Origin of the sequence: Janthinobacterium sp. GW458P, from assembly GCF_002127585.1 — a bacterium.
In the GTDB taxonomy this organism is placed as follows: domain Bacteria; phylum Pseudomonadota; class Gammaproteobacteria; order Burkholderiales; family Burkholderiaceae_D; genus Janthinobacterium.
Map to the genome: position 1 here is coordinate 1 of NZ_NEGZ01000026.1, position 55,581 is coordinate 55,581.

The 55,581-nt window shown below is 63.7% G+C and carries 57 protein-coding genes, 1 tRNA gene and 1 pseudogene (1 of these 59 only partly in view); 11 read left to right on the top strand and 48 right to left on the bottom strand.

Annotated features, from left to right (window positions below; translation table 11 throughout):
- From CBW50_RS15545 to CBW50_RS15570, 6 genes and pseudogenes are all read right to left on the bottom strand, one after another.
- Positions 1 to 183: pseudogene (locus CBW50_RS15545) on the bottom strand (efflux transporter periplasmic adaptor subunit); the annotation flags it as partial.
- Positions 184 to 620: 437 nt separating this feature from the next.
- The gene (locus tag CBW50_RS15550; RefSeq protein WP_086146409.1) at positions 621 to 1,166 is read right to left on the bottom strand and encodes a GNAT family N-acetyltransferase; all 546 of its coding nucleotides are present in this window, start codon (positions 1,164 to 1,166) and stop codon (positions 621 to 623) included.
- 63 nt (positions 1,167 to 1,229) lie between these two features.
- Positions 1,230 to 3,104, bottom strand: coding sequence for a signal peptide peptidase SppA (gene sppA, locus CBW50_RS15555; RefSeq protein WP_086146410.1), 1,875 nt, complete (start codon positions 3,102 to 3,104; stop codon positions 1,230 to 1,232).
- 63 nt (positions 3,105 to 3,167) lie between these two features.
- Complete coding sequence (locus tag CBW50_RS15560) at positions 3,168 to 4,646, bottom strand: sodium:solute symporter (RefSeq protein WP_086146411.1); 1,479 nt, start codon at positions 4,644 to 4,646, stop codon at positions 3,168 to 3,170.
- A 68-nt stretch (positions 4,647 to 4,714) separates the two neighbouring features.
- Complete coding sequence (locus tag CBW50_RS15565) at positions 4,715 to 5,932, bottom strand: YeeE/YedE family protein (protein ID WP_086146412.1); 1,218 nt, start codon at positions 5,930 to 5,932, stop codon at positions 4,715 to 4,717.
- Positions 5,933 to 6,014: 82 nt separating this feature from the next.
- On the bottom strand, positions 6,015 to 7,226 hold the full coding sequence (locus CBW50_RS15570; RefSeq protein ID WP_086146413.1) for an MFS transporter: 1,212 nt from the start codon (positions 7,224 to 7,226) through the stop codon (positions 6,015 to 6,017).
- Between the two features lie 144 nt (positions 7,227 to 7,370).
- Between CBW50_RS15570 and CBW50_RS15575 the strand changes: the two genes are divergently transcribed.
- Positions 7,371 to 7,607, top strand: a complete 237-nt coding sequence (locus CBW50_RS15575; RefSeq protein WP_034749909.1) for a DUF3820 family protein — start codon at positions 7,371 to 7,373, stop codon at positions 7,605 to 7,607.
- A gap of 8 nt (positions 7,608 to 7,615) precedes the next feature.
- Here the strand turns inward: CBW50_RS15575 and CBW50_RS15580 are convergent, their stop codons facing one another.
- Complete coding sequence (locus CBW50_RS15580; RefSeq protein ID WP_086146414.1) at positions 7,616 to 7,999, bottom strand: glutaredoxin domain-containing protein; 384 nt, start codon at positions 7,997 to 7,999, stop codon at positions 7,616 to 7,618.
- Between the two features lie 137 nt (positions 8,000 to 8,136).
- Between CBW50_RS15580 and CBW50_RS15585 the strand changes: the two genes are divergently transcribed.
- Complete coding sequence (locus CBW50_RS15585) at positions 8,137 to 8,652, top strand: hypothetical protein (protein ID WP_139842531.1); 516 nt, start codon at positions 8,137 to 8,139, stop codon at positions 8,650 to 8,652.
- A gap of 63 nt (positions 8,653 to 8,715) precedes the next feature.
- On the opposite strand, the gene CBW50_RS15590 is transcribed toward CBW50_RS15585, so the two are convergent.
- The 3 genes from CBW50_RS15590 to CBW50_RS15600 are packed head-to-tail and all read right to left on the bottom strand — an operon-like array spanning position 8,716 to position 10,732.
- The gene (locus tag CBW50_RS15590) at positions 8,716 to 9,360 is read right to left on the bottom strand and encodes a GNAT family N-acetyltransferase (protein WP_086146416.1); all 645 of its coding nucleotides are present in this window, start codon (positions 9,358 to 9,360) and stop codon (positions 8,716 to 8,718) included.
- 51 nt (positions 9,361 to 9,411) lie between these two features.
- Positions 9,412 to 10,233: an APH(3') family aminoglycoside O-phosphotransferase gene (locus CBW50_RS15595; RefSeq protein WP_086146417.1), complete on the bottom strand. Its 822-nt coding sequence runs from the start codon at positions 10,231 to 10,233 to the stop codon at positions 9,412 to 9,414.
- A 10-nt stretch (positions 10,234 to 10,243) separates the two neighbouring features.
- Positions 10,244 to 10,732, bottom strand: coding sequence for an Lrp/AsnC family transcriptional regulator (locus tag CBW50_RS15600; RefSeq protein WP_086146458.1), 489 nt, complete (start codon positions 10,730 to 10,732; stop codon positions 10,244 to 10,246).
- A 77-nt stretch (positions 10,733 to 10,809) separates the two neighbouring features.
- On the opposite strand from CBW50_RS15600, the gene CBW50_RS15605 reads away from it, so the two are divergent.
- A complete protein-coding gene (locus CBW50_RS15605; protein WP_086146418.1) occupies positions 10,810 to 11,703 on the top strand; it encodes a DMT family transporter in 894 nt (297 codons plus the stop codon).
- Here CBW50_RS15605 and CBW50_RS15610 read toward each other — a convergent pair.
- Together CBW50_RS15610 and CBW50_RS15615 are read right to left on the bottom strand one after the other, a co-directional pair.
- Positions 11,684 to 12,079 carry a hypothetical protein gene (locus CBW50_RS15610; protein WP_226935851.1) on the bottom strand — a complete coding sequence of 132 codons (396 nt, stop codon included), beginning with the start codon at positions 12,077 to 12,079 and terminating at the stop codon, positions 11,684 to 11,686. The genes CBW50_RS15605 and CBW50_RS15610 overlap by 20 nt on opposite strands.
- Positions 12,080 to 12,112: 33 nt before the next feature.
- Positions 12,113 to 13,336, bottom strand: coding sequence for an MFS transporter (locus CBW50_RS15615; protein ID WP_172404778.1), 1,224 nt, complete (start codon positions 13,334 to 13,336; stop codon positions 12,113 to 12,115).
- Positions 13,337 to 13,433: 97 nt separating this feature from the next.
- On the opposite strand from CBW50_RS15615, the gene CBW50_RS15620 reads away from it, so the two are divergent.
- Positions 13,434 to 14,348 (top strand): LysR family transcriptional regulator, encoded by a 915-nt coding sequence (locus CBW50_RS15620; protein WP_086146420.1) that lies wholly within the window; start codon positions 13,434 to 13,436, stop codon positions 14,346 to 14,348.
- Here CBW50_RS15620 and CBW50_RS15625 read toward each other — a convergent pair.
- Together CBW50_RS15625 and CBW50_RS15630 are read right to left on the bottom strand one after the other, a co-directional pair.
- Positions 14,345 to 16,504, bottom strand: a complete 2,160-nt coding sequence (locus tag CBW50_RS15625) for an EAL domain-containing protein (protein ID WP_086146421.1) — start codon at positions 16,502 to 16,504, stop codon at positions 14,345 to 14,347. The two genes, CBW50_RS15620 and CBW50_RS15625, sit on opposite strands and share 4 nt — an antisense overlap.
- A gap of 190 nt (positions 16,505 to 16,694) precedes the next feature.
- Complete coding sequence (locus tag CBW50_RS15630) at positions 16,695 to 17,618, bottom strand: LysR substrate-binding domain-containing protein (protein WP_086146422.1); 924 nt, start codon at positions 17,616 to 17,618, stop codon at positions 16,695 to 16,697.
- A gap of 167 nt (positions 17,619 to 17,785) precedes the next feature.
- Here CBW50_RS15630 and CBW50_RS15635 point away from each other — a divergent pair, with 167 nt between their 5' ends.
- The 5 genes from CBW50_RS15635 (at position 17,786) to CBW50_RS15655 (ending at position 24,244) form a co-directional block, all read left to right on the top strand.
- Positions 17,786 to 18,487, top strand: coding sequence for a pirin family protein (locus CBW50_RS15635; protein WP_086146459.1), 702 nt, complete (start codon positions 17,786 to 17,788; stop codon positions 18,485 to 18,487).
- A gap of 200 nt (positions 18,488 to 18,687) precedes the next feature.
- Complete coding sequence (locus CBW50_RS15640; RefSeq protein ID WP_086146423.1) at positions 18,688 to 20,931, top strand: PhoX family phosphatase; 2,244 nt, start codon at positions 18,688 to 18,690, stop codon at positions 20,929 to 20,931.
- 220 nt (positions 20,932 to 21,151) lie between these two features.
- A complete protein-coding gene (ribA, locus tag CBW50_RS15645; RefSeq protein WP_076571963.1) occupies positions 21,152 to 21,805 on the top strand; it encodes a GTP cyclohydrolase II in 654 nt (217 codons plus the stop codon).
- 64 nt (positions 21,806 to 21,869) lie between these two features.
- Positions 21,870 to 23,270, top strand: a complete 1,401-nt coding sequence (locus tag CBW50_RS15650) for a serine protease (RefSeq protein WP_086146424.1) — start codon at positions 21,870 to 21,872, stop codon at positions 23,268 to 23,270.
- A complete protein-coding gene (locus CBW50_RS15655; RefSeq protein ID WP_086146425.1) occupies positions 23,267 to 24,244 on the top strand; it encodes an FHA domain-containing protein in 978 nt (325 codons plus the stop codon). The genes CBW50_RS15650 and CBW50_RS15655 overlap by 4 nt, the downstream gene beginning before the upstream one ends.
- Before the next feature lie 97 nt (positions 24,245 to 24,341).
- Here CBW50_RS15655 and CBW50_RS15660 read toward each other — a convergent pair whose 3' ends face one another.
- Positions 24,342 to 24,998: a CCXG family PEP-CTERM protein gene (locus CBW50_RS15660; protein ID WP_086146460.1), complete on the bottom strand. Its 657-nt coding sequence runs from the start codon at positions 24,996 to 24,998 to the stop codon at positions 24,342 to 24,344.
- Positions 24,999 to 25,523: 525 nt separating this feature from the next.
- Between CBW50_RS15660 and CBW50_RS15665 the strand changes: the two genes are divergently transcribed.
- Positions 25,524 to 25,853, top strand: a complete 330-nt coding sequence (locus CBW50_RS15665) for an MmcQ/YjbR family DNA-binding protein (protein WP_086146426.1) — start codon at positions 25,524 to 25,526, stop codon at positions 25,851 to 25,853.
- 18 nt (positions 25,854 to 25,871) lie between these two features.
- Here CBW50_RS15665 and CBW50_RS15670 read toward each other — a convergent pair whose 3' ends face one another.
- A complete protein-coding gene (locus CBW50_RS15670; RefSeq protein WP_086146427.1) occupies positions 25,872 to 26,492 on the bottom strand; it encodes a TetR/AcrR family transcriptional regulator in 621 nt (206 codons plus the stop codon).
- A gap of 93 nt (positions 26,493 to 26,585) precedes the next feature.
- On the opposite strand from CBW50_RS15670, the gene CBW50_RS15675 reads away from it, so the two are divergent.
- Positions 26,586 to 27,818: an MFS transporter gene (locus CBW50_RS15675; protein WP_086146428.1), complete on the top strand. Its 1,233-nt coding sequence runs from the start codon at positions 26,586 to 26,588 to the stop codon at positions 27,816 to 27,818.
- A 3-nt stretch (positions 27,819 to 27,821) separates the two neighbouring features.
- Here the strand turns inward: CBW50_RS15675 and CBW50_RS15680 are convergent, their stop codons facing one another.
- The 32 genes from CBW50_RS15680 to pnp all read right to left on the bottom strand — a co-directional run.
- The gene (locus tag CBW50_RS15680; RefSeq protein WP_172404779.1) at positions 27,822 to 28,124 is read right to left on the bottom strand and encodes a hypothetical protein; all 303 of its coding nucleotides are present in this window, start codon (positions 28,122 to 28,124) and stop codon (positions 27,822 to 27,824) included.
- A 57-nt stretch (positions 28,125 to 28,181) separates the two neighbouring features.
- A complete protein-coding gene (locus CBW50_RS15685; RefSeq protein ID WP_086146430.1) occupies positions 28,182 to 29,345 on the bottom strand; it encodes a PQQ-dependent sugar dehydrogenase in 1,164 nt (387 codons plus the stop codon).
- A gap of 37 nt (positions 29,346 to 29,382) precedes the next feature.
- Positions 29,383 to 29,883 (bottom strand): 2-C-methyl-D-erythritol 2,4-cyclodiphosphate synthase, encoded by a 501-nt coding sequence (ispF, locus tag CBW50_RS15690; RefSeq protein WP_086146431.1) that lies wholly within the window; start codon positions 29,881 to 29,883, stop codon positions 29,383 to 29,385.
- An 11-nt stretch (positions 29,884 to 29,894) separates the two neighbouring features.
- A complete protein-coding gene (gene ispD / locus CBW50_RS15695; RefSeq protein ID WP_086146432.1) occupies positions 29,895 to 30,602 on the bottom strand; it encodes a 2-C-methyl-D-erythritol 4-phosphate cytidylyltransferase in 708 nt (235 codons plus the stop codon).
- A gap of 12 nt (positions 30,603 to 30,614) precedes the next feature.
- Positions 30,615 to 31,322, bottom strand: a complete 708-nt coding sequence (locus tag CBW50_RS15700; RefSeq protein ID WP_086146433.1) for a hypothetical protein — start codon at positions 31,320 to 31,322, stop codon at positions 30,615 to 30,617.
- Complete coding sequence (locus CBW50_RS15705; protein ID WP_086146461.1) at positions 31,319 to 31,876, bottom strand: NUDIX domain-containing protein; 558 nt, start codon at positions 31,874 to 31,876, stop codon at positions 31,319 to 31,321. Before CBW50_RS15705 ends, CBW50_RS15700 begins: the two co-directional genes overlap by 4 nt.
- A gap of 75 nt (positions 31,877 to 31,951) precedes the next feature.
- Complete coding sequence (locus CBW50_RS15710) at positions 31,952 to 32,281, bottom strand: DUF2818 family protein (protein WP_086146434.1); 330 nt, start codon at positions 32,279 to 32,281, stop codon at positions 31,952 to 31,954.
- A gap of 3 nt (positions 32,282 to 32,284) precedes the next feature.
- A complete protein-coding gene (nuoN, locus tag CBW50_RS15715) occupies positions 32,285 to 33,787 on the bottom strand; it encodes an NADH-quinone oxidoreductase subunit NuoN (RefSeq protein WP_076567089.1) in 1,503 nt (500 codons plus the stop codon).
- Positions 33,788 to 33,803: 16 nt separating this feature from the next.
- A complete protein-coding gene (locus CBW50_RS15720) occupies positions 33,804 to 35,303 on the bottom strand; it encodes an NADH-quinone oxidoreductase subunit M (RefSeq protein WP_086146435.1) in 1,500 nt (499 codons plus the stop codon).
- Between the two features lie 29 nt (positions 35,304 to 35,332).
- The gene (nuoL, locus tag CBW50_RS15725; protein ID WP_086146436.1) at positions 35,333 to 37,405 is read right to left on the bottom strand and encodes an NADH-quinone oxidoreductase subunit L; all 2,073 of its coding nucleotides are present in this window, start codon (positions 37,403 to 37,405) and stop codon (positions 35,333 to 35,335) included.
- Between the two features lie 46 nt (positions 37,406 to 37,451).
- Positions 37,452 to 37,760 carry an NADH-quinone oxidoreductase subunit NuoK gene (gene nuoK / locus CBW50_RS15730; protein WP_010399724.1) on the bottom strand — a complete coding sequence of 103 codons (309 nt, stop codon included), beginning with the start codon at positions 37,758 to 37,760 and terminating at the stop codon, positions 37,452 to 37,454.
- Entirely contained in the window at positions 37,757 to 38,389 is a 633-nt protein-coding gene (locus CBW50_RS15735) for an NADH-quinone oxidoreductase subunit J (protein WP_076567084.1), read from the bottom strand. The genes nuoK and CBW50_RS15735 overlap by 4 nt, the downstream gene beginning before the upstream one ends.
- A 66-nt stretch (positions 38,390 to 38,455) precedes the next feature.
- Complete coding sequence (gene nuoI, locus CBW50_RS15740; protein ID WP_010399726.1) at positions 38,456 to 38,944, bottom strand: NADH-quinone oxidoreductase subunit NuoI; 489 nt, start codon at positions 38,942 to 38,944, stop codon at positions 38,456 to 38,458.
- 14 nt (positions 38,945 to 38,958) lie between these two features.
- Positions 38,959 to 40,041: an NADH-quinone oxidoreductase subunit NuoH gene (nuoH, locus tag CBW50_RS15745; RefSeq protein ID WP_086146437.1), complete on the bottom strand. Its 1,083-nt coding sequence runs from the start codon at positions 40,039 to 40,041 to the stop codon at positions 38,959 to 38,961.
- Entirely contained in the window at positions 40,041 to 42,374 is a 2,334-nt protein-coding gene (gene nuoG / locus CBW50_RS15750; protein WP_086146438.1) for an NADH-quinone oxidoreductase subunit NuoG, read from the bottom strand. The genes nuoH and nuoG overlap by 1 nt, the downstream gene beginning before the upstream one ends.
- Before the next feature lie 22 nt (positions 42,375 to 42,396).
- Entirely contained in the window at positions 42,397 to 43,692 is a 1,296-nt protein-coding gene (gene nuoF, locus CBW50_RS15755; RefSeq protein WP_010399729.1) for an NADH-quinone oxidoreductase subunit NuoF, read from the bottom strand.
- A complete protein-coding gene (nuoE, locus tag CBW50_RS15760) occupies positions 43,689 to 44,168 on the bottom strand; it encodes an NADH-quinone oxidoreductase subunit NuoE (protein ID WP_035820520.1) in 480 nt (159 codons plus the stop codon). Before nuoE ends, nuoF begins: the two co-directional genes overlap by 4 nt.
- A 12-nt stretch (positions 44,169 to 44,180) precedes the next feature.
- The gene (locus CBW50_RS15765; RefSeq protein WP_010399731.1) at positions 44,181 to 45,434 is read right to left on the bottom strand and encodes an NADH-quinone oxidoreductase subunit D; all 1,254 of its coding nucleotides are present in this window, start codon (positions 45,432 to 45,434) and stop codon (positions 44,181 to 44,183) included.
- On the bottom strand, positions 45,434 to 46,027 hold the full coding sequence (locus tag CBW50_RS15770; protein ID WP_086146439.1) for an NADH-quinone oxidoreductase subunit C: 594 nt from the start codon (positions 46,025 to 46,027) through the stop codon (positions 45,434 to 45,436). Before CBW50_RS15770 ends, CBW50_RS15765 begins: the two co-directional genes overlap by 1 nt.
- A gap of 17 nt (positions 46,028 to 46,044) precedes the next feature.
- Positions 46,045 to 46,521 (bottom strand): NADH-quinone oxidoreductase subunit B family protein, encoded by a 477-nt coding sequence (locus tag CBW50_RS15775; protein ID WP_010399733.1) that lies wholly within the window; start codon positions 46,519 to 46,521, stop codon positions 46,045 to 46,047.
- A gap of 3 nt (positions 46,522 to 46,524) precedes the next feature.
- Positions 46,525 to 46,884: an NADH-quinone oxidoreductase subunit A gene (locus tag CBW50_RS15780; RefSeq protein ID WP_010399734.1), complete on the bottom strand. Its 360-nt coding sequence runs from the start codon at positions 46,882 to 46,884 to the stop codon at positions 46,525 to 46,527.
- Between the two features lie 177 nt (positions 46,885 to 47,061).
- Positions 47,062 to 47,146 (bottom strand) — tRNA-Leu (locus CBW50_RS15785).
- A gap of 179 nt (positions 47,147 to 47,325) precedes the next feature.
- Complete coding sequence (gene secG, locus CBW50_RS15790) at positions 47,326 to 47,733, bottom strand: preprotein translocase subunit SecG (protein WP_086146440.1); 408 nt, start codon at positions 47,731 to 47,733, stop codon at positions 47,326 to 47,328.
- 28 nt (positions 47,734 to 47,761) lie between these two features.
- Complete coding sequence (gene tpiA, locus CBW50_RS15795) at positions 47,762 to 48,511, bottom strand: triose-phosphate isomerase (RefSeq protein WP_086146441.1); 750 nt, start codon at positions 48,509 to 48,511, stop codon at positions 47,762 to 47,764.
- Between the two features lie 73 nt (positions 48,512 to 48,584).
- Positions 48,585 to 49,565 (bottom strand): NAD(P)H-quinone oxidoreductase, encoded by a 981-nt coding sequence (locus CBW50_RS15800; RefSeq protein ID WP_086146442.1) that lies wholly within the window; start codon positions 49,563 to 49,565, stop codon positions 48,585 to 48,587.
- Positions 49,566 to 49,638: 73 nt separating this feature from the next.
- A complete protein-coding gene (locus CBW50_RS15805) occupies positions 49,639 to 50,247 on the bottom strand; it encodes a tetratricopeptide repeat protein (RefSeq protein WP_086146443.1) in 609 nt (202 codons plus the stop codon).
- A gap of 69 nt (positions 50,248 to 50,316) precedes the next feature.
- Positions 50,317 to 51,078 (bottom strand): DUF2807 domain-containing protein, encoded by a 762-nt coding sequence (locus tag CBW50_RS15810; RefSeq protein WP_086146462.1) that lies wholly within the window; start codon positions 51,076 to 51,078, stop codon positions 50,317 to 50,319.
- Between the two features lie 245 nt (positions 51,079 to 51,323).
- A complete protein-coding gene (locus CBW50_RS15815) occupies positions 51,324 to 51,533 on the bottom strand; it encodes a hypothetical protein (protein ID WP_086146444.1) in 210 nt (69 codons plus the stop codon).
- A gap of 154 nt (positions 51,534 to 51,687) precedes the next feature.
- Positions 51,688 to 53,634: a methyl-accepting chemotaxis protein gene (locus CBW50_RS15820; RefSeq protein ID WP_172404780.1), complete on the bottom strand. Its 1,947-nt coding sequence runs from the start codon at positions 53,632 to 53,634 to the stop codon at positions 51,688 to 51,690.
- Positions 53,635 to 53,769: 135 nt separating this feature from the next.
- On the bottom strand, positions 53,770 to 54,045 hold the full coding sequence (locus CBW50_RS15825) for a hypothetical protein (protein WP_216356362.1): 276 nt from the start codon (positions 54,043 to 54,045) through the stop codon (positions 53,770 to 53,772).
- A 30-nt stretch (positions 54,046 to 54,075) separates the two neighbouring features.
- The gene (locus tag CBW50_RS15830) at positions 54,076 to 54,771 is read right to left on the bottom strand and encodes a hypothetical protein (RefSeq protein ID WP_086146445.1); all 696 of its coding nucleotides are present in this window, start codon (positions 54,769 to 54,771) and stop codon (positions 54,076 to 54,078) included.
- A gap of 215 nt (positions 54,772 to 54,986) precedes the next feature.
- Positions 54,987 to 55,581 carry the 3' portion of a polyribonucleotide nucleotidyltransferase gene (gene pnp, locus CBW50_RS15835; RefSeq protein ID WP_086146446.1) on the bottom strand. It continues 1,523 nt past the right edge of the window, so only the last 595 of its 2,118 coding nucleotides appear in the window; its start codon lies off the right edge, out of view — the gene reads right to left on this strand; it ends in the stop codon at positions 54,987 to 54,989.

Sequence of the window (55,581 nt, forward strand, 5' to 3'; positions counted from 1 at the left end):
GCCTGGCCCGCCCGGGCCACCGGGGCCGCCCGCGCCAGCGCCGCCCTGCGCGCTGGCGCCCGAGTGAGTCAGATACCAGGCGCCGCCGCCCAGCGCGGCCATCACTGCCAGCGCGATGACGCTGCCGACGATTTTCGAACGGCGGCTGCGCCGCGGGGTATTGGGTGCTGTCTGCGAATCCATCGCTTATCCTTGTAGTGGCCGCTGGCACGGCGAGTCTGTGGCGCCGGCCGAGGTGGAAGACACTCAGGCAGAACGGCCGTTTTTCGGGGTTGTATCGGTACAAAGCCGGGGAATCAAGAGCTGAAAGTCAGCTGAAAAAACATCGCTCCCTGGGCTGAAACGACTCTAGCATAGTCATGTAACTGTTTCATTTCTACTTGAAACAATTACACACAGCCAGACAGGCACGGGAGGATCAGGCGGGCCGGCAGGCAGGCCGCCTGTATGGGGGAGCGGTGGAAAAATCAGGCTTGCGGGGCGTCACCGCCCGGCGTGCGCCAGACGCGGGCGACTCGCATGCGGATACAAACTCGCTACAAATCTCCCGCCAGCCGCCTTGACCTGGCGCCATGCGGATGCTCAGGCGCCAGCAGAGGGCAGCGAGTCTTTACCTGGATTTACAAGGTCATGCCGAGGATGACATCCTGATAGTCGGTGCTGCCGACGCGGAAGGTACGCCGGCCCACCTGCGCAAAGCCGCAACGCGCATAAAAGGCCAGCGCATCGTGGTTTTCCGCGTACACGCCCAGCAGCACGCGCCCTGCCCCGCCGGCGCGCGCTTGGCTCAGCGCCGCCTGCATCAGGCGCTGGCCCACGCGCCGGCCCTGGAAGCGGTGCAGCAGGTAGATGCGCTTGATTTCCAGGTCGTCCGGGCGCGGGTCCGCCACCGGCAGGCCGGCGGGACTGAGCACCAGGTAGCCCACGGGGGCGCCGCCGGGCGTGGCCTCGGCCAGCCACAAGCGCATGGCCGGCAGCGCCAGCCAGTCGCGGTACAGCTGCGCGTCGTGCTGGCGCTGGCAATGGGCGAGGATATCGGCGCCGTCGAGGATGCCGGCGAACGCTTCAAGAAAAGTCGATTGCCCCACCAGCGCCAGCGCCTGTTCATCGCCCTTGACGCAGGGGCGGATGGCGATACCCGTGGGTGCGCTGATGTCGCTTGCCATGCCTTGCTCCTGATATGAAACAAGCCGGGCGAAGCCGGCTTGCGTATGCTGTTGATGTGGGTATTACTTGCCGCCCAGAGGCACCTCGCACAGGCAGTGCGTGAGGGCCATGAACGGTTTGTGCTCGCGCGTGATGCCCGACAGCCAGGAGAGGTCCTGCGCCATGCCCAGCGCCGCATCGGCCGGCAAGCCCGTCGTGGCCAGGCCCAGCTTCACGTGCTCGCCCAGGCCCAGCGAGGCCATGGCCTTGGAACCGAACATGCCGATCAAACGGTCGACGTTCGACGTTTCCTGCTCCAGGTAGGTCACGCGGTAGTCGGCGCCCAGCTTGGCGCGCCTGGCGGCCGAGGCCAGCGCATCGCCATAGCTGCCGATGCGGTCGACCAGATTGCGCTCTTTCGCCTGCAAGCCCGTCCAGACGCGGCCCTGCGCCACTTCATTGATTTTCTCGGGCGTCGTCTTGCGCGCCTTGGCGGCCAGGCTCAGGAAGTCGCCATACACGTGGTTGATCGAGCCCTGGATCACTTGCGCGAAGCGGGGGTCGAGCGGGCGCAAGGGGTTGCCCGCGTCGGCCAGCCAGGTGGTCGGCGAACCGGCCGTGTGGATGCCCAGCTTTTCCACCACCTTGTCGGCCGTCGGCAGAATCGCGAACACGCCGATGGAACCGGTGATGGTGGCCGCGTCGGCGATCACTTCATCGGACGAGGTGCTGATCCAGTAGCCGCCCGACGCGGCCACGTTGCCCATCGAGACGACCACGGGCTTGCCGGCGGCGCGCGTCAGTTCCAGTTCGCGGCGTATCAGTTCCGAGCCGAAGGCGCTGCCGCCCGGCGAATCGACGCGCAGCACGACGGCCTTGATCGACTTGTCTTCGCGCGCCTGGCGGATCAAACGCGAGGTGGACAGGCCGCCGATGGCGCCTGGCGCCGCGATGCCGTCGCCGATTTCACCGGAGGCGATGACCACGCCGACGGCGTCGCCGATATGCACGGGGCGCAGGCGCGCCAGGTAGTCGGTGTAGTTCACCTGGCGGAAATTCGTCCCTTCCGTGTTCTTCGCGCCGCGCGCCATCATGAACTGGCGCAGTTCATCGCGCGTTTTCAGGCCGTCGACCAGTTTCCCATTGAGCGACAGCTTGGCAATGTCGCCGCCGGCCGCCGTCATCAGCGCGGGCAGGTTGTCGATCGTTTGCATGATGGCGCCGGCCGGCAGCTTGCGCGCCTTTTCCACGTCCGTCGTATAGGTGGTCCACAGGCCGTTGTTCAGGTAGCGGTCCGCTTCGGCCGCCGCTTCGGACGGGCCGTTGGCGATGAAGGGCTCGGCCGCGCTTTTATACGTACCCACTTTCAGCAGGTTGACCGTCACGCCCACCTTGTCGAGCGCGTCGCGGTAGTAATTGCGGTAGCGGCCGAAGCCTTCGAGCATGACGCCGCCCATCGGGTGCACGAACACTTCGTCGGCCCTGGCCGCCACCAGGTACTGGCGCTGGTTGTAGCTCGAACCCCAGGCCGTCACTTTCTTGCCCGAGGCGCGGAAACGCTCAACGCCGGCCGCCACTTCGCGCAGCGAAGCCAGGCCGCCGCCCTGCAGTTCGTCGAGCAGGATCACCATGGAACCGATGTTCTTGTCCTTGGCCGCCGTGTCGAGCACCGCCAGCACGTCGCGCAGCTGCACGCTTTTCTTGACTTCGCCGCTGACATTGGCCAGCACGGCTTCGCGCACGCCGCCCGGGGTTTCCTCCACCAGCGGGCCTTGCAGGTCCAGCACCAGGGTGGTCTTTTCGCCCAGCGGCTTGGCGCCGCCGCCGAAGATGGCGATCAGGATGGCGATGACGATCAGCAGGAAAATCAGGTTGAAGACGGCGCGGCGGGTGGCGTCCAGCGCGCGCCAGAATGCGCCAAAACCGCGGCGCAGCGGCGGAAAGGGGTTCAGTGACATTGATGCTCCGTGAGGTTATATACCTAAAGGAAACCAATATAACTGAAAACGGTGCGAATCGTCTTATTTTGACAACTGTGCCGCGCCCTGGCCGCCCTGCCCTGGCGGCGTGGAAATGAGGAACAGGCCCGCCAGCACGAGGGCGCCGTTGAGGATCAGCAGTTCCAGGCCGATGCGGTAATGTTCAAACAGCCGCGCCTGTTCCTGCTCGACCAGCGCGCACAGCAGCGGCCCGGCGATGGCCACCAGCGGCACCCAGCGGTCGCGCACGCCGCGCCGGCTCAGCAGGCCGAAGGCAAACAGGCCCAGCAGCGGACCATAGGTATAGCTGGCCAGCTTCAGGATCACGCCTATCATGCTGGGATCGTCGAGCCACCTGAAGACCATGATCAAGATCAAGAACAGTGCGGTAAAGCCCAGGTGGACACGGCGGCGCCAGCGCATCTGCGCCGCCTGGCTCAAATCCGCCCGCCGCTGCAGGCCCAGGATGTCGATGCAGAAGGTGGACGTGAGCGCCGTCAATGCCCCGTCCACGCTGGGAAACAGGGCGGAAACGAGGGCGATGAAGAAAATCAGCTGCACCGCGGCGGGAAAATGCCCGAGCACGACGGCGGGGAACAGTTTATCGCCCGTGGCCGTCACGCCGGCCAGCGGCGCGTACAGGTGCAGCAGTCCGCCCAGAAACAGGAACAGCAGCAGCACGCCGGTCAGCACCACGGTGAGACTCAGCATATTCTTTTGCGAATCGCGCAAGGTGCGCACGGAAATGTTCTTTTGCATCATTTCCTGGTCCATGCCCGTCATGGCAATCGTGATGAACATGCCGGCAAGAATATGCTTCCACACGTAGGCGGGGCTGTCCGGGTCGACGGTGAAGATGCGCGTGAGGCCCTGCGCGCGCATGCGCTCGAGGCTGTCGATCACGGACAGGTCCATCGCGCGCAGCAAGAACACGCTGCAGATGACGAGGCCGGCCAGCATGCACGCCGTTTGCAGGGTGTCAGTCCAGACGATGGTTTTCACGCCGCCTTCATAGGTGTAGAGCAGGATCAGCAGCAGCACGATGCACGACGTCAGCCAGAACGGCACGCCCAGGCTGTCGAGTATCGTGGCCTGCAGGATATTGACCACCAGATACAGCCGCGCCGTGGCGCCCAGCAGCCGCGAGACGATGAAAAACGCCGCCCCGCTCTGGTAGGAGCGCCGGCCCAGGCGCACTTCCAGGTAGCGGTAAATGGAAGTCAGCTGCAGCCGGTAGTACAGCGGCAGCAGGATGAAGGTGATGGCGAGATAGCCGAGCACATAGCCGAGCATCAGCTGGATGTAGCCGAAACCGTTGCTGCCCACGGCGCCGGGCACGCTGATGAAGGTCACGCCCGTGAGCGTCGTGCCGACCATGCCGAAGGCCACCAGCATCCAGTTGCTGTCCTTGTTGCCGATGAAAAAACTGTCGTTGGTGGCATGGCGCGAGGTGCGCCATGCCACGCCCAGCAGGATCAAAAAATACGCGAGGACGACGGCAAACAGGATGGCTGGGGACATGGGTATTGCTCTGGCGGCAAGGGGAACAGGGGCAGAAATATACAGCAAAGCCCCAGTCTGCGCCGGCCTCAGCAGCCGCTCGGCTTGACTTTCTCCACTTCCAGGCCGAACCATGGACGCAAACGCGTGCCGATGACATTGCCCAGGAAAGCGCAGACCAGCCACAGCCAGCCATGCAAACTGCCCGAGATGATACCGCTGAAATAGGCGCCGATGTTGCAGCCGTAGGCCAGGCGCGCGCCATAGCCGAGCAGCAGGCCGCCGGCGACGGCGGCGATGACCGAGCGGCGCGGGATGCGCCACACGGGCGCGTAGCGGCCGGCCAGCGCCGCCGCCAGCATGGCGCCCAGCACGATGCCGATATCCATCACGGAAGTCTTGTCCTGCGTCAAAGGCGCGGCCAGGGCGGCCGCGTTGGCCTTGGTCGACCAGTAGGCCCAGCTGGCCATGTCGATGCCGACCGCGGACGCGGCCTTGGCGCCCCACAGGGCGAACGCCGACGTCACGCCCCACGGCTTGCCCGACAGCGCCAGGGTGATGAAATTGAGCACGACGAGCGCGATGGCGCCCGCCACCAGCGGCCACGGGCCGTGCAGCCAGGGCGACGCCTGCGACGGGCGCAGGGGCGTGGCCACGAGCTTGCCGTGGCGGCGCTTTTCCACGAATACCGTGAGGCCGGCGATCAAGGCGAAGACGAACCAGTTCAGCGCCAGCGCGGGCGCCAGGCCCAGCGTCGTGACGAGGGAAATGGGTTTTAGTTGCGGCAACGCCGTCCAGAACGGCATGTGCGCCGTGCCGATCACGGAGCCGACGATGAAGGCGGCCAGGGTGATGAGCATGCGCGTGCTGCCCCCGCCCACCGTGTACAGCGTGCCGGAGGCGCAGCCGCCGCCCAGCTGCATGCCGATGCCGAAGATGAAGGCGCCGAAGATCACCGAGGTGCCGGCGGGAGACACCAGGCCCGCGACGGGCGTGCCGAACAGGGTGCCGGCCGACAATGCCGGGAAAAACAGGGCCACGCCCACGGCCAGCATCAGCATTTGCGCGCGCAAGCCGTCGCCGCGGCCATCGGCGATGAAGACGCGCCAGGCCGATGTAAAGCCGAAGGCCGCGTGATACAGGGTAATGCCGAGCAAGGCGCCCACCACGTACAGCGCGGCCTGCTTGATGCCGACGCTCTGCGCCAGATACCAGGCGCCTAGCACGATGAGCAACAGGGCCACGCCCAGCGGTTTCGGATTGATGGCGGCGCGCAGGCGCAGCGGTGACATTGCGGTATCGGACATGGGGGTATGGGCGGGAGAAAAGGAAACACCATTGTAAACCCTGGTCTCGTCCATGCCAGCGACTTGCTTGCAGATCAAGCAGTTAATGCCCCACCGCATGCATCGACTTTTCGCCGCCGCTGCGCACGGCGATGGGATGCAAGCGGTCCATCCGGCCGCTCAGGGCCGTCAAGCCGAAGGCACCCAGCACGACGAGCGCGCCGATCCAGCCCGTATGCACGAGGCCCAGGTGTTCCACGATCAGGCCGCCGCCCCAGGCGCCGCCGGCGATGCCAAGATTGAACGCGGCGATATTCAGGCCCGATGCCACGTCGACGGCGCGGGGCGTGAAGTGTTCGGCTTGCTGAACGACATACACTTGCAAACCAGCAACGTTACCGAAGGCAACGGCGCCCCACAGCAGCACGGTGATGACGACGAGCACCGGATGCGGCGCCGTGAAGGTCAGCAGCAGCAAAACGGCTGCCAGCAGCAGGAAGATCCGTTTCAGGGCGCGCACTGGCCCCATCGTGTCGGCCAGCTTGCCGCCCCAGATATTGCCGAAGGCCACGGACACGCCATACACGAGCATCACCGCGCCCACGGCGCCGGCGCTGAAACCCGACACCTGCTGCAGGATTGGCGCCAGATAGGTAAAGGCGATGAAGGAGCCGCCATAGCCGACGGCCGTCATGGCGTACACCAGCAGCAGCCGGGGCTGGCCCAGTACCTGCACTTGCTGCAGCAGCGACGCCGGTTTGCCGTGCTTGATGGTCGACGGCACGTACAGCAGGCTGCCGATGAACGCCACCAGGCCCAGGGCCGAGACGGCCAGGAAGGTTTCGCGCCAGCCGACATGCTGGCCGATGAAGGTGCCCAGCGGCACGCCCGTCACCAGGGCCACGGTCAAGCCCGTAAACATGATGGCGATCGCGCTGGCCGCCTTGTCCTTGGGCACCAGCGAGGTGGCGATGGTCGAGCCGATGGAAAAGAACACGCCATGCGCCAGCCCCGTCACGATGCGGGCGACGACGAGGGTTGCATAGCCGGGAGATTTCCACGCCAGCAAGTTACCCAGGGTGAACAAGACCATCAGCGACAATAACAAGGTTTTGCGCGGTAGCTTGCCCGTCAGGGCAGTGAGCACGGGTGCGCCGACGGCGACGCCCAGCGCATACAGGCTGACCAGCAGGCCGGCCGACGGCAGGTTGACGCCCAGGTCCGCGGCGATGGTGGGCAACAGCCCCACGATGACAAACTCGGTGGTTCCGATGGCAAACGCGCTGAGGGTCAGCGCGAGCAAGGCAATGGGCATGACAAACTCCGATAAATGATGTTGGCATGCAGTATCGGGGTTTTCTTTGTTCCGAAAAATACGTCAGCGGGCAGAAGATAGTTGCGCCAAAATCAACAATGCAGAGGTCTGCTACACTGGGCAGGTCAACACGAGATTTCCACCATGAATTCAGAAAAACTGGCGCTGCTGGTCACGCGCGAAATGCCATACGGTAAATATCAGGGACGGCTGCTGGCCGACTTGCCGGGCCATTACCTGGGCTGGTTCGCGCGCGAGGGCTTCCCCTCGGGCGAACTGGGCAGTTTAATTGCGCTGATGTACGAGCTCGACCACAACGATTTACGCAGCTTGCTCGACCCCTTGCGCACGCGCAAGTCGCCATGGCGGCCGGGAGAATAAGACGGGGCTTAAATCGCGCGCAGCTTCTTCGCCAGCATGGCGCTGAACTCGCCATTTTCCACGAGCTTTTGCAGCTCGCTGGCGCCGCCGATGAGCACGCCATTGACGAAAATCATGGGAAACGTGGGCCAGCCCGTCCACATTTTCAGCGCATTGCGGCGGTGCCACTGACTGAAATAGCTGCCGTACTGCAGGTACTGATAGGGCGTGCCCAGCACGTCAAGCATCTTGCGCGCCTTGCGCGGAAACGGATTGAGCGCCATGCCGACCACCACCACCTGGTGGGCGGCGATGGCTCGCTGCACCTCGCGCACGATGTCCTGGTGCTTGCTGCCGATCAAAAGGCGGGCGGCGGGATGGATCTGGGCTTCGTCGAGGATGGCGCGGGTCATGAAAGTCCTGGGGTGAGTGGCACATGGCGTGCGGATCACGCATTGTGCCACGCACTTGTGCCACGCGCCGTGGCTGGCGTGCGCTACACTGCGCCTCTTCTCCCCTTCACATGAAATATATGCAAGCAATCACGTCCATGTCCGCATGCCGCGCCCGCCGCCTGCTCGGCGCTCTTCTGCTCGCCGCCAGCTGCGCCAGCGCCGCCGATCCCGCGCTTGAAAGCGATCTGATCCATGCGCTGCACCTGAAAAAGGGCACGACGGAGCGAGTGGGCACCTCGGGCAAGGCCATCGCCGCCTACGTGCGCGAAGGCTACATCGGCAGGCGCCCCGACCAGCGCTTCGACTACACCGATTACTACCTGCTGAAAAAGCCGGCCAGCTTCATGGGGCATGCACTGGTGCTGATCGAGGAAGAATACATCACGCAATACATCGGCTGCTGCGTCAGCCCCGGGGCGGGCGTCACGGTCAGGGTGCAGGGCAGCACGCAGAAGCTGCAGGCGTTCGCCCGCGCCCAGCGCTGCACCTTGAACGACCCCGTCGATATCGGGCAGGCCCTGAAAGATGTTGCCATCAAGAACAGGCTGCCCAAAGGCCATTACGCGTCCCTGAGCTGCCGCGAGCGCGACGCCGAGCGCGATGAGCCGTGAGCCGTGGCATGACCGCCCGGCATCCGCGATGCGGAAGTGCATATCGCGGCCTTTATCGCGGCCTCACATGATCGTTGCCGTCGAATACAGTGATTGAACATGCCAGCCCAGGCTCAGATACAAGTTCAAGCCGTCGCCGGTGGCCATCAGCACCCGGCGCGCGCGGCCCGACCTCTGCCTGGCCGCCAGCGCGGCGATCAGGACCCGCCCCAGTCCCCGGCGCCGATGCGCCGCTTGCGTGACGATCCTGTCAAAGACAAAGACGCCCGCATGTTCCACGGCATGGCCGCTGGCGGCAATACCGCCATCGCCGCTCAGAATGCGCGCCGTCGTGATGGCCTGTGCCGTTGTCACTTCCAGCCGGTAGCCGGCAGGCAGCACGGACGCATGCAGGCTGCCTTCATGGCGCATGAAAAAGCCGCCAGGCAACAGTTGCCATCGGGGCGGCAATAACCCGAGCAATTGCTCCCCGGAACCACACATCTTGATGAAGATATGCGGTCCGTGTATCGACGCAGCCAAGGCGCTGATGCCTGGAACCGGTCCCCCAAAAACGTGGCGCCGGATTTCGCCCGGCAAGCCCGCGTCGACACGCCAGCCGCCGTGCTCGGGCACGGGCGGCGGCAAGCCACGCGCAATCGAACGTGCCGCCAGCCAGGCGGCAAGCAGGCCGGATTCAGCCTGATGCGCATTTTCCAGCTCCGCCATCCCATGCTCCCTCATTCGCCCCTGCTGATTATGCCAGAGTGCCGGCGGCGCTCAGAACAGCTCGTCAAGCAGCAGATGGAATTGCAGCTTGCCTTGATCGGCATCAAGGATCCCGTAGTGCCGCAACAAGCTTTGCACCAGCGCGGCGTCCAACTCGGCGAGGCCGTGGCAAACGATGGCCAGGTCCTGGTAACGGTCGGCAACGCCGGCCCGTCCCACGTCGAGGCAGCCGACGACGGCGCCGTCCTGCAGCAGGATATTGTCCAGCGAGAAGTCGCCATGCGTGACGACGGGGTCGGGCGTGAGCGGCTGGCAATCCTGCAGCGCCGTCCACACCTGCTGCGCCGTCCAGCCTTGTCGCTCGGCATCGAAATCATCGGCGTCGACGAGGCCCGCATCGATGCGCCGGCGCGCCTGGGCCAGCCGCACGGCAAGGCCGGCGTCGAAGGGACACGCGCCCACGGGCAGCGCGTGCAGGCGGCGCAGGAAGGCCGCCAGCGCGTGGGCCACGGCGGGTCCCAGCGCGGGGTCCGCATCCAGCACCTGGGAGGCCGTCTTGCCCGGCAGCGCAGCCGTCAGCAGCCAGGCCTGGTCCGGCGCTGCCACGCGCGCGAACTGCACCACCGCCGGCACGGGCAGGTGCGGCGCCAGCCAGCGCAGGCGCGCCGCTTCATCGGCAAGGTCGGCGGCGGCAGGCCCCCTGCCGTGCTTCAGGTACAGGTCCGGCGCGCCATCCCCGCCCTGCAGGCGGTAGACGGCGGCGTCCGACTCGCCGGCGCTGTCGCGCGTCCATTGATAACCGGTAATGGCGGCAGCCAGGCCGGCGGGCATGGCTGCCGTCACTGCCCCTTGCGTCCTTTTGAAGATCGTCATCTGCCCGCTCCTATGCCAGCGGCACGTGCAAGCCCATCTTGAGGCAGGTCAATGCCACGGACGTGCGGTAGCGCCGGATATTGTCGTCGCCGCCGAACAGCCGCTCCGTCAGCGCTTCGTATTCGGCCATGCTGCTGGCCGTGATGAGCAGCAGGTAATCGGCCTCGCCGGTAATCCCATAGCATTGCTGGATGGCAGGTTCGGCCATGATGCGCGCGCGCATGCCGGCCGTGCGCAGCGGGTGCTCGTCGTGCAGATGCACTTCCACCGCCAATGTCAGGGGGCGGCCCAGGCGGCTCGCGTCGAGTACGGCTACCTCGTTGCGGATGACGCCGCTCTCGCGCAGGCGGCGGATGCGCCGCTGCACGGCGGGCGCCGACAAATGCACGGCCTGGGCGATTGCGCGCTGCGAGGTCGTGTTATCGCGCTGCAAGATATCGAGGATGGCCAGGTCGAAGGCGTCGAGGGCGGGGGAAGGCGCGAGCGAAAGTTGCGTCATGATGGTCAAAATGCAGTGCAAATATCGGAGCAGACACAATAAACTTTCATTACTCCGATATCAAGCCATTTATTACCATGCCTCAGCACCGCTACTCTTCTTTTATTCCCTTGCTCGCCATCCTCGGCTCCGTCACCGCGCTGGGACTGGGCACCTCGTGGGCCAAGCACAGCCTGTTCCCGCTGGTCGGCGCGCAAGGCACGACGGCCGTGCGCGTGGGCTTTTCCGCCCTGCTGCTGTTGCTGTTCTGGCGCCCGTGGCGCTGGCAGCTGAGCCGGGCGGACGCCCGCACGGTGGCCCTGTACGGCGCGGCGCTGGGCCTGACCAACCTGTGTTTCTACATGGCCCTGCGCACGATACCGTTCGGCATCGCCGTGGCTATCGAGTTTTCCGGCCCGCTGGCCGTGGCCCTGCTGGCCTCGCGCCGCCCGCTCGACTTCATCTGGGTGGCGCTGGCCGTGGCGGGACTGGCGCTGCTGCTGCCGCTGGGCCACGACGTCAGCAATCTCGACCCCACGGGCGTGCTGTTCGCCCTGGGCGCGGCCGTCTGCTGGGCCTCGTACATCGTCTTCGGCAAGCGCGCCAGCCATTTGCACGCGGGCCATTCCGTCGCCCTGGGCCTGGCCATGGCCGCGCTGGTGGTGGTGCCCGTGGGCGTGGCGCACAGCGGCGCCGCCCTGCTCTCGCCCGTCGTGCTGGGCGTGGGCCTGGGGGTCGCGCTCATTTCCAGCGCCATCCCGATCTCGCTGGAAATGGTGGCCCTGAAACGGCTGACGCCGCAAGCCTTCGGCATCATGAGCAGCATGGAGCCGGCCGTGGCCGCCATGCTGGCCTACATCCTGCTCGACGAGCGCCTGGGAGCGGGACAGTGGCTGGCGATTGCCATGATCATGGCCGCGTCCATGGGCAGTTCCTACATGGCGCAGCGCCAGAAGCGCGATGCGCCGGCGCTCATGGCCGAATGCAGATAGTGAAGCGGGCGCCGCCCAGCGGCGAATCGTCGACGGCGATGGCGCCGCCGTGCAGCAGCAAATGCTTGCCCGCCTCCAGCAGCGAACCGATGCGCCCGGCCATGTCGTTGATGCGGCCCGCCAGCGGCGCGATGCTCGATGCGGCGCTGACCCGCGCCCGCGCCGCCAGGCTGCGCCCGTGCGCGCGCGTCCACCACCCCAGCGGCAGCAGCAGGCACAGGGCGATGACGGCGAAGCGGATCGCCTCCATGCGCAGCGCCTGGCCCACGTCGATGGGCAGATTCTGCGCGTGGAGCACATCGTCGTCGCTGCCGGCATAGCGCGCCCCCGTGGCGTCGACGCGGCGGTAAAAGCCCTTGCCGCCCACGTCCATCACGATGGCGCCCTGCTGGAATAAGGCGGCCCGCGTTCAGTGCGCGGCCGCTCCTGCCACGTGGGCGGCCAGGTTCCTGCGCGCCAGCCACGCGAGCGGCAGCAGGGCCAGCAGCGCAGCGGCCACGCCGGCCCAGGGCGACGATGCCATCAGCTGGCGCGACACCATCAGCGCACCGAGCATGGAGCCGAAGGAAATGCCGAGGTTGAACGCGGAAATGTTCAGGCCCGAGGCGAAATCGACGGCTTGCGGCGTGTAGCGCTCGGCCGTGGCCAGCATGCCCGCCTGCAGGGCCGGCGACAGGCCGAAGGCGAACACGCCCCAGACGAACAGCATCACCGTCATCAGCCACTGGGACGTGACGGCCAGCGCCACGCCCACTTGCGTCACGGCCAGCAACAGCAGCATCGATCGCAAGGCGTTTTGCCAGCCCAGGTGGCTGGTCAGGTAGCCGCCCGCCAGGTTGCCGGCAAAGGTGGCCGCGCCGAACACGATCAGCAGGGCGCTGGCCATGGCGGCGGAAAAACCCGTCACGTCCGTGAGGATGGGGGTAATGAACGTGAACGCGGCAAAGCTGCTGCCGAAGCCGAACGTGGTCACGGCCATCATCGTCAGGATGGGGCCGCTGCCCAGGGCCGCCAGCTGCGTCATGGCCTTGCCGCCCTGGCCTTGCGATAAACCGGCCGGCAGCCAGCGCGCCATGGCCGCCAGGCCCAGCGCGGCCAGCACCACCACGGCAAAGAAGGGCAGGCGCCAGCCCATCAGGTTGCCGAGGAAGCTGCCCAGCGGCACGCCGATCACCATGGCCAGCGTCAGTCCCGCAAACATCACGGAAATCGCCCTGCCCGCCTGCGCCTTGTCCACAAGGCTGGCGGCCACGGTGGCGCCGATGGCAAAGAAGGTGCCGTGCGCCACGGCCGTGATGACCCGCCCCGCCAGCAACAATTCGAATGTGTGGGAAAACGCGGCCAGCAAGTTACCGGCCAGGAAAACGCTCATCAGTCCCAGCAGGGCCGCCTTGCGCGGCAGGCGCGACATCAGCAGCACCAGCAGCGGCGTGCCGACGGCCAGCGCCAGCGCGTACAGGCTCACCAGCGAGCCGGCCGATTCGATGGAAATCTGCAAATCTTTCGCGATGGCGGGCAGGATGCCGACGACGATGAATTCGGTCACGCCGATGGCGAAGGCGCCGACGGCCAGCGCCAGCACGCCGGGCGGCATCTTGCTGGCTTGAGGGGAAACAGGGTGTGCGGTGGTCATGATGGCTCCAGCAATGATTCAAGCCGGCCAGTGTATCGGGAGAAACACTTTTGATATAGACTCCTATAATGGAAACACCTATGAAATGGATTCAATAATGGCCAGGCAAGACATCAACCGCGCCTTCGAGATGAGCGTCTTCGTGGCCGTGGTGGAAACGGGGGCTTTTTCCGCCGCCGCGCGCCGCCTGGCCCTGACGCCGTCGGCCGTCAGCAAGCTCGTCAATCGGCTGGAAGCGCGGCTCGGCGCCCGTTTGCTGCAGCGCAGCACGCGGCAATTGCACACCACGCCCGAGGGCGACGCCTTCTTCGTGCAGTGCAAGCGCATCCTCGACGATATCGACGGCGCCGAGCGCGAAGCGTCGCAGGGCGCGGCGCCGCGCGGGCGCCTGCGCATCAACTGTTTCGTGCCCTTCGGCGTGCACCAGCTGCTGCCCATCCTGCCCGAGTTCGCCCGCCGCTATCCCGACATCGTGCTCGACGTCGTCGTCAGCGACGCCGTCGTCGACCTGCTGGAAGACCGCACCGACATCGCCATCCGCACAGGCCAGCTGAAGGCATCGAACCTGGTGGCGCGCAAGCTGGGCGAAGACGCGATGGTCGTCGTCGCCGCGCCCGCCTACGTGGCGCGCCACGGCCTGCCGCGCACGCCGCAGGAATTATCCGAACACAATTTATTGGCGTTCAACTTCCGCTGCCAGAACGAAACCTGGCCCTTCCTCGACGGGAGCGGAGGAACGTTGCAGGTGACGCCGCAGGGCAATACCTGCGTCAGCGATGGCGAAAGCATGCGCCAGCTGGCGCTGGCGGGCATGGGACTGGGACGTTTTTCGCGCCAGCACGTGCGGCGCGACATTGCGCAAGGTCAATTGGTGGAGGTGCTGCAGGACTACAATCCGGGCGACAAGGAGGTCGTGCACGCCGTCTTCGTGGGACCGGGCCTGCAGGTGCCGGCCCGCGTGCGCGTAATGCTCGATTACCTGCTGGAAAAGGTCAAGCTGGGCCTGCCTTAAGCGACGGCCTCGCCCAGGCGCAGCTGGCGGCCTTCGCCCAGCATCAGTTCGAACTCGGCCGCCGGCACGGCCGGGCTGAACAGATAGCCTTGCAGCTGGTCGCAGCCCAGTTCGCGCAAGAAACGCATCTGCTCGGCCGTTTCCACGCCTTCGGCGACGATTTCCTGGCGCAGCTGCTGCGCCATGGTGACGATGGCGCGGGCGATGGCGCAGTCATTTTCCTCGAAGGGCAAGCCGACGACAAACGAGCGGTCGATTTTCAGTGTGCTGATGGGAAACTTTTTCAAATATGCGAGGCTGGAATAGCCGGTGCCGAAGTCGTCCAGCGCCAGCGCCAGGCCCATGGCCACCAGCTGGTTCATGATGTCGATGACCTTGTCGGCGCCCCGCATCAGCAGGCTTTCCGTGATTTCCAGCATGATCTGCTCAGGCCGCACGCCGTAGCGCTCGAGCACGGCCGCTATGCGCGCCGGCAACTGCTCGTCGAACTGGCGCGCCGACAGGTTGACGGCGATGGCCGGCATGTGCAGGCCCCGGTCTTCCCAGCTGCGGATCTGGCGGCACGCCTCGTCCAGCACCCAGGTGCCCAGTTCTAAAATTAAACTGGTTTCCTCGGCAACGGGGATGAAGACGCCGGGCGAGACCATGCCGCGCATCGGATGCTTCCAGCGCAGCAAGGCTTCCGCGCCCACGATGCGTCCGCTGGCCAGGCTCACTTTCGGCTGGTAATGCAATTCCAGCTCCTTGTCGCCCAGGGCCAGTCGCATTTCGCTTTCCAGGCGCAAATGTTCCTTGGCCCGCCGGTTCATGTCCTCGCGGTAGAACAGGAAGGTCGATTCGATGGTCTGGCCCGCCTTGGCCACGGCCACGTCGGCAAAGCGGAACAGGGCCGGCGCTTCCAGGCCGTCTTCCGGATACACGGTGATGCCGATGCTGGCGCCCACGTGCAGCGCGTGCGCATCGATATTGATCGGTGCTTCGAGCAGGTTGAGCAGTTTTTGCGCCACGTTGGCCGCGTGTTCGCGCTTTTCGATGTGCAGCAGGGCCACGACGAACTTGTTGTTGTCGACCCGCGCCAGGATGTCGGCGTCGCGCAGGGCGCCGCGGAACAGCTGGCCGATGGCGATCACCAGCTGGTCGCCCACTTCATGGCCCAGGGTGTCGCTGATGGAACCGATGCGGCTGATGTCGATGACCATCAGCGCGCCATGCGTGCCTTGCCGCTTCGCTTCGGCCAGGCCCTGGTCGACCAGCTGGTTCAGCAGGCAGCGGTTCGGCAGGCCCGTCAGGCTGTCGTAGTTGGCCATGCGCTGCATGCGCGCCTCGGCGTCCTTGTGCACGGAAATATCGGAAAACAGGGAAAACACATGGCTGATTTCGCCGTACTCGTCGCGCACGACGCTGATGGTGACGTCTTGCGGAAACAGTTCGCCGTTCTTGCGCTTGCCGATGATCTCGCCGCGCCAGGAGCCGTGGCCGCGCATGGCGGCGCGCACCTTGGCGCGGAAATCGGGGTCATGCACGCCCGAGCGCAGCAAGTCCGGCGTGCGGCCGATGGCTTCGGCCGGCGAATAGCCGGTGATGCGGGAAAACGAACTGTTGATCGACACGATGCGCTCTTCCGCATCCGTGATCAGCACGCCCTGCTCGCTGTCTTCGATGATGCGCGCGTGCAACTTCACCTTGTCCACGTCGGACAGCGGTTCGCTCAGCGCGGACAGGCGCACGGCCATGCCGCAAGCCTTGCCGGCCTGGTCGTGGATCACGTGGCGGTGCATGCGCAGCCACGTCACCATGCCCGACTTCTTGCGCCGGCGCACATCGGTGGCCACGTCGCCCTGCACGAAATGCAGCTCCAGCACGCTCGCTTCCGCATCGTCTTCCGGGTACAGGAACAGGATGTGCTGGCCCAGCGCCTCGATTTCGGAATAGCCGAACATCTGTTCGGCGCCATGGTTCCAGCCGATCAGGAAGCCGTCGGGATCGATTTCCAGCAGGGCGTCGGCCGGCGCCACGCGCACCACGGGCCGGCTGGCGCCGCGCAGCCGCTCCAGCTCGTCCTGCAGGCGCGCCAGGGTGGCAAGCTGCTGCGGCCCCGCCTGTTCGCGGGCCTCCTGGGCCAGGCGCAGGCACAGCGCCACTTTCGCCTCAAGCACGGCAACCCCGCGCAGGAAACGGGGCCAGGAAGAATGTCGGGAGCGCTGCGGTCTGTGTAATCATCAAAATCCCACCAGGGGGCATGGAGGTCGGGCCAGAAATACGATGGAAATACTGTGAATATGGTAACCTGAAAATGTTGGCCTATGTCAACATTTTAAGGCCTACGCCGAATGGCGGGGTGCTGCGTCAGGCACGTCCCGGCAGGTGCAGCGCCAGCCGCGCGAACACTTCGGGATCGCGCATGCGCGCCAGCCACCAGCGCAGCGCGGCGCCATCCTCGCCCACGCGCCAGGCCAGGTAGAACGTTTCCGACGGTTTCGGCTCTTCCACGGCCTTTTCCACCAGCAGGCCGCGGGCGATGGCGGCGCGCGCGCAAGGCCCCGGCAGGAAGCCGAAGCCCAGCCCCAGCACCTGGCAGTCGAACTTGACCTGCATGTTCGGCACCGTCAGCGCATCCTGCCCCAGCAGCAGTCCCACCGTGCGCGGCGCCAGCTGGCGCGCAGAGTCAGCCACCACCACGGCGCGGTATTGCTGCAGGTCGCCGCGCGACAGCGGGCCGGGCAGCAGCGCCAGCGGGTGCGTGGGCGCCACGGTGAAGACAAAGTCCAGCATGCCGATCGGCTGTGCAATATAGCCGCCGCCGGCCGGCCCGTCGCCGGGCGCGCCGACCAGCAGGTCGACCCTGCGGTCCAGCAGCGCTTCCCATGTGCCCGACAGGGTGTCCTGCCCCAGGCGCAGCCGCGTCTGCTGCGCCACCTCATAAAAGGCGCGCACGTCGTCGGCCAGGGCCACGGCGGAAAACATGGAGTCGATGCCGATGGCCAGTTCCGTTTCCCAGCCCGACGCCACCCTGCGCACGCGGTGCTCCAGATCCTGCGCCGCCTTCAGCAGGTAGCGCCCTTCCTTCAGCAACTCCTGCCCCGCCGCCGTCAGCACGACTTTCGGCCCGTTGCGCTGGAAGACCTGCACGCCCAGGTCGTCTTCCAGCTTGGCCACCGTATAGGAAATGGTGGACGGCACTTTATGCAACTCCTTGCCGGCCGACGAGAACGATCCGCGGCGGTCGATGGCGTCGACGATTTGCAGGGCTTCCAGGCTCAGTCTTAACATTCGATTTTTTCGATGATAGTACGGTAGATTTTCCGTTTTTCTTTCCCCGCGTGGCGGCCTATACTTTCTCCATCGTACAGCGAGGGGCAGAAAAGGCGTCACGGCAGATGCCGGGCAACGGTCCTTCGAAATTATCGCACATTAACTTTACAGAAACGGAGCACACCATGTTACAGATTCGTCACAGCGCAGAACGCGGTGCCGCCAACCACGGCTGGCTCAATTCCCACCACAGCTTTTCCTTCGGCAGCTACCACGATGCCAATCACATGGGTTTCGGCCCATTGCTGGTGATCAATGAAGACCGGGTCACGCCCGGCCAGGGTTTCGGCACGCACGGCCACCGCGACATGGAAATCATTTCCTATGTGCTCGACGGCGCGCTCGAGCACAAGGACAGCATGGGCACCGGCTCCGTGCTGCACTACGGCGACGTGCAGCGCATGAGCGCCGGCAGCGGCGTGCGCCACAGCGAGTTCAACCACTCGAACACGGATGGCTTGCACTTCCTGCAGATCTGGATACAGCCGAACGTGACGGGCATTCCCCCCAGCTATGAAGAGAAGCATTTCTCGCCGGAAAGCAAACAGGGCAAGCTGCGCCTGATCGCCTCGGGCGACGGCCGCCACGGTTCCGTGCTGATCCACCAGGACGCGGCCATCTACGCCAGCATTCTGCGCGAAGGCGAGCAAGCCGAACATGCGCTCGATGAAGGCCGCCTCGCCTATGTGCACCTGATCCGCGGCAGCCTGGTCGTCAACGGCACGCCCTTGAAAGCGGGCGATGCGCTGAAACTGACGCAGGAGGCGGCCGTGATCATTACCCAGCCGGAAGACGCGGAATTCCTGCTGTTCGATCTGCCTCGTTGATGGCAGCTGCCCCTCTTCGGCGCGGTTTTCGCCAGGCCAGTTAAGGCCAAGGCGGCCTGACCGGACGGACCCGTCACGCACGGGGCCCGTCCGGCCGGCCGCCTGTCACCGTTTGGTCATGAAACTGACATGCGGCCGTCACATACGCTCACTATCATGCGCTTGCCTTTAAATCACGCAACCACAGGACATCGCAGCCCATGAACAAGCCCAACGATCTGGCCATCCGCGCCACCGATCTGAACGACATCGACAGCAACGCGTCCCACGATAACCATTTCAACAGCATCCTGAACGCCCGCCTGAGCCGCCGCAACTGGCTGCGCGGCAGCGCCGTCACGGCCGCCACCGCCGTCATGGGGTCGATGGGCCTGTCCGCCTGTGGCGGCGGCAGCGATGCGGTCGCCGTCACCCCGACGCCGACGCCGACGCCCGAAAAACTGCTGGCCTTCACGGCCGTGCCGAAAAGCCTGGCCGACGTCGTGTCGGTGCCGGCCGGCTACACGGCCACGGCCCTGTATGCGCTGGGCGACTCGCTGCGCGCGGCCACGCCAGCCTACAAGAACGACGGCAGCGATACCGATTTCGACAACCGCGCCGGCGACCACCACGACGGCATGGAATACTACGGCCTGTCCGCCGCCGGCGCGCCGCTGGCGTCCGGCGCCGAACGGGGCTTGCTGGCGATGAACCACGAAGCGACCACGGACGAAAAGCTGTCCTCGCACTTCCTGCACGTCAATGGCGGCACCACCACGCTGCCGCGCCCCGCCGCCGAAGTCGACAAGGAAGTGGCCGTCCACGGCCTGAGCGTGGTGGAAGTCAAGAAGACGGGCAGCGCCTGGGCCACCGTCAACGATTCCGCCTTCAACCGCCGCGTCACGCCGCTGACGGACATCGAGCTTGCCGGCCCCGTACGCGGCAATGCCCTCGTGGTGACCAAGTACTCGCCGACCGGCACCAGGACGCGCGGCACCATCAACAACTGCGGCACGGGCAAGTCGCCATGGGGCAGCTACCTGTCCGGCGAGGAAAACTGGGCCGGCTACTTCACGCGCTCGGCCACCGACAACGCGGCGCGCGGCGACAAGTCCGTGGTGTCGCTGAACCGCTATGGCCGCAGCCAGGGCGGCGCTTCGCGCCACGGCTGGGAAACGGGCGGCAGCGACGACAAGTACGCGCGCTGGAACCTGAGCAAGATCGGCGCATCAGCCGACGGCAGCGACGACTACCGCAATGAATTGAACGGCATGGGCTACATCGTCGAGATGGACCCGTATGACAAGACCCGCGCCATCCGCAAGCGCACGGCGCTGGGCCGCTACGCGCACGAAAGCGCCGCCTTCAGCGTGCCGACCGTGGGCCAGCAGCTGGCCGTCTACATGGGCGACGATTCGCGCAACGAATACATCTACAAATTCGTCACGGCGGCCGTCTGGGCCGCGGCGGACGCCAACCCGGCAGACCGCATCGCCACCGGCGACAAATACCTCGATTCGGGCAAGCTGTACGTGGCCAAGCTGGCCGCCGACGGCACCGGCCAGTGGATCGAGCTGTCCCTGTCGAACGCGCTGATCCAGGCCTACGGCGCCTACAAGTTCGCCGACCTGGCCGACGTGCTGGTCAATGCCCGCCTGGCGGCCGACGCCGTGGGCGCGACAAAGATGGACCGTCCGGAATGGTGCTCGGTCAACCCGGCCAATGGCGAGATCTATTACACGCTGACCAACAACTCGAACCGCACCGTCAATCCGGGCGGCTCGTCGCAGCTGGCGCCCGACAGCGCCAACCCGCGCGCCTACACGGACATGAAGGGCAGCAGCGCGCAGAACGGCAATCCGAACGGCCATATCATCCGCTTCAAGGAAGGCACGGGCGCAGCCGCGGCCACCAGCTTTACGTGGGATGTCTACCTGTTTGGCGCCGAGAGCGGCGCCGACGCCAGCAAGATCAACCTGTCGAACCTGACGGCCGACCAGGACTTTTCGAGCCCGGACGGCCTGGCCTTCAGCCCCTACACGGGCATCTGCTGGATCCAGACGGACGATGGCGCGTACACGGATGTGACCAACTGCATGATGCTGGCGGCCATTCCCGGCAAGGTGGGCGACGGCGCCAAGTCCACCCTGAACTACGCCACGGCGGCCGGCGGCAACCTGGCGGTCGACACCTTCATCGGCAAGAAGCCCACGGCCGACACGCTCAAGCGCTTCCTGGTGGGACCGGTCGGCTCGGAAATCACGGGCATCAGCGAAACGCCCGACGGCAAGACCATGTTCATCAACATCCAGCATCCGGGCGAAAACACCGCGCTGGCGAATATCGGCGACCCGTCCAAGTACACGAGCCAGTGGCCGGCCAACGCCGGTTACGGCGTCGGCAAGCGTCCCCGCTCGGCCACCATCGTGATCACCAAGAACGACGGCGGCCGCATCGGCAGCTGATGGACTGTGCCTGGCGGAGGCATCCGCCAGGCACAGCCAGCCATCGACCTTGTAAAAGGAGGAAGTGCCCCTAAGTAAGGCTCATCACCAGACATTGCAACGACCGAATGGCAGCCGGGGAAAACGTTTCCCTGCTTTTTGGTATGATGGCAAGGCGCGCCGGCACCGGAGTGGTGTCGCGCGCCTTTTATTTTTGACAATTACTTATATGAGCACAACCATGCAAAGCGGCGCAGACCTCCTGGCGACAGGCGAATTGGATTACACGACTTCCTGCGCCTTGCCGACGCCGTGGGCCCAGTTCACCCTGCACGCCTTTGTCGAGCACGCCACGGGCAAGGAACACCTGGCCATGGTGCTGGGCGACGTCGGCAACGGCGAACCGGTCCTGGCGCGCGTGCATTCCGAGTGCCTGACGGGCGACGTGCTGTTTTCGCAGCGCTGCGACTGCGGCGCCCAGCTCGAAGGGGCGCTGAAACGCATCGCCGAGGAAGGCCGCGGCGTGTTGCTGTATTTGCGCCAGGAAGGACGCGGCATCGGCCTGATCAACAAGATCCGCGCCTACCGCCTGCAGGAAGCGGGCGCCGACACGGTGCAGGCGAACGAGCAGCTGGGCTTCAAGGCCGACGCCCGCAATTACGCCTTGTGCAAGCCCATGTTTGCGCAATTCGGCATCGACAGCCTGCGTTTGATGACGAACAACCCGCGCAAGATCGCGGCCATGGAAGCGCTGGGCATCACGGTGGCCGAGCGCGTGCCCCTGCTGGTCAACCGCAACGCCTTCAACCAGCATTACCTGAATACCAAGCAAAGCAAGCTGGGCCACATGATGACGCCGGTGACGGCGCCGGCGCTGGAAGACGGCGCCCTGTAATTGCCGCACTGGCGCGCAGGCGGCGCCACCGGGGCAGGTGCTCCCGCTCACGCACAAAGGATGCATGAAATTATCTAACTTCGCCCTCCTGCTGGCCGGCCTGTGCGCCACCGCCGGCGCGCAGGCGGCGCCGGCCGCAGCACCGGCCGCCTCCGCCGCATCGGTTCCTCCCGTCAAGCCGCCGCCGGCCACCGCCGCCCCCGCCGCCAACGAACACGCGGCCCTGCCGCCGCCCTCGTCGGCCGCGCAAAAACTGTACACGGCCGCGCGCGCCGACATCCTGCAAGTGCGCGTGCTGCTGAAAAACGGCCGCACGCAGTCGTCGGTGGGCTCGGGCTTTTTGATCGGCACGGGCGACCTGGTGGTGAGCAACTATCACGTGGTGTCGCAGTTCGCGCTCGACCCCGATACCTATGTGGGCGAATGGGTCGACACCAGCGGCCAGCGGGGCAACGTGGAATTGCTGGCCGTCGACGTGCTGCACGACCTGGCCGTGCTGCGCGTGAACCGACACGGCACGGGGTTTTTCAAGATGCCCGAGCAGCTGGCGCCGCTGACCCAGGGCCAGTACCTGTATTCGATGGGCAATCCGCTGGACCTGGGCTTTGCCATTTCGGAAGGCGCGTACAACGGCGTCGTCACGCGCAGCTTCTACGACCAGCTGATGTTTACGGGGCCGATCAATTCCGGCATGAGCGGCGGCCCCAGCGTCACGGCGAATGGCGATGTCGCCGGCATCAATGTCTCGAAACGCCTCGACGGCGAACTCGTCAGTTTTCTCGTGCCGGCCCGCTATGCACAGCAATTGCTGGCCAAGGCGGCGCAGCAAGGCAAGCCGCCGAAGGACTTCAAGCCGCTGGTGACGGCCCAGCTGCTGGCGCACCAGGACGTGATGCTGGCGCGCCTGCTCGACACGCCCCTGAGCCTGAAAGCCATGGGCCCGTACCGCGTGCCCGTGCGCGAATCGGACCAGATGCGCTGCTGGGGCCGCTCCAACGTGAAAGCCGACAAGCCCTACACGATAGACAACACGAGCTGCGCCATGGAATCGGCCCTCTTCATTTCCGGCGCCCTGCAAACGGGGCAGGTGTCGATGCGCCACGAGTTTTTGCGCAGCAGCGAGCTGGGCGCCCTGCGCTTTTCCCAGCTGGCCAGCGCCTCGTTCAAGAACGAAAATTTCGGCAACTACAAGAGCGCGAACCTGACGGGCCCCCATTGCACCGAGCAGTTCGTCAAGAATGCCACCCTGCCCCTGCGCGCCGTCCTGTGCGTGCGCGCCTACCGCAAATTTACCGGCCTGTACGATTTTGCCCTGCTGGCCGCCAGCACCGATGAGCCACTGATGAGCTTGCAAAGCCGCATCGACGCGCGCGGCGTGTCCTACGCCAACGGCGTGCGCGTCACCCGCACCTTCCTCGAAGCGCTGTCGCGCGCCCCTTCCGCCAGCGGCGCGCGCAAGCCATGAAAGCGCCCTATCACATCGAAATCCTCGCCGCAAATGGCGACGTGGAACGGCGCCAGCGCATCGCCAGCCTGCCGATCCGCATCGGCCGCGGCTACGACAATGACTTCATCCTCGACGATGCGCACACGGCGCCCGCCCACGCCATCGTCGAGGATGATGGCGCAGGCGGCCTCCTGCTGCGCGACCTGGGCAGCCAGAATGGCGTGATCCACCTCGGCCAGCGCCAGACGCAGGTGGCCCTGGATGGCAACAGCGTCGTGCGCCTGGGCCACACGCGACTGCGTGTGCGCGCCAACGACCATCCGGTGGCGCCCGAACTGAGCGACACGACCATGCACAACTGGGAAGGCTTGCGCCCCGCCATGGCCGGCCTCGTCATGATCGGCGCTTCGGCCGCCTTCAGCAACTGGCTGGGCGACGCGGAAGCGTTCGATCCGATTTCTTACCTGATGGTCATCGCCTCCGCGCTGGGCGCTGGCCTCGTGTGGGCCGCCATCTGGGCCGTGGCGAACCGCCTGTTCGGCCACACGGCCCGCTTCGGCCGCCACCTGTTCATCATCGGCTGCGGCTTGCTGGCCATGGAAGCGTGGGAACTGGGCAGCAACATGGCTGCGTATGCGCTCTCGCTGGAACTGCTGACGCGCTACGGACGGCATATGTTCATCGTCATTGTATGCGCCATGATCTACTACCATTTGTGCACGATCAAACCCCAGCATCCGCGCCGCTTCGGGCTCGTCAGCGTGGTGCTGGCCATCATCGGCTCGACCTTGATACTGCTGAGCAACTTGCAGATCAGCGGCCGCCTCGCGGATGAACTGTACATGTCCGCGATCTACCCGCCGGCGCTGCGCCTGAGCCCCGATCACGCGACGGACGCCTTCTTCCGCGATGCGGCCGCCCTGCAGCGCGGCGCCGATGCGGAGCGCGGCAAGTCCTCCAGGGGCGAGGCGGACGACGACGGCGACGAATAAGCGACGCCGACCGCGCATGCACAAAGCCCGCCGCGTCCTTGCAGACGGGCGGGCTTTTTAGCGCGCGCCCTCAGGCGCGCATGTCGGCGATAAAAGCTTAGAAATTGCTTTCCTGCTTGCGGCGCGCCGTAAAGCCCAGCAAGCCCAGGCCGACCAGCAGCATGGCGTAGGTGGTCGGTTCCGGCACGGCCGAGATCAAGCCGTCCTTGGCGCCGAAGCTGACGAAATTATTATTGCCGGCCTTGAATTGCGCTTGCTGGCCGCCATCGCAGCAGCCTTCCAGGCCGTAGATGCTCAGGGTGTGGTTGCCGGCCGACAAGGAGCTCGAACCGCTGAGGAACTGGCTGCCATTGTTGTAGTTGCCTGCCCACCACATGTCGTTGCTCTTGAAGTCCAGCGCCACGCCGTCGAGGAACAGGGCGCCGCCCTTGCCGAAATCGACGCCGCTGCGGAAACTCCAGGCGCCTGCATCGGCCGCGCTGACGCCAAAGTTGATGACGGATTTGAAGGCAATGTTCGAGCCGCTGCCAAACAGGCCGCTGTTGTTGACGTTGTCATAGCTGGCGATGGTCGTCGAGCCGTAGCCGGCGCCGGGCGTGGCCACGGCGGCGTTCACCACGGACTGGTAAGCGGCGGCGGAAGCTTGCGCGCCGGCATTCGAGAAACCGGTGGACAGGGTGATGGTGCTGGCGTTCGCGTGAGCAAACACACCGACGGCGATCAGGGACAGGGCGATTTTAGGCAAGTTTTTCATGATGGTATCCAGTAAGTAAGTATTCAGTGGGCGCGGCAAACGGGCGCTGGAGCTGAATACACGCTGCATTGAGGCGTGTCGGCATAGCGCAAGCATTGCAAGGATGAGCGGTCGGGAGCGTAACTTCCGCGCAAGATCGCGGACTTGCGGCGTGCCGTGGCGGCACTGCAAGCATCCTGGAAAGGGGTCGGGTTCCCGGGACAAAGTCAGACGGTTGACGGGTCAGGTAAGACGTTGAAGCCATTCTATCTTAAATTCCCCATAAGAAAAGTATTTTTCTTTTAACCATGAAAGATATTTTTCTAACAAGCACTTTCCTGGCTGGCAAAAAGCGCCCCGCATCCCCCTGATGCAGGGGCGGCGCGCCCGTGCCGGCGGCCTGCGGCGTGTCGCGGCGGCGCCACAGACGGGTCTGTCACTGTCGCATCGCCCGCACTTCTTTTCGCATGCCGCTGCACCACGGGGCGAAACAGCATGGCAAAATGCACACATGCAGCTATCTGTCCGATGAGGGGGAAAGAGGAAATGGTCGACCTGGAAGAACTACGCTATCTGGCACTGTCGTTTCCCGACACCACCGAGGAAGAACACCACGACCGTCCGGCCTTCCGCGTGGGCGGGAAGATCTTTGCCACCCTGCCCGACGACGAGCACATCAACGTGCTGCTCGATGCGGAAGCGGCGCATATCGCCACCGTGATCACGCCCGCCGGCTGTGAAAAACTGTGGTGGGGCGAACGCCTGGCCGGCATCACCGTGTGCCTGGCGGACGCCGAACTGGACATGCTGGCCGCCGCCCTGACGGCCGCCTGGCGGCGCAAGGCGCCGCGCGACCTGGCCGGGACCATCGACTGAGCGGGGAGGAAGCGCCCGCTACAGCGGCCAGTTACGCAGCAGCAGGGCCACCATCTGGTGTAATTGCTCGCGCGACACGCCGGCCGCCGCCTGGATCGCCATGCCCTGCGACAGGGTCACGACAAAGCGCGCCTGCTGCTCGGGACAGGAATCGGCCGGCAAATCCCCTTCTTCCCTGGCGCGCCGCAAGCGGTCGCGCAGCTTGATCTCGCCGCGCAGGCGGCGCGCAAACAATTCATCGCGGATCGGCAAGGCATCGTCGCTGCAGGCCAGCGCCGCATTGACGCCCATGCAGCCGTGCGGGCCGTCGGGCATTGTTTGCGCATCGACATACTGCGTCAGCAACGCTTCGATCACCAGGCGCGCCGTCGGCTGCTCCAGCGCCGCATCGAAAAACTGCATGCGCGTATCGCTGTAGCGCTCGAGCGCCTTGTGGAACAGCTGCTCCTTGTTACCGAAGACGGCATACAGGCTGGGCCGGTTCATGCCCATGGCTTTCGTCAATTCCGGCAGCGAGCTGCCTTCATAGCCCTTTTCCCAGAACACTTTCATGGCGCAATCGAGCGCCTCGTCCGCATCGAACGTGCGTGGCCGGCCCGTTTTCGCCTTGCCCGCTTCCTCTGTTTTATCTTGTTTCATACCGTTCGGTAAAAAATTTATTGACAACACTGTCTGCCTGCCCTGATTATATACCGACCGGTTAAAAACCTCCCGGCTTTTCAGGAACTCGACATGCAGACATCCACTCCCTCTTCCGCGCCGTCCGCGGCCACCAGCGACGATACCACCGTGGCGCCCTGGCTGGCGGTATTATCCGTCGGCATCGGCGCCTTTGCCCTCGTCACCTCCGAATTCCTGCCCGTCGGCCTGCTGCCGGCCATGGCGGCCGAACTGGCCATCAGCAAGGGCCAGGCGGGGCTGATGATCACCACGCCCGGCATCGTCGCCGCGTTTGCCGCCATTCTGGTCACCGTCGGCTCGGGCCGCCTGGACCGCCGCATCGTGCTGCTGGCCCTGACGGCCCTGCTGGTCGCCTCGAACCTGCTGGTGGCGCTGGCGCCGTCGTATGGCTGGATCTTGCTGGGACGCGCCCTGCTGGGCGTGGGCGTGGGCGGCTTCTGGGCCATCGGCAGCGCCATCGGGCCGCGCCTGGTCGCGCCGCAGCACGCGTCGCGCGCCATGTCCATCATCTTTGCCGGCGTGTCGCTGGGCACGGTGGCGGGCGTGCCGGCCGGCGCGCTGGTGGGCGAGCTGGTGGGCTGGAGGGTGGCCTTCGGCGCGGCCAGCGCCATCGCCGTGCTGGTCTTCATCGGCCAGCTGTTGCTGCTGCCCCGGCTGCCGCCCACGCAAGCCGTCCGCCTGCGCCAGCTGCCGATGATCTTCGGCATCCGCAAGGCCAGGCTGGGCCTGATCGCCACGGCCATGCTGTTCACGGGGCAGTTCGCCGCCTACACGTATATCGCGCCCTTCCTCACGCAAATCTCGCACCTGGCGGCCGGCACGGTCAGCGCCATGCTGCTCGTGTACGGCGCCGCCGGCTTCATCGGCAACCTCGTCGGCGGCTGGGCTGCCGGGCGCCATGAGCGGGCCGCGCTGATGGTGACGGGCGCCGTGCTGGGCGTATCGACCCTGGCGCTGGCCGCGCTGGGCAGCCATGCGCTGACGGCCATGCTGCTGGTGGCCGTCTGGGGCTTCGGTTTCGGCGCCATGCCGATCGCCGTGCAGACGTGGATGTTCAAGGCGGCGCCGGAGCTGATGGAAGGCAGCAGCGCACTCTTCGTTGCGATTGTGCAAGTATCGCTGGCGTCGGGCGCATTACTGGGGGGCATGGCCGTCGACCGGCTGGGCGTATCGAGCGCGATGGTGGTGGGTGGCGCGTTCGCCCTCGGCTGCGCCTTGACGATCGCGCTGTTCGGCAAGCCGCAGGTCGCCGCCAAGGCTGGCGCGGCGTGCGCCGCGTCATAGGTATCAGATGCGGCCGCGCCGGAATTCGCCGAGGAATTTCGCCACTTCGGCCGGCGTCATGGGCACGTCGGCATCGCCGTGATACGCGTACAGGAAGGGCGTGCCGCCCAGGCGGTCCGTCAGCTTGGCAAAGAGCAAGAAACGGCTGCCCAGCGGATAGCGCTGCAGGTCCGTCAGGCGGCGCGAGCACTGCACGGCCAGTTCCGGCGAAAAAGCCTGGCCCGGCACGGGACGGATTTCCACGCGGCCATGGACGGCGCGCGATTCGACGGCAACATGCCGGTATGCATAAGTATCACGGGCCATGCCGCCACCTTGAATGAAATAAAGGCGCCATCTTAAGCGAAGTGGGCGCCTGCCGTGCTACTGCGGCACGATGCGCAGCAAACGGCCATTGTCTTCGTCTGTCAGCGCATACAGGTAGCCGTCCGGTCCCTGGCGCACGTCGCGCACGCGCGCGCCGATGGCCAGGCGGTCCTGCCCCGTCACCTTGCCGTTCGCATCGACGGCGATGCGGCGGATATCCCCGGCCGCCAGGCCGCCGCTGAAGATGCTGCCGCGCCAGGCGGCGATCTTGTCGCCCGTGTAGACGGCCAGCCCCGACGGCGCCGGCGACGGCACCCAGGCCACGCTCGGATTGAGCATGCCGGGCACCTCATGCTTGCCGACGGGTTCGTGCGTCTTGTAGTCGGCGCCATAGCTTTGCAGCGGCCAGCCGTAGTTGCCGCCCGCCACTATCAGGTTCAGTTCATCACCGCCGTACGGGCCGTGTTCCGTCGCCCACACGCGGCCGGAAACAGGGTCGAGCGCCAGGCCCTGCACGTTGCGGTGGCCATACGACCAGATTTCCGGCAAGGCCCCCCTGGCGGCCAGCGGATTGCCGGGCGCCGGTTTGCCGTCTTGCGTCAGGCGCAGGATGGAACCCTGGTGCGTGGCCAGGTTCTGCGCCTGTTCGCGGGCCAGGCGGTCGCCGATGCGCAGCGGCGGATTGCCGCCGTCGGCCACGCTCATCAGCAAGCTGCCGTCCGGCAGCCACAGCAGGCGCGAGCCGAAATGCTGGCCGCCGCTCTTGTCGGTCGCCACCTTGAACAGGGTCTCGATGCCCGTCACCTTCTTGCCGTCGAACACGCCGCGCACGAGGGTCGTGCGGTTGGCGTCATTCGTGCCCGTCGACACCGTCATGTACACGCGCGGGTTCGGCTTGCCCGCGTCCTGCGGATGAATGACGATATCGAGCAGGCCGCCCTGCCCGCCCGTAAACACCTTGGGCATGCCTTCCAGCGCGACATCCTCGAATTTCTTGCCATTGAGCAGATGCAAGCTGCCCTGCTTGCTGGTGACCAGCGCGCGCCCCTCGCCCAGCCAGGCGATGCCCCACGGCTGGCGCACACCCTGCGCGACGGTCTCGGCCTTCCAGCCCTGTCTGGCGGCGGGTGGCTCTCCCGTGGCCTGCAGTTCGGCGTGGGCCGCTGGCGCGGCAGTCAATGCCCATGCAAGCAAGATGCTGGTACGGCGTAACTGGAACATGGCGACTCCTGTCGGTGATCGATCAATGGCGGGCCTCTCAGGCGCGCAGCAGCAAGGCCACGGCTTCGGCCGCGATGCCCTCTTCGCGGCCCAGGTAGCCCAGCTTTTCATTCGTCTTGGCCTTGATGTTGACCTGACCCACGGTCACGCCCAGGTCTTCGGCCACGTTGGCGCACATGGCGGCGATGTGCGGCGCCATTTTCGGGCGCTGGGCGATGATGGTGGCGTCGATATTGCCGATGATATAACCGGTCGCCTGCACGCGGCGCACGGCTTCGCGCAGCAGGGTGCGCGAATCGGCGCCCTTGAATTGCGCGTCCGTGTCGGGGAAATGGCGGCCGATGTCGCCCAGGGCGGCGGCGCCGAAGATGGCGTCCGTAATCGCGTGCAGCAGCACGTCCGCGTCGGAGTGGCCGAGCAGGCCCAGGTGATGGGGAATCTTCACGCCGCCGATGATCAGGTCGCGGTTTTCGACCAGCGCGTGGCAGTCATAGCCCTGGCCGATACGAAATGGGAGGTCGGGAGTCGTTGTATTCATATTGTTCTCTTTCAAATGCGGGGGTTGGCCAGGTACAGCTCGGCCGTGTGGATGTCGCGCGGCAGGGTCACCTTCAGGTTGCGCGGGTGGCCCTCGACCAGTTTCGGCGCCAGGCCCAGCGCCTCGACGGCGCTGGCGTCGTCCGTGATCGCTTGCGGGTCGGGCGCCTGCGACAAGGCCCGGTGCAGCAAGGCATAGCTGAACATCTGCGGCGTCTGCGCCAGCCACAGGCCGTCGCGCGGCACCGTCTGCGCCGACACATTGGCCGGCCCGGCCCGCTTGACGGTGTCGACCACGGGCAAGGCCAGCAAGCCGCCGGCCGCATGGTCGCCGACTTCGGTGATGAGCTTGGCGATCAGCGCCGGCGTCAGGCCGGGACGGGCCGCGTCGTGCACCAGCACCTGGTCATGGCCATCCATGCTGCCCTGCAAGGCCTGCAGCCCGTTCAGGATGCTTTCCATGCGCGTGGCGCCGCCGCAGCGCAGCACAGTGACGCCCTGCTCCGGCACGACCGTGTCGATGACGCCATCGTCGGCGCTGACGACGACATAGGTGTGCGCGATCAGGGGACTGGCGAGAAAAGCGTCGAGCGCGTGGCGCAGCATGGGCTTGCCGGCGATGGCTAAATATTGCTTGGGACTGCCCGCCTCCATGCGCGCGCCCACGCCGGCGGCGGGGATCAGGGCAAAATAACGGACGGTGTTCGGTGCTGCGGTCATGCCATTCCTTATCTAGTTGGTCGGCGCGGCCTTGCCGGCCAGGATGTTCTGGATTTCACCTTTGCACGCCTTGCCCAGGCGCGCATATTCTTGCGGAGAATCAATGGCGGCCTGCAAGACTTCCACCTTGCGCATTTCCGCCTTGATGTAGGGCAACCAGCCCGTGTCGATCTCGCGCGCCAGCGCCGCCTTGGCCGTGCCGCTGGGCGCATACAGGGGGCGCGCCTCGAAGCGCCGGGCCAGCGCCGCGCGCACGGTCTTTTCCACGCGCGGCAGGTGTTCCATATAGGTTTTCATGTGCCGCAGCTCGTGCGCGAGTATTTCATCATACGCGCACGTGCCGGGAGCAAACTCGCGGCCGATGTAGATCACCACGGGCGCATACGTGAGGGTCACGGTAATCTGCGGCGCCACGCATTCATAGCCGCTGGCCGGGTCTTGCAGCATGGGGCCGGCCAGGGCGATGGCCACGCGCGAATCGGTCTTCGTCAGGCCCAGCACCCAGGTATCGGCGCGCGCCGTGCCCTTCATCACCGTCAGCGCCTTGTATGGCAGGTGCGTGTCGATGGTATAGCCGTTCTGTTGCGCCGTCAGCACGGACACCGTCTTGCTGATCGTGTCTTCGCAGCGCACCTGGAACGGCGTGCGCTGCGCCCCGTGTGCGCCCAGGCTGGCCGACGCCAGCAGCAGGAAGATCGCCGTGCGCATGCGCAGGATCAAGCCGGTTGCCAGGCGCCGCTGGTAATCTTGTCGAGCCAGAAGATGCCGATGACGGTCTTCACGTCCGTGATCGTGCCATCCCTGACCCAGTCGAGCAACTGCGGCACGGTGGCCGTAAACGTTTCGAGGAATTCGCCCTCGTCGAGCTGGCGTTCGCCGGCCACGAGTCCGCGCGCCAAAAACAGTTCCAGGTGTTCGTCGGAATACGCGATGGCGTTATGGATGGTGGCAACGAATTGCCAGTCGCTGGCCGTGTAGCCCGTTTCTTCCAGCAACTCGCGCTGGGCGCAGGCCAGGTGGGCCTCGCCCGCATCGATCTTGCCGGCCGGGAATTCAATGAACACCCGGTCCAGCGGATAGCGGTACTGGCGTTCCATCAGCACGGTGCCGTCATCGAGCAGGGGCAGGATGACGACGGCGCCCGGATGCAGGACGAATTCGCGCGCCGTGATCTTGCCGTCGGGCAGCGCAACGCGGTCGCGCTGCACGCGCAGGAAGCCGCCCTGGTAGACGAGTTCGCCGTCCACCTTGGTCTCAGTTAAATTCATATCCATGCGTTCAGTATCCATACGTTGATTATGCTCAATAAAAAAAAACGGCGCCAGAGGCGCCGCTTTCGGTCGATGGGGCTAATGTCGTTTGCGCAGGTAGCGGGTGACAAAGCCTGGGAAAGCCAGCACCAGGAACAGGCAGCCGGTGATGGCGTAGAACTCCCATGTCTGCGGGAAAGCGTTGCCGATGCGCGCTTCAAGCGCGAACGCCACGGCGCCGACGATGAAGTACAGAATCACCATCTCCAGCAGGCGCAGCGCCAGCGGCTTGCGCCAGCCTTTGCCCCCGTCTGCCTGCGCCGCCTTTTTCAGCGGCACGGCGGCAAACAGTTTCTCGTTCAGGAAAGGCAGGTTGGCGCCCAGGATGCCCAGGGCGATCACCAGCCAGCTCGAGACGGTGACATCCATCGGTCAGGACGCCAGGGTCTTGGTGATGGCCGTCGCGCAGGCAGCCAGGATGCTGTTAGGCATCACACCGAGGGCCAGGACGAACACGCCGTTCAGGGCCAGCACGACGCGCATGTCGCCATGCACGACCAGCGCATTGCTGTCGCTCGGCTCGTCGAACCACATCATCTTGACGACGCGCAGGTAGTAGAAGGCGCCGATCAGCGAGAACAGCACGGCGGCGATGGTCAGCCACAGCTGGCCCGTGGCCAGCACGGAAGCGAGCACCGAGTACTTGGCCATGAAGCCCATCAGTGGCGGCACGCCAGCCAGCGAGAACATGAACAGGGTCATCACCAGGGCAAAGATCGGGCTGCGTTTGCCCAAGCCCTTGAAGTCGGCCAGTTCGTCTGCTTCGAAACCATTGCGTGCCAGCAACATGATCACGCCAAAGGTACCCAGGGTGGTAAACACGTAGGTGATGACGTAGTACATCGAGGCGCCGTAGGCGGTGGCTGCGCCGGCCGCGTTGAGCGTGTTGTTCGGCGCGTCGACGGTGCCCGACAGCAAGCCCAGCAGCACGAAGCCCATTTGCGCGATGGTCGAGTACGCCAACATGCGCTTCAAATTGGTTTGCGCAATGGCGGTGAAGTTACCGATGGCCAGCGACATCACGGCCAGCACCAGCAGCATTTGCTGCCAGTCATGCGCCATCGGCAGCAAGCCTTCGGCCAGCAAGCGCAGCGTGATGGCGAAGGCGGCCAGTTTCGGCGCCGCGCCCAGCAGCAGGGTCACGGCCGTCGGCGAACCTTGATACACGTCAGGCACCCACATGTGGAATGGCACGACGCCCAGTTTGAAGGCCAGGCCGGCTACCAGGAACACCAGGCCGAAGACCATGATGGTGCCGTTGGTCTTGCCGTTTTCCAGCGCCACGCGCAGTTCGCCCAGGTCCAGCGTGCCGGAGGCGCCGTACAGCATCGAGATACCGTACAACATGAAACCGGAAGCCAGCGCGCCCAGGATGAAGTATTTCATGGCCGCTTCCGTGGCCTTGGCATTGTCACGGCGCAGCGCGATCAGCGCGTACAGCGACAGCGACATCAGTTCCAGTCCCAGGTAGATGATCAGGAAGTTGTTGGCCGAGATCATGATCATCTGGCCCAGCAGTGCAAACAGGGCCAGCACGTAGAACTCGCCGCCCAGGTTACCCGACAGCATGCTGCGGTCGGTGGCATAGGCACGCGAGTAGATCAGCGTCAGCGCCACGGCGCCGTACGAGAACAGTTTCAGCAACTGCGACATCGGGTCCGACACGAACATATTGTGGAACGTGTAGACGGTGGTGCCCGCGTTGAAGTCGCCTACGGTCAGCAAGGCGCAGCCGGCCAGGGTCAGCAAGGCCAGCACGTAAGTGATCGAACGCTTCGCCGCAGGCAAGAACATATCGATCAGCAAGAGCGCCGACGTGGCGATCAGCAGAAAGATTTCCGCGTACAGCGGTACCAGATTAGGTGCATTAGTCATGTTATCGGTCTTCTATTTAAGGCAACTTGCTGATGGCGACATGCTGCAGCAGGTCGGCAACCGAAGTTTGCATCGTGTCGGTGAACGGGGCTGGGTACAGACCCATCACGAGCACGGCGATGGCCAGCACAGCAAGCATGAAGAATTCACGTTTGTTGATGTCGGTCAATTCGGCCACGTGTTTGTTCTTGATCTTGCCGAACACCACGCGCTTGGCCATCCACAGCGAGTACGCCGCGCCCCAGATCAGTGCCGTTGCAGCCAGCAAGCCGATCCAGAAGTTGTATTTCACCGCGCCCAGGATCACCATGAACTCGCCGACGAAGCCGGACGTCGCTGGCAGACCGCAGTTGGCCATCGAGAACAGCACGAAGAAGGCGGCAAATTTCGGCATGCGGTTCACGACGCCGCCGTAGTCGGCGATGTTGCGGGTATGCATGCGGTCATACAGCACGCCGATGCACAGGAACATCGCGCCGGAGATGAAGCCGTGCGAGACCATCTGCACGATACCGCCCTGCACCGAGATGTCGTTGAACATGAAGAAGCCCAGGGTGACGAAACCCATGTGCGCGATCGACGAATAGGCGACCAGTTTTTTCATGTCGGTTTGCACCAGGGCAACCAGACCGATGTAGATGACGGCGATCAGCGACAGGGCGATCATGAAGCCCGACAGATAGTGGCTGGCGTCCGGCGTGATCGGCAGCGAGAAACGCAGGAAGCCGTAGGCGCCCAGTTTCAGCATGATGGCGGCCAGCACGGCGGAACCGCCCGTCGGCGCTTCCACGTGGACGTCCGGCAGCCATGTGTGGACGGGGAACATCGGCACTTTCACGGCAAACGCCATCAGGAAGGCCAGGAAGATGAAGATCTGCTCGTTCATCGTCAGCTTGAACGCATGCCAGGCCAGGATGTCGAAGGTGCCCGACACATTGCGCAGGTAGATGATGGCAACGAGGGTCAGCAGCGAACCGAAGAAGGTGTACAGGAAGAACTTGAACGACGCGTACACGCGGTTCGAACCGCCCCAGATACCGATGATGATGAACATCGGGATCAGGGTTGCTTCAAAGAAGAAGTAGAACAGCAAGCCGTCCAGCGCGCAGAACACGCCGATCATCAGGCCCGACAGGATCAAAAACGAGCCCATGTACTGGGCGATGCGCTTCTCGATCACTTGCCAAGCGGAAATGACGACGATGACCGTGATGAAGGCCGTCAGTGGAATGAACCACAGCGACAGGCCGTCGATACCCAGCGAATACCAGATATTGAAGGTTGCTATCCACGGTGCTTTTTCGACGAACTGCATGCCGTGGGCGGCGTTGTCGAAATGCTGGATCAGCGGCAAGGTGCACAGCATGCTGAGCACGGCGCCGGCCAGCGACAGCCAGCGGGTAAAGCCCGCTTTGCTGTCACGGCCGAGAGCCAGGACCAGGACGCCGCAAATGATCGGCACCCAGATCGACAGACTCAGGTAAGGAGGTAGTGTAGAAATCGTAGACTGCATCATGGTTCTCAGTATTCTTTTATCAGGTCAGCTTACTTAGCGGGCCAGAATGGCAGGAAATAGATCAGGAAGCCCAGCACGCCCAGGATCATCACGAATGCATAGTGATAGATGTAGCCGGTCTGCAACACTCGCGACAGCGAGGACAGCCAGGCGACGACCTTGGCGCTGCCATTGACGACGAAACCGTCGATCAGCTTCTTGTCACCGAAGTTCCACAGGCCATTACCCAGCAAGCGGGCACCGCCGGCGAACACGACTTCATTGAACTTGTCCATGTAGTACTTGTTGTCCAGCAGGGTGTGGATCGCGTGGAACTTGGCAAAGAACCAGGCCGGCACACGCGGGTTGACCATGTAGCAGTAGTAGGCTGCCACCACGCCGGACAATGCCAGCCAGAACGGTGCCGTCGACAGGCCGTGCAGCGCCATCGCCATCGCGCCGTGGAATTCATGCGACAACTCTTCCATCGCCGGATGGTTTTCGCCCACAAAAATCACGCCCTTGAAGAAATCTCCATGCAGCATCGGGCCGATCGTCAGGTAACCGATGATGAGCGACGGAATCGCCAGCATCACCAGCGGGAACCACACGACGAACGGGGATTCATGCGGCTTCTGGCCAGGTTCCAGGCCGTGGTGGCCGTGGTCGTCTTCTTCATCGTGCGCGTCCGAATCATGCTTGGCCGCGTGATGGTCGTCATGACCGTGCGCATGCGCCTGGCCGAAGCGTTCCTTGCCGTGGAAGACGAGGAAATACATGCGGAACGAGTAGAAAGCGGTGACGAACACGCCAGCCAGCACGGCGAACTGGGCAAAGCCAGCGCCCCAGATGTGCGTCGCTTCGACGGCTTCGATGATGCTGTCTTTCGAGTAGAAACCGGAGAACAGCGGCGTGCCGATCAGGGCCAGCGAACCGATCAGCGACGTGATCCAGGTGATCGGCATGTATTTGCGCAGGCCGCCCATGTTGCGGATGTCCTGGTCGTGGTGCATGCCGATGATGACGGAACCGGCGCCCAGGAACAGCAGTGCCTTGAAGAATGCGTGCGTCATCAGGTGGAATACGGCCACGGAATACGCGGACGAACCCAGCGCCACGGTCATGTAGCCCAGTTGCGACAGTGTCGAATAAGCAACAACGCGCTTGATGTCGTTCTGGATGATGCCCAAAAAGCCCATGAACAGCGCCGTGATGGAGCCGATCACCAGGATGAAGGACAGTGCCGTGTCGGACAGTTCGAACAGCGGCGACATGCGCGAGACCATGAAGATACCGGCCGTCACCATCGTCGCGGCGTGGATCAGTGCCGAAATCGGGGTAGGACCTTCCATCGAGTCAGGCAGCCACACATGCAGCGGGAACTGCGCCGATTTGCCCATCGCGCCGATGAACAGGCAGATGCAGGCTACCGTCAGCAGGGCCCAGTCGGTGCCCGGCATCGTCAACAGCGCCAGTTCGTCTTTCTTGGCGAACACTTCCTGGTAGTTCATGGTGCCGGCGTAGGCCAGCAGCAGCCCGATGCCCAGGATGAAGCCGAAGTCGCCCACGCGGTTGACGAGGAAGGCCTTCATGTTGGCCACGATGGCCGTCGGACGCTGGTACCAGAAACCGATCAGCAGATAAGAAACCAGGCCCACGGCTTCCCAGCCGAAGAACAGCTGCAGGAAGTTGTTGGCCATGACCAGCATCAACATCGAGAACGTGAACAGCGAGATGTAGGCGAAGAAGCGGTTGTAGCCTTCGTCATCCTTCATGTAGCCGATCGTGTAGATATGCACCATCAGCGAAACGAAGGTGACCACGCACATCATCATCGCCGACAGCGAATCGATCTGGAAGCCCACTTCCATCTTCAGGGTGCCGATCGTCATCCAGTTATAGATCGTGCCATTGAATGTCGCGCCATCCATCACTGCCAGCAATGTCTGCACGGACAGGATGAACGCAATCAGTACGCCCAGGATCGTCGCGGTATGCGACGTCTTGCGTCCGACCAAATTACCCAGGAACTGGGTGCCAAGCAAGCCTGCAATCGCGGCACCGGCCAGCGGCGCCAGCGGTACGGCAAGAAGGAGGTTAGGGTTGAGGAGTTGCCCCGCCATGATGAACCTTAATCGTTATTATTCGAGAGATCGAGTCTGAAAAACATCAGCCTTTGAGGCTGTCCAGGTCTTCGACGTTGATGGTATCCAGATTACGGAACATCACCACCAGAATAGCCAGACCGATAGCCGACTCAGCGGCGGCAACCGTCAGGATGAAGAAAACGAAGATCTGACCGGCCGCGTCGCCCATGAAATGGGAGAACGCGATGAAATTCATATTCACCGCCAGCAGCATCAATTCGATTGCCATCAGCAATACGATGATGTTCTTGCGGTTCAGGAAAATACCGACGATCGAGATTGCGAACAGGATCGCGCCCAGGACCAGAAAATGTGTGAGCGATAGTGTCATGGTGCCTCCTTAACTTCCGGCTCAGCCGCAGGACGCTCGACGACCGCGTCCATCTTGATGATCTTCAGGCGGTCGTTGCGCTTGACGCGCACGGCATCGCCCGGAGCAAAATGCTTGGTGTCCTTGCGTTTGCGCAAAGTCAGTGCGACCGCGGCAACGATGGCCACCAGCAGCACGACGGCGGCGATTTCAAAGGCGAACACATATTTGGTGTAGATCAGCAGGCCCAGTTCCTTGGTGCCGCCCAGGTTGACGTTCACCGGCGCGATGCTAGGCGCAAAGTTGCGGAAACCGTGCCACAGGACGGCGGCCATTTCCAGCACGATGATCACGCCCACCGTCACGGACAATGGCAGATAGCCCCAGAAGCCTTCGCGCATGCGGTCGATATTGATATCGAGCATCATCACCACGAAGAGGAACAGCACCATCACGGCGCCGACATACACCAATACCAGCACGATGGCCAGGAATTCAGCTTGCAGCAGCATCCAGATGCCCGCTGCGGAAAAGAAGGACAGCACCAGGAACAGTACTGCGTGGACCGGATTACGGGCCGTGATGACGCGTGTCGCCGCTATGATCAGAATCAGCGCGAAGGCGTAAAACAAAATTGTTTTAAAGTCCATAAAAAACCCAATAGACGTACAGATGAACGAGGGGCGCGCCGCAGCTTCTCAGCTGCGGCGCATCCATCAGCGATAAGGTGCGTCGGCGGCGCGCGCAGCGGCGATGTCATTTTCATAACGATCGCCCACGGCCAGCAACATCTCTTTCGTGTAATACAAATCCCCGCGTTTCTCGCCGTGGTATTCCAGGATTTGCGTCTCGACGATCGAATCGACCGGGCAGGACTCTTCGCAGAAACCGCAGAAGATGCACTTGGTCAAGTCGATATCGTAGCGCGTGGTGCGGCGCGAGCCGTCGTCACGCTGTTCCGATTCGATCGTGATGGCCATCGCCGGGCAAACCGCTTCGCACAGTTTGCAGGCGATGCAACGTTCCTCGCCGTTCGGGTAGCGGCGCAGCGCGTGCAAGCCACGGAAACGCGGCGAGATCGGTGTCTTCTCTTCCGGGAATTGCACCGTGATCTTGCGCGAAAACATGTACTTGCCTGTCAGCGCCATGCCCTTGATCAGCTCGCCTAACAAGAGGCTGCTGAAGAAATCTTTTACCTTATCCATTCGTATGCACTCTCTTACTTCCAAATATTCCAGGATGTCTGCATCCAGGCAGCGACGAAGACCAGGTAGACCAGCGTCAACGGGATAAACACTTTCCAGCCGAGGCGCATGATCTGGTCATAACGGTAGCGTGGGAACGTACCGCGCACCCAGATGAACACCGACACGATGAAGAAGGTCTTGGCGAACAGCCAGAAGAAGCCGCCGAAACCACCCCAGAACTCAAGGAAAGCAAATGGTGCGGACCAGCCACCGAGGAACATGATCGAAGCCAGGGCGCCGATCAGGATCATGTTGGCGTATTCGGCCAGCATGAACATGGCGTAGGCCATGCCCGAGTACTCGACCATGTGGCCGGCAACGATTTCCGACTCGCCTTCGACGACGTCGAACGGGTGACGGTTGGCTTCAGCCAGGCCCGACACCAGGTAGATGACGAACATCGGCAGCAGCGGCAGCCAGTTCCACGACATGAAATTGACGCCCTTGTCGGCGAAGTAGCCGATCTGCTGGCCGCCGACGATGTCGATGAAGTTCAGGCTGCCCGAGACCATCAGCACGATGACCATCACGAAGCCCATCGGGATTTCATACGAAATCATCTGTGCCGACGCGCGCATGGCGCCCATGAACGAGTACTTCGAGTTCGAGGCCCAGCCGGCGATGATGATGCCGTAGACTTCCATCGAGGTAATCGCCAGCAGCATCAGCAAGCCCGCGTTGACGTTGGCCAGCACGGCTTGCGGACCGAAGGGCACGACCGACCAGGCGGCCAGGGCCGGCATGATGGTCATGATCGGGCCGATCACGAACAGGCCCTTGGCGGCCTTGGACGGGATGATGATCTCTTTGAACAAGAGTTTCAGCGCATCGGCGATCGGCTGCAGCAAGCCCAAGGGGCCGACGCGGTTCGGGCCGACGCGGATCTGGATCCAGCCGATCAGCTTGCGTTCCCACAAGGTCAGGTAGGCAACCAGCCCCATCAGCGGCAACAGCACGCACAGGATCTTGATCAGGGTCCAGAAGAACGGCCATGTGCCGCCCAGCAAATCCTGGCCGCTGCTGTTGATGACGTTTACAAATTCAGGCAGAGCCATCAGATTTTCCCCTCTGCTGTTTCAACTGTGATGTCACCGAACATGCCGCCCAGGCTGGCCGTCGAGGCATGCGCCGCCGACACTTTGACCACATTGGCTGGCAGGCCGGCATGGAGTGCCGCCACCAGGATGGCGCTGCCGGAGCCTTGCGCCACTTTGACCTTGTCGCCCGCCTTGATGCCCAGCTTTTCCGCCAATGCTGGCGACAGATGGGCTTGCGGCGCGGCGCCGTCGACCGTGCGTTGCAACGGTTCGGAGCGGCGTACCAGCGCGTCGGCGAAGTAGATCGGCACGTCGGCGATGCGTTGCAGCTTTGGTGAAGCCGGTGCGTAGCTTGCCGCTTCCGGTGCGTTCTTGGCGATGTTGTTCAGCTGTGCCGACAGATCGGTCACGCCGGCGCCGAACGCTTCGTCGCGGATCGCTTCCGAGGTGTCGTAGTCGAAACCGGCCAGGCCCAGGATGTTGCCCAGGACGCGCAGCACTTTCCAGGCTGGACGGGTTTCCGCCAGCGGTTTCACGGTGCCGTTGAAGCTTTGCGCGCGGCCTTCGCAGTTGACGAAAGTACCTGAAGTTTCAGCAAATGGCGAAATCGGCAGCAAGACATCGGCGTAATCCATGCCGTGCTTGAAGGCGGACATCGCCACGACCATGTCGGCGCCATCGAGGGCGGCGCGGGCCGCTTGCGGATTGGCGGCGTCGAGTTCCGGCTCGGCGTGCAGCAGCACGTAGGCTTTCTTCGGCGCGGCGAACGCCGCTTGCACGTTGGCGCGCGGCTTGGCGACCAGGTGCGCGCCTACCGTGTTGGCCGCTTCCGTCAGGTAACCGAGCTTGGCGCCCGTCTGTTCGGCGATCCATTGCGCGGCAGCATGCAGTTGCGACGCTTGCGGGTGTTGCGTTGCGGCATTACCCAGCAGCACGGCGCCATGGTCGCCGGCCATCAGGCTGGCGGCGATGGCGACGGCCACGTCCGAAGCGGTGACCGCTTCGTAACCGGCTGGCGCGGCGATTTCTTTCGCTTTAGCAACAGCGACGACCACTTCCGACAAGGCCGCCAGCCAATCGCCAGGTGCGGCGATCATCTTGTTGGCGATGGTGATCAGTTGATCATCGTCGGAGGCGTGCAGGATCGACAGCTTGGCGCCGCCCTTGACGGACGCGCGCAGACGCGTGGCCAGCAATGGGTGATCCTTGCGCAGGAAGGAGCCGATGACGAAGGCGCGCTTGATCTGGCCAAATTCGCTGATCGTCATGCCCAGCCATGGCTTGACGTTCGCGTCGAGCGCGAAGTCGGTCTGGCGCAGGCGGAAGTCGACGTGCTCGCTACCGAGACCGTGGGCGACTTTTTGCAGCAGGACCAGCTCTTCGACGGTCGAATGCGGGGTGGCCAGCGCGGCGATGGCGTCAGCGCCATGCTCGTGCTTGATATTTTTCAAACCGTGCGCCACGTATTCCAGCGCGGTCTGCCAATCGACTTCTTTCCACTCGTTGCCTTGTTTCAGCATCGGGGACGTCAGGCGTTCGGCGCTGTCCAGCGCTTCGTACGAGAAACGGTCCTTGTCCGAGATCCAGCACTCGTTGACGGCTTCGTTTTCCAGCGGCAATACGCGCTTGACCTTGCCAGCTTTCACTTGCACGATCAGGTTCGAACCGAGGCCGTCATGCGGGCTGACCGATTTGCGGCGCGACAATTCCCACGTACGGGCGCTGTAGCGGAACGGCTTCGAGGTCAGTGCGCCGACCGGGCACAGGTCGATCATGTTGCCCGACAGTTCCGAGTCGACCGACTGGCCGACAAACGACACGATTTCCGAGTGTTCGCCGCGGCCGATCATGCCCAGCTCCATCACGCCGGCCACTTCCTGGCCAAAGCGCACGCAGCGGGTGCACTGGATGCAGCGCGACATCTCTTGCATGGAAACCAGCGGACCGGCTTCCTTCGGCGTGACGACGCGCTTGTCTTCCTTGTAGCGCGATTCGCCCTTGCCGTAACCGACGGCCAAGTCTTGCAACTGGCATTCGCCGCCCTGATCGCAGATAGGGCAATCGAGCGGGTGGTTAATCAGCAAGAATTCCATGACCGACTTTTGCGCCTGCACAGCTTTATCGCTGGCGGAGCGCACGATCATGCCGGCACTGACCGGGGTCGCGCAAGCGGGCAAAGGCTTGGGCGCCTTTTCCACTTCGACCAGGCACATGCGGCAGTTCGCTGCGATCGACAATTTCTTGTGATAGCAGAAGTGCGGAATGTAGGTTCCCAATTTGTTGGCGGCGTCCATCACCATGCTACCAGCAGGGACTTCGACTTTTTTGCCGTCTATTTCGATTTCAACCATGGTGATCGTTACCTGACGCAGCTTAGATATATGCGGGCACTAAGCAATGCTTGTGCTCGATATGATATTCAAATTCTTCACGGAAATTCTTAATGAAGGCCCGTACCGGCATGGCAGCCGCATCGCCCAGCGCGCAAATGGTGCGGCCCTGGATGTTGTCGGCGATCGAGTTGAGCATGTCCAGGTCGTCTGGACGACCCTGCCCCTGCTCGATGCGGTGCACCATGCGGTACATCCAGCCTGTGCCTTCACGGCAAGGCGTACACTGGCCGCACGATTCTTCAAAGTAGAAGTAGGACAGGCGTTCCAGCGCCTTTACCATGCAGCGTGTTTCGTCCATCACGATGACGGCGCCCGAACCCAACATCGAACCGGCTTTCGCGATCGAGTCGTAGTCCAGGTCGGTCTGCATCATGATGTCGCCGCGGATCACCGGAGCGGACGAACCGCCAGGGATCACGGCCTTGATCTTTTTGCCACCGCGCATGCCGCCTGCCAGTTCCAGCAGGGTCGCAAACGGGGTGCCGAGCGGCACTTCGTAGTTGCCCGGTTTTTCCACGTCGCCCGAGATCGAGAAGATCTTCGAACCGCCGTTGTTCGGCTTGCCCATGGCCAGATATTTCTCTGGGCCAATATTCAGCACGAAAGGCACGGCCGCGAAGGTTTCCGTGTTGTTGATCGTCGTCGGCTTGCCGTACAGGCCGAACGAGGCCGGGAAAGGCGGCTTGAAGCGCGGCTGGCCTTTCTTGCCTTCCAAGGATTCGAGCAGGGCCGTTTCTTCGCCGCAGATGTAGGCGCCATAACCATGGTGCGCATGCAACTGGAACGAGAACTCGCTGCCCATGATCTTGTCGCCCAGGAAGCCGGCGGCGCGCGCCTCTTCCAGCGCTTCCTCGAAACGCAGGTATTCCTGGAAGATTTCACCGTGGATATAGTTATAACCGACGGTGATGCCCATCGCATAAGCGCCAATGGCCATGCCTTCGATCAGGGCATGGGGATTGTAACGAATGATGTCGCGGTCCTTGAAAGTGCCCGGTTCGCCTTCATCTGTATTGCAGACGAGGTATTTCTGGCCCGGGAACTGGCGCGGCATGAAGCTCCACTTCAAGCCGGTAGGGAAACCCGCGCCGCCACGGCCGCGCAAGGACGAAGCCTTGAGGTCGGCGATGATCTGTTCCGGCGTGATTTTCTCTTCCAGGATACGCCGCAGGGCCGAATAGCCGCCGCGGTTCACATAATCTTGCAAATGCCAGTTCTTGCCATCCAGATCCTTCAGGATCAATGGATCGATATGGCGGTTGTGGAGTGACGTCATTTCTTGAGTTCCTCCAGCATGGCGTCGATTTTCTCGTTCGACATCCAGCTGCACATGGTTTTATTACTGACCAGCAAGACCGGCGCATCGCCGCAAGCACCCATGCACTCGCCCTCGACCAGGGTGAACTGGCCGTCAGCGGTGGTTTCGCGGAAATCGATGCCCAGTTTCTGCTTCAGGTACTCAGCAGCGCGCACGCCGCCCGACAGGGCGCATGGCAGGTTGGTGCACACGGTGATCTTGTGCTTGCCCACGGGTTTCACGTTGTACATATTGTAGAACGTGGCCACTTCCTGCACGGCAATGGCCGGCATGCCGATGTAGTCGGCCAGTTCCTTCATGGTTTCCGGCGCCAGCCAGCCCAGTTCATCCTGGGCATGGGCCAGCGCGGCCATGACGGCCGACTGACGCTGGTCGGCCGGGTACTTGGCCAGCTCGCGGTCAATTTTCTTATAGCATTGCTCTGATAACAACATACTTTTTGCCTCTTAGCGGTCAATACTGCCGAACACGATATCTTGCGTCCCGATGATGGTCACGGCGTCGGCAAGCATGTGCCCACGCGCCATTTCGTCGAGCGACTGCAAGTGGGCGTAGTCTGGCGCGCGCAGTTTCATGCGGTACGGCTTGTTGGCGCCATCGGACACCAGGTACACGCCGAACTCGCCCTTCGGATGTTCCACGGCGCTGTAGGCCTCGCCTGGCGGCACGTGGAAACCTTCCGTGAACAGCTTGAAGTGGTGAATCAGCGATTCCATGTTGGTCTTCATGTCGACGCGGCCCGGAGGCGCCACCTTGCGGTTGCTGGTCATGACAGGACCTTCATTGTTGCGCAGCCACTCCACGCATTGCTTGATGATGCGGTTCGACTGGCGCAGCTCTTCCACGCGGACCAGGTAGCGGTCGTAGCAATCGCCGTTGGTGCCGATAGGAATGTCGAAATCCATCAGGTCGTACACTTCGTACGGCTGTTTCTTGCGCAAGTCCCACTGCACGCCCGAGCCGCGCAGCATGGCGCCCGTAAAGCCCATGGCCAGCGCATCTTCCGGCGAGACCACGCCGATGCCGACGGTACGCTGTTTCCAGATACGGTTGTCGGTCAGCAGGGTTTCGTACTCGTCCACCGAGTTCGGGAAGCGGCGCGCGAAGTCTTCGATGAAGTCCAGCAGGGAGCCCTGGCGGTTTTCATTCAGCTTGGAAATCGCCTTGGCGTTGCGGATGATCGACGCCTTGTGCTGCGGCATCGCGTCCGGCAGGTCGCGGTACACGCCGCCCGGGCGGTAGTAGGCCGCGTGCATGCGCGCGCCCGACACTGCCTCGTAGGCATCGAACAAGTCTTCGCGGTCGCGGAAGCAATACAGGAACGGGCCCATGGCGCCGACGTCCAGCGCGTGCGTGCCGAGCCACATCAGGTGGTTCAGGATGCGCGTCATCTCGTCGAACATGACGCGGATGTATTGCGCGCGCAGCGGCACTTCCAGGCCCAGCATCTTTTCGATGGCCATCACGTACGCGTGTTCATTGCACATCATCGACACATAGTCGAGACGGTCCATGTACGGCACGGATTGCAGGTAGGTCTTCTGCTCGGCCAGCTTCTCGGTGGCGCGGTGCAGCAGGCCGATATGCGGGTCGGCGCGCTGGATGACTTCGCCATCCATCTCCAGCACCAGGCGCAGCACACCGTGCGCGGCCGGATGCTGCGGCCCAAAGTTCAGGGTGTAGTTCTTAATCTCAGCCATTATTTCATCCCGTAATGTTCTTCGCGGATCACGCGCGGCACGTTTTCCCGCGGCTCGATCGTCACGGGCTGGTAAATCACGCGCTTCTGTTCCGGGTCGTAGCGCATCTCGACATAGCCGGAGACGGGGAAGTCCTTGCGGAACGGATGGCCGATGAAACCGTAGTCGGTCAGCAGGCGGCGCAAGTCGTTGTGGCCTTCGAAGAGGATGCCCAGCAGGTCGAACGCCTCGCGCTCGTACCAGTTGACGGCGCGCCAGATGCCCACCACGGAAGGCAGCAGCGGCATGTCGTCGTCGGGCGCGAACACGCGCACGCGCACGCGCCAGTTGTGCTTGACCGACAGCAAATGCGAAACGGCCGCATAACGCAGGCCATCCCAGCTGCCATCACCATAGGTCGAGTAATCGACGCCGCACAGATCGATCAGTTGCTCGAAATGCAGGGTCGGATCGTCGCGCAGGGTCTGCATCACGGCCAGGTAGTCCCCGGCCTTGACCTGCAAGGTGACTTCGCCCAGAGCAACGGTCGTGCTAACGCGATCGCCCAGGGCAGTGCCGAGGGCGTTTTGCAAAACTTCTAAATGTGTTGTCATAATCTGAAGCGGCCCGGTTAGCGTGCGATCGTGCTGGTACGCTTGATCTTGTTCTGCAACTGCATGATGCCGTACAGCAAGGCTTCAGCGGTCGGAGGACAGCCAGGCACATACACGTCGACGGGCACGATGCGGTCGCAGCCGCGCACCACGGAGTAGGAATAATGGTAGTACCCGCCGCCATTGGCGCAGGAACCCATCGAGATGACCCAGCGTGGCTCTGCCATCTGGTCGTAGACCTTGCGCAGGGCCGGCGCCATCTTGTTGCACAGGGTGCCGGCAACGATCATGACGTCGGACTGACGCGGCGACGGACGAAACACGACGCCGAAACGGTCCATATCGTAGCGGGCTGCGCCCACATGCATCATTTCGACCGCACAGCAGGCCAGACCGAACGTCATCGGGAACATAGACCCGGTGCGCGCCCAGTTGATCAGCTTGTCGGCCGAGGTGGTGATGAAACCTTCGCTTAATACGCCTTCAATAGCCATGGCTTATTCCCAGTCAAGGGCACCTTTCTTCCAAATGTACCAAAATCCGACCACGAATTCAGCGATGAACACCATCATCGTGACGAAACCGGCCCAGCCCAGGTCGCGCATTGCAACGCCCCATGGGAAAAAGAATGCCGTTTCCAGATCGAACAAAATAAACAGGATTGCGACCAGATAGTAGCGCACATCGAATTTCATGCGCGCGTCTTCGAATGCTTCAAAGCCACATTCGTACGGGGAGAGTTTTGCTGCGTCAGGCTTGTTAGGACCCAACAGGCGCCCCAGGAGCTGGGGAGCGATACCGACACCGAGGCCGATAATAATGAACAGCAGGACGGGGAAGTAATTTTCGAGGTTCACGATTGATAAGCTTATATTGAACGATCGGTTAAATGAGGACGCTGCGATCATTTGCAGCGTATCTAACGCACGACCCCAATCAAAGCTAAGACCAGGATCGAACGACACATCCTCGTAAAAAAAGCCAGCAACTTTGTACGAGCCATGGCTCGTGCGCCGTTGCTGGCTTCTGATTTCTGGTGCCGACGACGAGACTCGAACTCGTACAGCTTTCGCCACTACCCCCTCAAGATAGCGTGTCTACCAATTTCACCACGTCGGCGGTAAGGCCCGTATTCTACTCTGCTTTGGCGCTAAAGTTAATGCACAAATGCATCAAAACACAGATAAAAACGATAAATTTTTACATCTTCCAGCGCGTCACGATTTTTTCCTGCCGCGCTGCTGAAACATTGAGCAATAATCTGCCCGTAATGAGAATTACTCTCGATATCCCGCCACTTACTTGGGAATCGCGCCAGCCGGGGTGCTGGCAACCGGCGCCGCAGCGGCCGGCGTGCTTGCTGCCGGCGCTGCCGGCGCCGGCACCGTCGTCGGGATTGCGCCCGCGCCGGTGACTGGCACTGGCTTGACGACTTTATCCATCACGCCGCCGCCTACCGTGGTAGCGCGCTGGTTGGCCATCAGCGACAGGGCCAGCGTGGCGCCGAAGAAGATCGCGGCGGCGACGCCCGTCGACTTCGACATGAAGTTCGACGAACCCGTCGCACCGAACAGACTGCCCGAGGCGCCCGAACCAAACGCGGCGCCCATGTCGGCGCCCTTGCCGTGCTGCAGCAACACCAGCGCGATAATCGACAATGCCGAAATAACCTGTACCACTACTACCAGATTGAACATCATGTTCATTGCAATTCCATTCTTAGTTTAAAGTAATTCAATCGGCGGCGTGAATAATTGCCAGGAAATCCGCCGCCTTCAATGCCGCCCCACCGATCAGACCGCCATCGATATCCGGCATCGCCATCAATTCTTTTGCGTTCTCCGGCTTCATGCTGCCGCCGTACAGGATCTGCACGCCGGCGGCCGCTGCCGCATTCTTTGCCGCCAGCTGGGCGCGCAATACCTGATGCACGTCCTGCGCCATTTGCGGCGTGGCCGTCTTGCCCGTGCCGATGGCCCAGACCGGCTCATAGGCCAGCACCAGTTTCGCCACGTCGTCGGCGGAAATGGCCGCCAGCACAGCGCCCAGCTGCTGCGTCACGACGGCGTCGGTCTGACCCGCCTCGCGCTGCGCCAGGGTTTCACCGACGCAAACGATAGGCGTGATGCCTGCCGCCAGCGCGGCAACCGTCTTGGCCGCCACCAGGGCATCGCTCTCGCCATGGTAGGCGCGGCGCTCGGAATGCCCGATCACCACGTAGCCGCAGGCGAAATCCTGCAGCATGGCGGCCGAAATCTCTCCCGTATAGGCGCCGCTGGCGTGCGCGGAAACATCCTGCGCGCCCCAGCCAAGGGCCGAGCCTGCCAATTGCGCCTGGCACTGCGCCAGATAGGGCGCGGGCACGCAGACGGCGCCGGCGGCGCCAGAGGCGCTCAAGCCAGCCACTATTTCAGACAATAACACCGCGTTCGTGGTGCGACTGCCGTTCATTTTCCAATTTCCGACGACGAGTTTGCGACGCATAGTAGCCTAAATTCTTAATAACCCGTCATTCTAACTCCGGCACCGATGCCGGTCAAACAGGCAGTGCCCCGTTTCAGGCAACTTGCAACATGATCTTGCCCACGTGCGTACTCGCTTCCATCAAGGCATGGGCCTCGCTAGCTTTTTCCAGCGGGAAAGTTTGATAGATCACGGGCTTGATCTTGCCCGCCTCGATCAGCGGCCAGACGGTCGTGCGCAGGTGGCTGGCGATGGCGGCCTTGAAGGCGACGGGACGGGGGCGCAGGGTCGAGCCGCTGACGCTCAGGCGGCGGCGCAGCACTTGCCCCAGGTCAAGAGTGGCCTTGCTGCCGCCCTGCACGGCGATGAGGCCGATGCGGCCATCGTCGGCCAGGCAATCGATTTCGCGCGGCAGGTAGTCGCCGCCCACCATGTCGAGGATGACGTCGACGCCCTTGCCATCGGTCAATTCCTTGACGACGGCAACGAAATCTTCCGTGCGGTAATTGATGCCGCGCTCGGCGCCCAGCGCCTCGCAGGCGCGCGCCTTCTCGTCGCTGCCCGCCGTGGCGAACACGCGGTGGCCCAGAGCGGCCGCCAGCTGGATGGCCGCCACGCCGATGCCGGACGTGCCGCCCTGCACCAGCAGGGTTTCACCATCGGCCAGCGCGCAGCGGTCGAAGACATTGCTCCACACGGTAAAGAAGTTCTCGGGCAGGGACGCGCCTTCCAGCGCCGTCAAGCCCTTGGGCAAGGGCAGGCACTGGCCGGCAGGCGCGGCGCAATATTCGGCATAGCCGCCGCCCTGCACCAGCGCGCAGACCAGGTCGCCCTTCCTGAACGCCGTGCCGGTGAAATCGCCATCGACGATTTCACCCGCCACCTCCAGGCCAGGCAGGTCCGAGGCGCCGGCCGGCGGCGCATACTTGCCCAGGCGCTGCAGCACATCGGGACGGTTGATGCCGGCCGCATGCACCTTGATCAGCAGTTCGCCCGTCTTGAAAGCGGGAACGGGACGCTCGGCGATCTGCAATACGTCGGCGGGACCTGGCTGGCTGATGGCAACTGCACGCATGGCGGGACACTTTCAAGGGAAAACGGCGATTGTACGCCAAGCCGCCGCCCCTTGCAGGCCGCTACTTGATCGCTCAGACACCGCCCGTTTTCGACTGGCGCGGCAAGGGCGTGCCCGGCTTCCATTTCGCCGACAGGGCCTGCCCTTCCTCGACCTGCTCATGCGTCATCTTGCGCACCACGGCGGCGCGCTGGTCGGCCGCGTTCGCGTTGCCATTCGCGGCCGCCAGGTTCCACAGCATGTAGGCGATGACATTATCCTGCTGCACGCCGCCCATGTGATAGCGGTACATCAGGCCCAGCACCTGTTGCGCCTCGGCATGATTCTGCTCGGCCGCCTTGCGGAACCAGCCCACGGCCTGCTTGTGGTCCTGCAGCACCGCGTTGCCTGTGTAATACATGGCGCCCACCACGTACTGGGCGTCGGCCTTGCCCTGCTCGGCCGCCTTGCGGTGCCAGAACATGGCTTGCTTGTAATCCTGCGGCAAGCCGCGCCCCATGTAATACATCAAGCCCAGCAAATGCTGGGCATCGACGTTGCCGGTCTTGGCAAGGGGCAATATTTCCTTGTAGGCCAGCGCATAATTCTTGTTGTTGTAGGCGCTGGCGCCTTCGACGAAGCCGGCCCGCGCGGGCAGCTGTATCGCCAACAGCATGAGTAGTGTAATGATCAGTTTTTTCATCGGAATGGGATGTAGTCTCACTGCTTTTTCTTATCCAGCCCAAGGACAGCTAGGCCTGGCTGCGCTTGCTTACTTCCAGCTCACCTTGCCCAGGCCCTCGACGCTGACGTCGCGGTTGGCCGGCTTGCCGTACACCACCACCGAACCGAGTCCGCTCAGGTTCAGCCTGGCATTCGTATGGGCATTCACCGTGGCATTGCCCAGGCCACTCAATTCCAGGTTGACGGCATCGACTTCGAACTGCTGCGCGTTCAGGCTGCCCAGGCCGCCGAGGCTGGCCTTCAGCAAGCGCCCGCGCCCGCCCAGCACCACGGAACCGGCACCCTGCAAGTCCAGCTCGGCCCGCTCATTGTTGCCGATCCAGAGCTGCATGCTGCCCACGCCGCCCAGCGTGGCGTTGAGCCTGCGGTAATCGCCCACCAGCTTGATGCTGCCCGCCCCTTCCAGCGACAGGGTCAGCTCCTCGCCCGTAAAGCCCGTGATATCCGTGCTGCCGAAACCTTCGGAGCTGAGTTCGCGCAAGTTCGGCAGGACGAGGTCGGCGCGGATCGATGCGGGGTTGATCTTGAAGCCGCGCACTTCCGTTTCGATGTGCAGGGTATCGCCGCTTTGCGCCGTGCTGACGTCGGCGATGTAGCGCTTGTCGGCCGTGATGCTCAGCGACGGCACGCTGCCCTGGCGGATGCGCACTTCCATCACGCCGTCGAGCTTGACGCGTACCACGCGGGCGTCGACGTTGCGCATTTCCAGCAAACGGGTCTCGGCGGCCACGCCGCGCACCAGGCCCAGTGTCGCCAGGAACAGCAACGCCAGTTGCAGTATCTTTTTCATGTATTGCATCCTCGGTATCTTGTTTTTATGTGTCGCGGCGCCCTCATGGGACGCGCGCGCATTGCCACTGGCTGCCACTGTAGCAGCGCCGAAAATTGCTGACAATGACTTTGACGCCCGACAAAACCGTAGCGAGCGGCAGTGAGGCTCGGCGCCCCCGTTGGCCCGAGAAGCGGAACTGTGCGAATGCACAGTGAGCATCGGAAGCCGCAAATCGCGACGCGCAGTAGGCCTTGACGGGTGTCTTATGCAAAACGGGCTTTTTCGGCGGCACTCAGGCGCCTGGCCTTGACCACCACCACTTGCATGGCCGCCTTGCCGGCTGGCGTGGCCAGGGTGGCCGTGGAACTGGCCACTTGCAGGGCCGGGGCGGCCGGGGCGATGGCGTAGCAGCCGGCGCCGAGCACGATGGCGGCGGCAACGGCAATGATTTCCATGTTTTTAGCGACGTTCATGTTGTTCTCCTCGGGTGTCTGGCAGTGGGCTTGCGGTATGGTGTCACTATAGCCATACCGCCCCCGCCAGGCACGCCGATTGCGACGAACTGCATTTTTGGCAGGCTGGCCTGACAAAAACGCGGACGAACGCACAGATCGCTACGATAGCAGCTTAAAACTCTTCCCACTCGTCGGCGCCGGACTTGGCCGCCTTGACGGGCTTGGCCGGCGCCAGCACGCGGGCCAGCGCGCGTGGAACCGATGCGGGCGGCTTCGCCTTCAGGCGCGCCACGGGCGCGGGGGCCGCGGCAGGGCCGGCATCGCCGAGGCGGAACATGCCGACCGCTTGCGCCAGGTCAACGGCCTGCTCCTGCAGGCTTTCCGCCGCGGCGGCCGCCTGCTCGACGAGGGCGGCATTCTGCTGCGTCATGGTATCCATGTGCGTGACGGCCGTATTGATCTCGCCGATGCCGGCGCTCTGTTCGCGGCTGGCCACCGTGATCTCGCTCATGATGGTGGTCAGCTGCTGCACCGAGGCCACCACCTGATCCATGGTCTGGCCCGCCTCGTCGACAAGGCGGCCGCCGGCATCGACTTTTTCCACCGAGTCGCCGATCAATTCCTTGATTTCCTTGGCCGCGCCGGCCGACCTTTGCGCCAGGTTGCGCACTTCCGACGCCACCACGGCAAAGCCCCTGCCCTGCTCGCCCGCGCGCGCCGCCTCGACGGCCGCGTTCAGGGCCAGGATATTCGTCTGGAAGGCGATGCCGTCGATCACGCCGATGATGTCGACGATCTTGCGCGAGCTTTCCTGGATGCCGGCCATGGTGCCCACCACCTGCTGCACCACGCGCCCGCCCTTGGCCGCCACTTCCGAGGCGGACACGGCCAGCTCGTTGGCCGCATGCGCGTTTTCCGCATTCTGCTTGACGGTCGACGTCAGCTCATCCATCGAGCTGGCCGTCTCTTCCAGGGCGCCCGCCTGCGCTTCCGTGCGCGAGGACAGGTCGGCATTGCCGGCCGCAATATCGGCCGACTCGCTGCGCACCAGGGTGCTGATGCTGCGGATCTGCACCAGCACGGTGGCGATCTTTTCGACGAACAGATTGAAGGCCTTGGCGATCTGGGCCAGCTCGTCCGTGCCTTCCGCGTCGAGACGGCTGGTCAGGTCGCCGTCGCCCGTGGCGATGGCTTCCATGGCATCGCGCACCAGGCCCAGGCGGCGCAGGGCACGCGCCACCAGGGCGCTCAGCACCGCGGCGGCCAGGGCCAGCACCAGCAGGGCCGTCAGGGCCGAGGCGCGCAGCATGGAACTGAGGGCCTGCGTCGATTCAGCCCGGTCCAGCACGGTAGCCAGCAGCCAGTCGCTGCCTGGCACTTTACTCACGTGCAAGATGCCTGCGCGCCCGTCCAGGCGGATGGCCGCGCCTTCGCCGCTCTTTTCAATATTGCCCAGCGCCTGTGCGCTCAGGCCAGCATCGAGTTCGGACAGCGGCTTCAAGGTCAGTTTGGTGTCCGGGTGGGCGATGATCTTGCCGCCGCCATCGACGAGAAAGCCGTAGCTCGCTGGCGTCGGCTTGATCGAGGCGACGTTTTGCACGACCGCATCCATCATCACGTCGGCCGCCATCACGCCCGTCACGCTGCCCTTGCCGCCCAGCGGCTCGGCAAACGTCACCACCAGCTTGCCCGTGCTGGCGCCGATATACGGCGCCGTGATGATGGGGCCGCCCGTTTCGGACGCCAGCTTGTACCACGGGCGCGCCGTGGGATCGTAGTCGGCGGCACGCTTGCGCTCCTGCGAAAACACAGCGTGCTTGTCGGCAAAACCGATGTAAGCCATGTCAAACGTGCCGGCCTGCTCGGCCGCCTTCAGGGCCGGCAGCGGATCGGCCGCCTGCGCGCCCTGCTTGAGCGAACCCACGACGGCTTGCTTGGAACGCAGCCATTCGGCGATCGCCTGCGCATGGCTGTGCGACAGCTGCAGCATCTGCGTGTCGAGCGCGGCCAGGGTGCTTGAGCGCGTGGTATAGAAATTGGCGATGGCGACGGCCAGCATGGCCAGCACGACGGTAGAGACAGCGATGGCGATCAGCCGCGCCTTAAGAGAGGACAACATGGTGCACCCGATAAAAAAAGAGGAAAGGGGAAGGGATGCGCCATGGTCAGGGAATAAGATTTTGTCGTCAAGCAATACTAACAGTCGATTACCCATAAACAACAATTGATACCATATATTAACTAAACCCATTAACTACATCTCGCCGCGCAGCTTGCGCAGGGCCGGCGATTCGCCACCCGTCGCCTCGAGGCGAAAGCGCGCAAATGCCTGCTCCAGCTCAGGGTACTGGCGCAAGCCGCCTTCCGTAAAATAGCGTCCGCCGGGGATATCGCCCCACGGCAGCGGCACGCTCAAGGCGCCGCTGCCCGCCAGCGCCAGCAGCGGCTCGAGCGCGCCGCGCAGCTCGGCCACCTCACCATCGGCGGGCGCCAGGCACGCCAGCAACTGTTCCAGTTCCGCGGCACGCATTCGCAAGCGCTGCTGATCCATCATGCCTCCTCAGTTCTTGATCGTGCCGATCAGCACGGGCACCGACCACAAGTTACGATTTGGCAACAAGTACTGTTGCGCCCCGCCCCGGTGCCGCACGAGGCCGCCCAGCTCTTCCGTGGGAGCCACCTGGCTGACGAACACGTTGACAGTTCCCTTCGGCATGATCTGATACACATCATACAGCGGCGCCTCGCTCTTCAGGGGCAGGCCGAAACAGTCGGCCAGGCTGGCGCACTGGCCCGACGCCAGCTGCAACTGCGTGCTGGTGGTGAAATACGGCGAGTATGGCGATACGTTCTGGCCGTGCGGCACGATTTTTACCAGCGCGGCAGCCATCGGCTGCAGGGCCGGCAAGGTGCTGCCCGAGGCCAGCTGCTCGACCGCGCGCGCATAGATGGTGTCGGCCGGCGCGGCAGGATCGGCCGCGCGCAGTTCGCGCAGAAATTGCTGCCCTGCCCCGCTATCGAGATAGGAGTCGATAGCTTCGCGCGGCAAGCCCGCCGTCCTGAAAGTGCTGAGGTCATTGATTTCACGCGCATGCACGGCGCGCAAGGCGTCGATATCCTGCGCCGGCATGGCCGTGGAGGCGGCGGCGATCGGTATCGGCAGCGGCACCGGCGTGGGATTGTCGTCGGCCTGCGCCCAGGCGCCGGGGGCAAGCGCGATCAGGAAGGCGGCGGCCAGGCAGTAGGGTTTCAGCATGCTGCATCTCCTTGGAAGTGGCGAACGGGGAAGGAACCCGTACGAATCTACAAGGAGCGCAATACGCTGACGCGACCTGCATCAAGGCGCAGGCAAACAGGCGCGCCGCCAAGCGCGTGCCTTCGATGCAGCGCAAACGATACGCATAAAAAAACCGCCAGGGCTTGCGCGCCGGCGGTTTTTGGGGTGGCGGACCAGGCCGCCGTCAGGCGAACTTAAGCGGCTGGCGCTTCGTTGCCTTCAGCAGCTTTCATCGACAGCTTCAGGCGGCCGCGGTCGTCCGTTTCCAGCACTTTGACGCGCACCAGCTGGCCTTCTTTCAGGTAGTCGGCCACGGCGTTGACGCGCTCGTTGGCGATCTGCGAGATGTGCAGCAAGCCGTCCTTGCCTGGCATGACTTGCACGATGGCGCCGAAGTCCAGCAGTTTCAGCACGGTGCCTTCGTAGGTCTTGCCCACTTCGACGGAGGCCGTCAGTTCTTCGATGCGGCGCTTGGCTTCCTGGCCGGCGGCAGCGTCGACGGACGCGATGGTGACCACGCCTTCGTCGCTGATGTCGATCTGGGTGCCCGTCTCTTCGGTCAGCGCGCGGATCACGGCGCCGCCCTTGCCGATCACGTCACGGATTTTTTCCGGGTTGATCTTGATGGTGATCAGACGCGGTGCGAAATCGGACAGTTCGGTTTTGACGTGCGGCATGGCTTTTTGCATTTCGCCCAGGATGTGCTCGCGGCCTTCCTTGGCTTGCGCCAGCGCCACTTGCATGATTTCCTTGGTGATGCCCATGATCTTGATGTCCATCTGCAGCGCC

Coding starts and splice junctions, on each gene's coding strand:
- CBW50_RS15570 (WP_086146413.1), bottom strand. CDS start 7,226: ATGCCCATTGCCTTGCTCGCGCTGACCCTCAGCGCGTTTGCCATCGGA.
- CBW50_RS15560 (WP_086146411.1), bottom strand. CDS start 4,646: ATGTCCCCAGCCATCCTGTTTGCCGTCGTCCTCGCGTATTTTTTGATC.
- CBW50_RS15580 (WP_086146414.1), bottom strand. CDS start 7,999: ATGACCCGCGCCATCCTCGACGAAGCCCAGATCCATCCCGCCGCCCGC.
- CBW50_RS15705 (WP_086146461.1), bottom strand. CDS start 31,876: ATGGATATGAATTTAACTGAGACCAAGGTGGACGGCGAACTCGTCTAC.
- CBW50_RS15575 (WP_034749909.1), top strand. CDS start 7,371: ATGAATTCAGAAAAACTGGCGCTGCTGGTCACGCGCGAAATGCCATAC.
- nuoF (WP_010399729.1), bottom strand. CDS start 43,692: ATGACGTCACTCCACAACCGCCATATCGATCCATTGATCCTGAAGGAT.
- nuoK (WP_010399724.1), bottom strand. CDS start 37,760: ATGACACTATCGCTCACACATTTTCTGGTCCTGGGCGCGATCCTGTTC.
- CBW50_RS15550 (WP_086146409.1), bottom strand. CDS start 1,166: ATGGCAAGCGACATCAGCGCACCCACGGGTATCGCCATCCGCCCCTGC.
- CBW50_RS15660 (WP_086146460.1), bottom strand. CDS start 24,998: ATGAAAAACTTGCCTAAAATCGCCCTGTCCCTGATCGCCGTCGGTGTG.
- CBW50_RS15710 (WP_086146434.1), bottom strand. CDS start 32,281: ATGGATGTCACCGTCTCGAGCTGGCTGGTGATCGCCCTGGGCATCCTG.
- CBW50_RS15770 (WP_086146439.1), bottom strand. CDS start 46,027: ATGACAACACATTTAGAAGTTTTGCAAAACGCCCTCGGCACTGCCCTG.
- ispD (WP_086146432.1), bottom strand. CDS start 30,602: ATGACCGCAGCACCGAACACCGTCCGTTATTTTGCCCTGATCCCCGCC.
- ribA (WP_076571963.1), top strand. CDS start 21,152: ATGCAAAGCGGCGCAGACCTCCTGGCGACAGGCGAATTGGATTACACG.
- CBW50_RS15665 (WP_086146426.1), top strand. CDS start 25,524: ATGGTCGACCTGGAAGAACTACGCTATCTGGCACTGTCGTTTCCCGAC.
- CBW50_RS15815 (WP_086146444.1), bottom strand. CDS start 51,533: ATGAACGTCGCTAAAAACATGGAAATCATTGCCGTTGCCGCCGCCATC.
- CBW50_RS15685 (WP_086146430.1), bottom strand. CDS start 29,345: ATGTTCCAGTTACGCCGTACCAGCATCTTGCTTGCATGGGCATTGACT.
- CBW50_RS15720 (WP_086146435.1), bottom strand. CDS start 35,303: ATGATGCAGTCTACGATTTCTACACTACCTCCTTACCTGAGTCTGTCG.
- CBW50_RS15615 (WP_172404778.1), bottom strand. CDS start 13,336: ATGACCACCGCACACCCTGTTTCCCCTCAAGCCAGCAAGATGCCGCCC.
- CBW50_RS15765 (WP_010399731.1), bottom strand. CDS start 45,434: ATGGCTGAGATTAAGAACTACACCCTGAACTTTGGGCCGCAGCATCCG.
- CBW50_RS15825 (WP_216356362.1), bottom strand. CDS start 54,045: ATGCGTGCCGCGGAACTGGAACAGTTGCTGGCGTGCCTGGCGCCCGCC.
- CBW50_RS15605 (WP_086146418.1), top strand. CDS start 10,810: ATGCCTCAGCACCGCTACTCTTCTTTTATTCCCTTGCTCGCCATCCTC.
- sppA (WP_086146410.1), bottom strand. CDS start 3,104: ATGTCACTGAACCCCTTTCCGCCGCTGCGCCGCGGTTTTGGCGCATTC.
- CBW50_RS15670 (WP_086146427.1), bottom strand. CDS start 26,492: ATGAAACAAGATAAAACAGAGGAAGCGGGCAAGGCGAAAACGGGCCGG.
- CBW50_RS15820 (WP_172404780.1), bottom strand. CDS start 53,634: ATGTTGTCCTCTCTTAAGGCGCGGCTGATCGCCATCGCTGTCTCTACC.
- CBW50_RS15810 (WP_086146462.1), bottom strand. CDS start 51,078: ATGAAAAAGATACTGCAACTGGCGTTGCTGTTCCTGGCGACACTGGGC.
- CBW50_RS15775 (WP_010399733.1), bottom strand. CDS start 46,521: ATGGCTATTGAAGGCGTATTAAGCGAAGGTTTCATCACCACCTCGGCC.
- CBW50_RS15800 (WP_086146442.1), bottom strand. CDS start 49,565: ATGCGTGCAGTTGCCATCAGCCAGCCAGGTCCCGCCGACGTATTGCAG.
- CBW50_RS15595 (WP_086146417.1), bottom strand. CDS start 10,233: ATGACGATCTTCAAAAGGACGCAAGGGGCAGTGACGGCAGCCATGCCC.
- nuoN (WP_076567089.1), bottom strand. CDS start 33,787: ATGACTAATGCACCTAATCTGGTACCGCTGTACGCGGAAATCTTTCTG.
- CBW50_RS15620 (WP_086146420.1), top strand. CDS start 13,434: ATGGCCAGGCAAGACATCAACCGCGCCTTCGAGATGAGCGTCTTCGTG.
- CBW50_RS15630 (WP_086146422.1), bottom strand. CDS start 17,618: ATGTTAAGACTGAGCCTGGAAGCCCTGCAAATCGTCGACGCCATCGAC.
- nuoH (WP_086146437.1), bottom strand. CDS start 40,041: ATGGCTCTGCCTGAATTTGTAAACGTCATCAACAGCAGCGGCCAGGAT.
- nuoI (WP_010399726.1), bottom strand. CDS start 38,944: ATGGATAAGGTAAAAGATTTCTTCAGCAGCCTCTTGTTAGGCGAGCTG.
- CBW50_RS15590 (WP_086146416.1), bottom strand. CDS start 9,360: ATGGCGGAGCTGGAAAATGCGCATCAGGCTGAATCCGGCCTGCTTGCC.
- nuoG (WP_086146438.1), bottom strand. CDS start 42,374: ATGGTTGAAATCGAAATAGACGGCAAAAAAGTCGAAGTCCCTGCTGGT.
- CBW50_RS15565 (WP_086146412.1), bottom strand. CDS start 5,932: ATGTCCGATACCGCAATGTCACCGCTGCGCCTGCGCGCCGCCATCAAT.
- ispF (WP_086146431.1), bottom strand. CDS start 29,883: ATGAATACAACGACTCCCGACCTCCCATTTCGTATCGGCCAGGGCTAT.
- CBW50_RS15640 (WP_086146423.1), top strand. CDS start 18,688: ATGAACAAGCCCAACGATCTGGCCATCCGCGCCACCGATCTGAACGAC.
- CBW50_RS15655 (WP_086146425.1), top strand. CDS start 23,267: ATGAAAGCGCCCTATCACATCGAAATCCTCGCCGCAAATGGCGACGTG.
- CBW50_RS15680 (WP_172404779.1), bottom strand. CDS start 28,124: ATGGCCCGTGATACTTATGCATACCGGCATGTTGCCGTCGAATCGCGC.
- nuoL (WP_086146436.1), bottom strand. CDS start 37,405: ATGGCGGGGCAACTCCTCAACCCTAACCTCCTTCTTGCCGTACCGCTG.
- nuoE (WP_035820520.1), bottom strand. CDS start 44,168: ATGTTGTTATCAGAGCAATGCTATAAGAAAATTGACCGCGAGCTGGCC.
- CBW50_RS15600 (WP_086146458.1), bottom strand. CDS start 10,732: ATGACGCAACTTTCGCTCGCGCCTTCCCCCGCCCTCGACGCCTTCGAC.
- CBW50_RS15805 (WP_086146443.1), bottom strand. CDS start 50,247: ATGAAAAAACTGATCATTACACTACTCATGCTGTTGGCGATACAGCTG.
- tpiA (WP_086146441.1), bottom strand. CDS start 48,511: ATGCGTCGCAAACTCGTCGTCGGAAATTGGAAAATGAACGGCAGTCGC.
- CBW50_RS15675 (WP_086146428.1), top strand. CDS start 26,586: ATGCAGACATCCACTCCCTCTTCCGCGCCGTCCGCGGCCACCAGCGAC.
- CBW50_RS15735 (WP_076567084.1), bottom strand. CDS start 38,389: ATGGACTTTAAAACAATTTTGTTTTACGCCTTCGCGCTGATTCTGATC.
- CBW50_RS15650 (WP_086146424.1), top strand. CDS start 21,870: ATGAAATTATCTAACTTCGCCCTCCTGCTGGCCGGCCTGTGCGCCACC.
- CBW50_RS15830 (WP_086146445.1), bottom strand. CDS start 54,771: ATGCTGAAACCCTACTGCCTGGCCGCCGCCTTCCTGATCGCGCTTGCC.
- CBW50_RS15635 (WP_086146459.1), top strand. CDS start 17,786: ATGTTACAGATTCGTCACAGCGCAGAACGCGGTGCCGCCAACCACGGC.
- CBW50_RS15585 (WP_139842531.1), top strand. CDS start 8,137: ATGTCCGCATGCCGCGCCCGCCGCCTGCTCGGCGCTCTTCTGCTCGCC.
- secG (WP_086146440.1), bottom strand. CDS start 47,733: ATGAACATGATGTTCAATCTGGTAGTAGTGGTACAGGTTATTTCGGCA.